This window comes from Tabrizicola sp., assembly GCF_041913445.1.
Taxonomy (GTDB): domain Bacteria; phylum Pseudomonadota; class Alphaproteobacteria; order Rhodobacterales; family Rhodobacteraceae; genus Tabrizicola.
The window spans coordinates 54,591-109,269 of sequence record NZ_JAYSFG010000008.1; the positions used below are offsets into that span (position 1 = coordinate 54,591).

A 54,679-nucleotide genomic window follows, 5' to 3' on the forward strand; every position below is an offset into this window, starting at 1 on the left:
GACGGCGGGGGGACTTGGCTACTGGCAGGTGCTGGAGCTGATCGCGGGCGTGGCGGAAAAGGCGCGGATCGTGGGCTTCGACATGGTGGAGTTCATGCCCGAGCGGGACATTGACGGGCAGGGGGCCGCCGTCGCGGCGCAGCTTCTGGCGGCCGTCATGGGCATCGTGGCGCGGCAGGGGTGATGTGACCGCTGCAACGCCGAATGAGCTTGTCGGGATTGTCCTGGCCAACCCTGCCATCCGTGCGATCTGGGACAACTGGGGCAGTCTTCATTTGCGGGACTGCTGGCTTGTCGCGGGCTGCCTTGCCCAGACCGTCTGGAATCATCGATTTGGATTGCCAGCGCAGAATGGAATTTCGGACATAGACCTGGTCTACTTCGATCCGGACGATCTTTCGGCGGCATCCGAGCAAGACCATGCCAGCCGCCTGCACCGCCAGTTTCCAGGTCTTGGAGCGTGGCTGGACGTCAAGAACGAGGCGCGGGTGCATCTGTGGTACGAGGCGAAGTTCGGCTTCGCGATCCCGCCGTACCGGTCGGTTGCGGATGCGATTGACACCTTTCCCACGACCGCCACGACAATCGGTCTGCGCCCCGGATCCGGCCGGGGTCTGGAGGATCTGCTTGCGGGGGTGGTGCGACCCAACAAGCGGCTGATCACCCGCGACATCTATGAGGCCAAGGTTGCCCGGTGGGTGGGTCTGTGGCCCCGGCTGAAGGTGGTCGCCTGGGACGCGGCATTAGACCCGGCGGCTGCGGGAGGGCAGGCGGTGCGGCTGCTGCCGTGGAGACAGGGTTAAGACCGCATGAATCCTGCCCTTTAAGTGCCTGATTTTCCTGACGGCCGGCTGCTTGTCCTGCGTGGACATGCCTTGCCCCCGCCGATCCCCGTGCCCCAAGGTTGCGCGCCCTTGGGGGGCCGTGTATCACCCTGAAAAGCCTGGGTCCTGGAGGAAGAGCATGCGTCGCGTCGTCGTCACCGGTCTTGGAATGGTCACCCCCCTGGCCTCTGGGGTGGAAGAGACCTGGAGCCGCCTGATCGCCGGTCAATCGGGCGCGGGGACGATCACCAAGTTCGACACCTCGAACGTCGTGACCCAGTACGCCTGCGAGATCCCGATGGGCGACGGCTCGGATGGGACCTTCAACCCAGACGACTGGATGGAGCCGAAAGAGCAGCGGAAGGTCGACGACTTCATCATCTACGGGATGGCTGCCGCCGTGCAGGCCGTGAAGGACGCCGGGTGGGAGAACCCCTCGGAAGAAGAGAAGCTGCGGACCGGGGTGATGATCGGCTCGGGCATCGGCGGGCTGAACTCCATCGCCGAGACGGCGGTGCTGATCAAGGAGAAGGGGCCGAAGCGGGTCTCTCCCTTCTTCATCCCTGGCGCGCTGATCAATCTTGTCTCGGGGCAGGTTTCCATCCGGTTCGGCTTCAAGGGGCCGAACCATGCGGTGGTGACGGCCTGCTCGACCGGCGCCCATGCCATCGGGGATGCTGCGCGGCTGATCCAGTGGGGCGATGCCGACGTGATGGTCGCAGGCGGGGCGGAGAGTCCGATCAGCGAGATCGGGATCGCCGGGTTCAACGCCTGCAAGGCCCTGTCGACGAAGCGGGCGGACGAGCCGCAAAAGGCATCCCGCCCCTATGACGCCGACCGCGACGGGTTCGTGATGGGCGAGGGCGCGGGGATCGTCGTTCTGGAAGAATATGAACACGCCAAGGCCCGCGGCGCGAAGATCTATTGCGAGGTGCTGGGCTACGGGCTGTCGGGTGACGCCTACCACATCACCGCGCCGTCCGAGGACGGGGATGGCGGGTTCCGGTCGATGTCGGCGGCGCTGAAGCGGGCGGGTCTGCAGGCGTCGGACATCGATTACATCAACGCGCACGGGACCTCGACGATGGCGGACACCATCGAGCTTGGGGCGGTGGAGCGGCTGCTGGGGGATCATGCGGCGAAGGCCACCATGTCCTCGACCAAGTCGTCGATCGGCCACCTTCTGGGGGCCGCGGGCGCGGTGGAGGCGATCTTCTGCGTGCTGGCGATCCGGGATCAGGTCGCTCCGCCGACGATCAACCTGGACAACCCGGCGGTGACGCCGAAGCTCGACCTCGCGCCCAACAAGGCGGTGAAGCGCAAGATCGACGTGGCGCTGTCGAACAGCTTCGGCTTCGGGGGGACCAACGCCTCGCTGATCCTTGGCAAGGTGCGCTAGGGGATGTGGCGGTCTGTCGCCTCGAACGCTCTGACACTGTTCATCGTGATCCTGGTCGCGATGGCGGGGCTTGTGGCCTGGGGGCGGAACGCCTTCGTGCAGCCCGGGCCGCTGGCGGAAGCCATCTGCCTGGAAGTCGAGCGGGGGGCGAGCCTTTCCGCGGTGAGCCGGAACCTTGAGGAACGGGGCGCGATCACGGATGCGCGTATCTTCCGCATCGGGGCCGAGTATTCGGACCGGGCGGACGATCTGAAGTTCGGCAGTTACATGGTCCCTGCGAATGCCAGCATGGCCCAGGTGCTGGAGGCGATCACCGCCTCGGGCCGGTCGACCTGCGGGCGCGACCTGAACTTCCGTATCGGGGTGACGAAGGCCGACGTCGTGCTGAGCGAGCTCGACCTGGCCAGCAACAGCTATACCGAGGTGTCGCGGTTCGATGCGGGAGTGGACCCGCTTCCGCCGGAATATCTGGAAGTGTCGGACGACCCCTCTCTGGTACTGCGGATTACCGTGGCCGAGGGCGTCACGAGTTGGCAGGTGGTCGATGCGCTGAAGAAGGCGGACTTCCTGCAAGGCGCGCTGGAGACGGTGCCGCCCGAGGGCTCGCTGGCGCCGGGTGGCTACGAGGTCGAGCGCGGGACCGAGCGCGGGGCGATCATCGCCGAGATGACCGAGCGGCAGGCGGCGGTGCTGGCGGAGGCCTGGGCGAACCGGGCCGAGGGGCTGCCCTATGACACGCCGGAAGAGGCGCTGATCATGGCCTCGATCATCGAGAAGGAAACCGCCATCGCGGAGGAGCGCGGGCGGGTGGCGAGCGTTTTCGTGAACCGGATGAACCAGGGGATGCGACTGCAGACGGACCCGACGGTGATCTACGGCATCACCAAGGGCGAGGGCGTGCTGGGCCGTGGCCTGCGGCAGAGCGAGCTGCGCCGCGAGACGCCCTATAACACCTACGTGATCGACGGCTTGCCGCCCACCCCCATCGCGAACCCGGGGGCAGAGGCGATCCGCGCTGCGGTCAACCCGGACACGACGGACTACCTGTTCTTCGTCGCCGATGGCACCGGCGGCCATGCCTTTGCCGAGACCCTGGACGAGCACAACGAGAACGTCGCCCGCTGGCGGCAGATCGAGGCAGAGCAGGGTGCGGCGCAGGAAGGTGGCGTCCAGGGCGAGTGAAGGTTAACGGCTGGTTACCGGTGCGACCGGTCAACCCTTTGATTCGATTTTGTTTTGGCTTGACTCGCCGCGCGGTCTGATGTAGACATCGTGGCATGCTAGAAGAAGTGTCGAAGCGGCCCGGGGTGCCTCCCCGCAGGCCGCTTTTTCATTTCTCTCGTGCGGGGGCAGCATGAGGGGTGACGGGACCACATGACAGTGAGGTTCACGGGGGACGGGGCCGAACCAGAAAGCGTCCTGGGGGTCACGGAGAGGCTCTACGAGGAAGCGGTCATCGAGCTTGAGCGGACGATGAATGCGCTGAAGGCCGGGGAATTCAGCGAGGTCAAGGCCGCTCAGGCAGCGATCCGCGACCTTCGCGAGACGGCGCAGCATGTGCTGCGGGAAAGGGGAAAAGTTGACCAACTCCGCAAGCAGATCGCCGGCCACGTCGGAGCCGGCGGGGCACTCGACCTTGAAAGTGCCCGAGCTGAAATCGGGCGCCGCCTGGCTTGCCTCCGCAACGCCGGAGGAGGTGGATGAGTTTCTGGGCGGGCTGAGCCAGAATGCGTTGCTGGCGCTGCCCTGGGTGTTCGATTTCTGGGCGCTGCCGCACCAGTTGCCGCCGAGGGGGGCCTGGAAGACCTGGGTCATCATGGGCGGGCGCGGCGCGGGCAAGACTCGCGCCGGGTCGGAATGGGTGCGCGCCCAGGTCGAGGGCGCAGGGCCGGCGGATCCGGGCAAGTGCAAGCGGGTGGCGCTGGTCGGCGAGACGGTGGACCAGGTGCGCGACGTGATGGTGCTGGGGGAGAGCGGGATCATCGCCTGCTCGCCGCCGGACCGGAAGCCGGAGTGGTTTGCGTCGAAAAACCAGCTTTTGTGGCCGAACGGGGCAATGGCTCAGGTCTTCTCGGCACATGAGCCCGAGGCGATGCGGGGACCGCAGTTCGATGCGGCCTGGGCGGATGAGCTGGGCAAGTGGAAGAAGGGTGGGGAGGCCTGGGATCAGCTGCAGTTCGCGCTGCGGCTGGGGAAGAACCCGCAGGCGGTGGTGACGACAACCCCGCGCAACGTGGGGGTCTTGAAGGCGATCCTGAAGAACCCGTCCAGCGTCATTACTCATGCGCCGACCGAGGCGAACCGGGCCTATCTGGCGGAAAGCTTCCTGGCCGAGGTGCAGGCGCGCTATGGCGGGACCAAGTTCGGCCGGCAGGAGCTTGAGGGCGTGCTGATCGAGGAGGCGGATGGGGCCTTGTGGACTCACCAGATGCTGGAAGCGGCGCGGGTGGACGAGGTGCCGGTGGTCAATCGGGTGGTGGTGGCAGTGGACCCTCCGGTCACGTCGATGAAGTCGAGTGACGAGTGCGGGATCATCGTCGTGGGCGCCGATACACGCGGGGAGCCGAAGGATTGGCGCGCGGTGGTGCTGGAAGATGCCAGCGTCAAGGGGGCCACGCCCGAGGGCTGGGCGCGGGCGGCGCTGGCGGCGATGGAGCGGCACGGGGCGGACCGGCTGGTGGCCGAGGTGAACCAGGGCGGTGACTTGGTCGAGCGGCTGGTCAGGATGATCGACCCGCTGGTGCCTTATCGCGGTGTCCATGCGACCCGGTCCAAGATGCTGCGGGCCGAGCCGGTGGCGGCCTTGTACGAGCAGGGGCGGGTCAAGCATCTGCGGGGCCTGGGTGCGCTGGAAGAGCAGATGGGCAAGATGACGGCGGTGGGCTGGCAGGGGGCGGGCTCGCCCGACCGGCTGGATGCGCTGGTCTGGGCACTGACCGACCTGATGCTGGCCCCGTTGCATGGCGGCCGACCCAGCGTTCGGTCGCTTTAGGGGATCTAGGGAATTCGCGGGTCATATGGCCGGGCGCATCAGGCAGCCCGGGTCAGTCGGGCACGTCCCGGGGGCATGAAGGAGCACGAGATGTTCGATTTTCTGCGGAAGGCGCCGGTCGAGGCGGTTCCGGAACGCAAGGCAAGCGCCGTGGGTCGGGTGATCACCTGGGGCAATGCGGGCCGCGTGGCCTGGAGCCCTCGGGATACCGCAAGCCTGACCCGGACGGGGTTCCAGGGTAACCCGGTCGGCTTCCGCGTGGTGCGGCTGATCGCCGAGGCGGCGGCGGCGCTGCCGCTGGTCTGCCAGACGACGGAGCAGCGGTTCGACACGCATCCGGTGATGGACCTGATCTCGCGTCCCAACGGGGCGCAGGGGCGGGCGGAGTTCCTGGAGGCGGTCTATGGCTATCTGCTTCTGGCCGGGAACGCCTATGTCGAGGCGGTGCCCGGTATCTCGGCGATGCCGGGCGAGCTGCACGTTCTGCGGTCGGATCGGATGAACCTGGTGCCGGGCGCGGATGGCTGGCCGGTGGCTTATGACTACACGGTCAGCGGGCGGACGCATCGGTATGATGTGACGGGGGAGATGAGCCCTATCTGCCACCTGAAGACCTTCCACCCGCAGGATGATCACTATGGGTTCTCGCCGATGCAGGCAGCGGCGGTCGCGGTGGACGTGCATAACTCGGCGTCCTCTTGGTCGAAGGCCCTTCTGGACAACGCGGCGCGGCCTTCAGGGGCGATTGTCTACAAGGGCGCCGATGGGGCGGCTTCGTTGAGCTCGGACCAGTATGAGCGGCTGGTGAGCGAGATGGAGGCGCATCATCAGGGCGCGCGGAATGCCGGGCGGCCGATGCTGCTGGAGGGCGGGCTCGACTGGAAACCGATGGGGTTCTCGCCCAGCGACATGGAGTTCCAGAAGACCAAGGAAGCCGCGGCGCGGGAGATCGCGATTGCCTTCGGCGTGCCGCCGATGCTGCTGGGGATCCCGGGGGATGCGACCTATTCGAATTACCAGGAGGCGAACCGGGCCTTCTACCGGCTGACGGTGCTGCCCCTGGCGACGAAGGTCATGGCGGACCTGGCGCACTGGCTGTCGCGGTTCGCGGGCGAGGCGGTGGAGCTGAAGCCTGACCTCGACCAGGTGCCGGCGCTGGCGGCAGAGCGGGACCAGCTTTGGGCGCGGGTCGGGGCCTCGGACTTCCTGACGGTGGCGGAGAAGCGGATGCTGCTGGGTCTGCCGAAACTGTCGGAGGAAGAATGACGGCGCGGCGGGCCGAGGGCGGCTCGCGCTTCGTCTACGAGAGCTTCGATGCGGCCGCGGCGCGGATCGAGGCGAACGAACGCGTCGCCGAAGAGCGCTGGGCGGGGCTGGAATACCGGCTGGGGCTGATCGAGGCCACGCTGGAGCGGCTGGAGAAGAGGATCTGGGTCGGCGTCTACGGTGTGGCGGCGTTCCTGTTGGCGCAGATGGCCGAGACGGTCATCCAGGCAGCGATGAGGTGAGGCGATGACGGAATACGGAGCACCGGAGCGGAAGTTCCAGCAGGCCGAGGCGGGGCTGGTGGTTTCGGAGGGCCATGTGGTCGAGGGCTACGCCTCGCTGTTCGGCAAGACCGACCAGGGCGGCGACATCGTGCAGAAGGGCGCCTATGCGGCCAGCCTGAAGCGGCTTTCCGCGCGGGGCGGCCGGGTCAAGATGCTGTGGCAGCACGATCCGGGCCAGCCCATCGGCGTCTGGGACGAGGTGCGCGAGGATGCCACGGGCCTGTGGGTCAAGGGGCGCATCCTGACCGAGGTGGAGAAGGGCCGCGAGGTGGCGGCGCTGGTCCAGGCGGGGGCGATCGACGGGTTGTCCATCGGTTATCGCACGGTCAAGGCGGAACGTGACGGCAAGGGCAAGCGGCTCTTGTCGGAGCTGGAGCTTTGGGAGGTGTCGCTGGTGACCTTCCCGATGCTTCCCGAGGCGCGGGTCGCGGCCAAGGCGGATGCCCTGGACGACGACTGGCGCGACATGGCGGCGGTCTTCGAGGACGCGCGCCGCAGTCTGGCCGGGCGATAGCGCGGCGTCCCAACTGAAGAGAAGGATGACGAGATGACCGAGACGAAGGCTCGGGCCGGGGAAGGTCTGTCCCCCGCCCAGACTCCGGCTGCCGAGGCGAAGGCGGCCATGACCGGGTTCCTGACGGAGTTCAACCGCTTTCAGGACGAAGTGAAATCCACGCTGAAACATCAGGAAGAGCGACTGACCATGCTGAACGCAAAGACGATGTCCTATGGCCGCCCGGCGCTTTCGGCCCGTGCGGAGGTCGAGGCCCCGCATCAGAAGGCGTTCAACGCCTATCTGCGGACCGGCGACGATGACGGCCTGCGTGGCCTGACCCTGGAAGGCAAGGCGATGTCGACCGCCGTGGCCGCCGACGGTGGCTATCTGGTAGACCCGCAGACGGCGGAGCGCATCCAGTCGCTCCTCCTGTCGACCTCGTCGCTGCGGTCCATCGCCAACGTCGTGCAGGTCGAGGCGAGCTCGTTCGACGTGATCGTCGACCGGTCCGAGGTCGGCTCGGGCTGGGCCACCGAGACGGCAGCCACCACCGAGACCGCGACCCCGATCATCGAGCGCATCTCGATCAAGCTGCACGAGCTGGCGGCGATGCCCAAGGCCTCGCAGCGCCTGCTGGATGACAGCGCCTTCGACGTGGAAGGCTGGCTGGCCGAGAAGATCGCCACCCGCTTCATCCGCGCCGAGGCTGCCGCCTTCATCAACGGTGACGGCGTGGACAAGCCCAAGGGCATCCTTTTGCCGACCAAGGTGGCCAACGCCTCCTGGACCTGGGGCAACATCGGCTATGTGCCCACCGGCGCTGCGGCGGACTTCGCCACCACCAACCCGGCTGACTGCATCGTCAACCTGGTCTATGCGCTGGGCGCGGACTACCGGGCCAACGCGACCTTCGTGATGAACTCGAAGACCGTGGGCGCGGTGCGCAAGATGAAGGACGCGGACGGCCGCTTCCTGTGGTCGGACGGCCTGGCGGCGGGTGAGCCCTCGCGGCTGATGGGCTATCCGGTGCTGGTGTCGGAAGACATGCCCGACATCGCGGCCAACGCCTTTGCCATCGCCTTCGGTGATTTCCGCGCCGCCTACACCATCGCGGAACGCCCGGACCTGCGGATCCTGCGCGACCCGTTCTCGGCCAAGCCGAACGTCCTGTTCTACGCGAACAAGCGCGTCGGCGGCGACATCACCGACTTCGCGGCGATCAAGCTGCTTCGCGTCGCGGTGTCGTGAGCCTTTGGCCCGGTCCCCAAGGGGGGCCGGGCCGCATTTGCCCAATGCAACGACCCGGCCGCTGGCGGAGATCTGACCATGATGTTGACCGAAGAAACCCCGGTGCCGTCGGCGGCGCTTCCGGTGGAAGAGATGAAGGACCATCTGCGGATGGGCTCGGGCTTTGCCGACGACGGGCTGCAGGACGGGCTGATCGAGACCTACCTTCGCGCGGCCCTGGCGGCCATCGAGGGGCGGATCGGCAAGATGCTGTTCCAGCGCCGGTTCCTGTGGGTGCTGGAGTGCTGGCGCGAGGACGAGCAGGCCCTGCCGGTATCGCCGGTGTCCCAAGTGGTGAGCCTGACGCTGGTCGATGCGGCGGGGGGAGAAGTCGTCGTGGCTCCGGCCACCTATCGGCTGGTGAAGGACCTGCACCGGCCCCGGCTGGCAGGGAAGGGGACTGCGCTGCCGACGATCCCGAGCGAGGGACTGGCGAAGGTGGTGTTCGACGCCGGTTTCGGCCCGGCCTGGACCGATATCCCCGTGGACCTGCGGCAATCCGTGCTGCTGCTGGCGGGCGAATACTATGAGCACCGGCATGACGATGGCGCGCAGGCGGCTGGGTTACCGTTCGGGGTCGTGACCCTGATCGAGCGCTGGCGGACGGTCCGAATCCTGGGCGGGGGCAAGAAATGAACGCCCCTCACCTGAACCGGGCGCTGGTGCTGGAGGGCGTCGTGCGGACGCCGGATGGCGCGGGCGGCTTCACCTCGGCCTGGACGACGTTGGGGACGCTTTGGGCGGAGGTGCTGCCGGGGTCCGGCAGTGACACGCTGGGTGAGGAACGGATGCTGTCGGCTGTGCCCTACCGGATCACGGTGCGGGGAACGCCCGTCGGCTCTCCCTCCCGTCCGAAGGCCGGGCAGCGGTTCCGCGAGGGGACGCGACTGTTCTGGATCCAGGCGGTCACTGAGCGCGACCAGTTCGGCCGCTACCTGACCTGTTTCGCCCGCGAGGAGGTGCCGAAATGAGCTACAGTGCAGCACCCGCCCTGCAGACGGCGGTCTTTCAGCGACTGTCGACCTGGCCTGCCCTGACCGGCGTGGCGATCTATGACGCCGTTCCCCCGAACGTGACCGGCACGTTTGTCCTGATAGGTCCCGAGGAGGCGCGCGACCAGTCCGACAAGTCGGGCGCGGGGGCCGAGCATCAGATGGTGATCAGCGTCATCACCGATGCGACGGGCTTCCTGTCGATCAAGACCATCGCCGCCGACATCTCGGACGCACTGATCGGCGCGCCACTCAGCTTAAGCCGCGGAGCTCTGGTGAACCTCTTCTTTCTGCGGGCCAGCGCCCGGCGGATCGAAGAGGGCGAGACGCGGCGGATCGACCTGACCTTCCGGGCGCGGGTTCAACTCTGAGGCCCCCTGAAACCATCTAACGGAGAGCGAACATGGCTGTGCAAAGCGGCAAGGATCTGCTGATCAAGATCGACCAGACGGGGGACGGCCAGTTCGTCACCATCGCGGGGCTGCGCGCCACGCGGATCAGCTTCAACACGGAATCGGTGGACGTCACCAGCCTGGAAAGCCAGGGCGGCTGGCGCGAGCTTCTGGCGGGGGCGGGTGTGAAGTCGGCCTCGATCTCGGGCTCGGGCGTGTTTCGGGACGAGAATACCGACGAGCGCGCGCGACAGGTGTTCTTCAACGGCGAGATCCCCGATTTCCAGGTGGTGATCCCGAGCTTCGGCGTGATCGAAGGCCCGTTCCAGATCACCTCGATCGAATATTCCGGCAGCCACAACGACGAGGCGACCTACGAGATGGCCATGGCCTCGGCGGGCGCCCTGACCTTCACGGCGCTTTGACATGGCGAACCCCTGGGCAGGCGAAGTCGCGATCATCCTGGATGGCCAGCGCCACGTGGCGAAGCTGACCTTGGGAGCGTTGGCCGAGCTGGAAGAGGCGCTGGAGGCGGGTTCGCTTTTGGACCTGGTGCAACGCTTCGAGGAGCGGCGCTTTTCCACTCGCGACGTCCTCGCGCTGATCGTGGCGGGGCTGCGGGGTGGCGGATGGCAAGGCACGGCCGCGGATCTACTGCGGGTCGAGATCGGCGGCGGGCCGGTCGAGGCGGCGCGGGCGGCCGCCGAGCTTCTGGCGCGAGCCTTCGCCCTGCCGGAGGAGAAATGAGCGGGATCGACTGGCGCGGGCTGCTGCAGGCGGGCCTGCACGGGCTGGGCCTTGAACCTGCGGTCTTCTGGCGTCTGACGCCGGTGGAGTTGCGGATCATGCTGGGGCGGGAGGGATTGGTCCCGCCCCTGACACGCGCGCGGCTGGCGGAACTGGCTGCGGCATTCCCGGATGTGAGGAAGGACGAGCGCGATGGCGGATATCGGGACGATGCAGGAGCAGCTCCAGGCGCTTGAGGCGCAGCTGGGCTCTTCGGTGTCGATGGTGGCGAGCTTTGACGGCGAGCTGGCGCGGATGCGGGAGACGATGATCTTTACCGGCCGCGAGGTGAACACGCTGTCCAACGGGATCAGCGGGGGCCTGCGCAAGGCTTTCGACGGACTGATCTTCGACGGGATGAAGCTGAACGACGCGCTGAAGACGGTCGCGAATACCATCGTCGATTCCGTCTACTCGATCGCCATCAAGCCGGTGACCGGGGCGCTGGGCGGGTTGCTGGCACAGGGGGTGGCCGGCGTCATGGGGGCCGGGATGCCCTTCGCCAACGGTGGCGCCTTCAGCCAGGGCCGGGTGATGCCCTTTGCCAAGGGCGGCGTTGTGTCGTCGCCCACCGGTTTCCCGATGCGGGGCGGGATGGGCTTGATGGGCGAGGCAGGCCCGGAAGCGATCATGCCTCTGACCCGGGGTCCGGACGGCAGGCTGGGGGTTCAGGCCGCCGGGGGCAGGGCGGTGAACGTGGTGATGAATATCACCACGCCGGACGTTCAGGGCTTCCAGCGCAGCCAGAGCCAGGTTGCCGCCCAGGTGAGCCGCGCACTTTCGCGCGGGCAACGCAATCGCTGAGGACCGACAGATGGCCTTTCACGAGATACGCTTCCCGGCAAACCTGAGCTTCGGCTCGGTCGGTGGACCGGAACGCCGGACCGAGATCGTCACTCTGACGAACGGTTTTGAAGAGCGCAACACGCCCTGGATTCATTCCCGCCGCCGCTACGACGCCGGAGTGGGGCTTCGGTCGCTGAACGATGTCGAAACGCTGATCGCCTTCTTTGAAGCCCGGGCGGGGCAGTTGCACGGGTTCCGCTGGAAGGACTGGTCCGACCACAAGTCCTGCGCGCCGCTTTCCACGCCCGGTCCAGAGGACCAGCTCATCGGAACAGGCGATGGCGTGACGACGGTCTTCCAGTTGCAGAAGACCTACGTCTCCGGCCTGCAGAGCTATACGCGGCCGATCCGCAAGCCGGTCCTCGGCACCGTCCTGGTCGCCATCGCCGGTGACAAGAAGGTCGAGGGCGTGGAATTCAGCGTGAACACGGAAACCGGGGAAATCATCTTCGCCCTGCCACCGGACCTGGGGACACGCGTGACGGCGGGGTTCGAGTTCGACGTTCCGGTGCGGTTCGATACCGACAGCATCCAGACATCGGTGGCGTCGTTCCAGGCGGGTGACGTTCCGACGGTTCCGGTTGTGGAGATCCGGCTATGACGAAGGAAGCGCTGCTCGCGCATCTGGAGACCGGCGCGACCACCGTCTGCCGCGCCTGGACGGTACACCGCCGGGATGGGGTGACCCTGGGCTTCACCGATCACGACCAGGACCTTGTCGTGGCAGGCGTTGCTTGCCGGGCCGATAGCGGCATGACGGCCAGGGCGCTGCAACAGACGACAGGGCTTTCGGTCGATAACACCGAGGCCTTCGGAGCGCTGACGGCGGCCTCCATCACCGAGGCAGACCTCGCGGCAGGACGTTTCGACGGGGCCGAGGTCCGCGTCTATCTTCTCAACTGGCAATCGCCGGATGACCACATTGAGCAGTTCCGCGGAAGCCTTGGTGACATCACGCGCGTTGATGGCAGCTTTCGTGCCGAGCTGCGCGGGATTTCCGAGCTTCTGAACCGTCCGCAGGGCAGGGCCTACACATCTCGCTGCACTGCCGTGCTTGGTGATCAGCGCTGCCGGTTCAATCTTGCACAGCCCGGCTATTCCGCCATCCAGGTGACCGCCGGGGTGGAGGATGGGCGGGTCTTCAGGTTGCCCGAACTGCCTGGTTTCGCTGACCGCTGGTTCGAAGAAGGACGGCTGGAAGTGGTTTCCGGCGCCGCCGCCGGATTGGTCGGAGTGGTCAAGAGCGACCGCATCGATTCGGGCGGTCGGAATGTCGAGCTGTGGCAGTCGATCGGCGCGCCCATCGCTGCCGGGGACAGTATCCGCATCCAGGCGGGTTGCGACAAGCGACCCAGCACATGCCGCACCAAGTTTCTGAACTTCCTCAATTTCCGCGGTTTTCCCCATATCCCGGGCGAGGACTGGCTGGCGTCGTATCCGGTTCCGGATCGGCCGAACGGTGGCGCACGGCGGGTGGGCGGGAGCGACGAATGACCGTCGGAGAGCGCGTCATGGCAGAAGCGCGGTGCTGGATCGGCACGCCCTACATTCACCAGGCAAGCACCCGCGGTGCGGGGACGGACTGTCTGGGACTGCTGCGGGGTGTGTGGCGGGCGCTCTATGGGGATGAACCTGAAGCCGTGCCTGCCTACACCCCCGATTGGGCAGAGCCCGACCGCCGCGAAGTGCTTTTCGAAGCCGCCAGTCGCTGGCTTGTCCGAAAGCCGTTGGAGAAAGCCGAAACCGGCGACGTCCTGCTGTTCAGAATGCATGAGAGATCCATCGCCAAGCATCTCGGGCTGCAATCCGAGATCGGCGCGCATCCGAAGTTCATCCACGCCTATACCGGCCACGGTGTGCTGGAGAGTTCACTTTCCCAGCCCTGGCAACGCCGGATCGCGGCACGATTCGCATTTCCAGAAGGAACCAAGTGATGGCCACTCTGCTTCTGTCCGCCGCCGGCGCGGCGATTGGTGCCGGTTTTGGCGGCACAGTGCTGGGCCTGTCGGGGGCCGTAATCGGTCGGGCGATCGGCGCGACGCTTGGCAGGGCGATCGACCAGCGGGTGCTTGGAGCGGGTTCGGAGCCGGTGGATGTGGGCCGCATCGACCGGCTTCGGCTGACTGGGGCGGGTGAAGGCTCGGCCATCGGTCAGATCTGGGGCCGGATGCGCGTCGGCGGCCAGGTCATCTGGGCGACGCAATTCACCGAAACCGTTCGGCGGCGGCGGACCGGCAAAGGCGCCCCGAAGCCCACTGTCAACGAATACAGCTACTCGGTCAGCCTGGCGATAGCGCTTTGCGAAGGCGAAGTTCTGCGGATCGGACGGATCTGGGCCGATGGGAATGAGATTTCGGCGCTTGACCTCAACCTGCGGTTCTATCCCGGAAACGAAACCCAGCTTCCCGACCCCTTGATCGAAGCAGTGGAAGGCGGGGGCAGGGCGCCGGCATACCGAGGCCTGGCCTATGTCGTGATCGAGGACCTGGAGCTGACGGCCTATGGAAACCGCGTCCCGCAGTTCAGCTTCGAAGTGGTGCGGCCGGCACAGGGTCCGGCGGTTGGTCCCATGGACACGCTTGGTGGTGCAGTCCGCGGGGTCGCCCTGATTCCGGGCACGGGCGAGTATGGTCTTGCGACGACGCCTGTCCATTATGCTGAAGCCCCCGGGCGAAACCGGTCGGCGAACGTTCATTCGCCCTCGGGCAAGACAGACTTCGCGACAAGCCTGGATCAACTGACTCAGGAACTGCCGAACGCGGGGGCGGTTTCGCTTGTCGTCTCGTGGTTTGGCGATGATCTGCGCTGTTCTGACTGCACCATCCGTCCGAAGGTGGAGCAGCGGGATCTGGACGGCGTTGGAATGCCGTGGCGCGCGGGCGGGATCTCGCGGTCTGCAGCGCTTGAAGTGCCCAAGGTCGACGGGGCCTCGATCTACGGCGGCACGCCTGCCGATGCCTCGGTGGTCGAGGCCATTCGCGCCATCCGGGCGGCGGGCAAGGAGGTCATGTTCTACCCGTTCATCCTGATGGACCAGGTGGCAGGAAACACTCTGCCAGATCCGTGGAGTGATGCGGCAACGCAACCCGTACTTCCCTGGCGGGGCAGGATCACCTTGTCGGAAGCGCCAGGACGGCCGGGAACGCCGGACCGGACCGCTGCAGCGGCGGCAGAAGTTGCGGCGTTTTTCGGTACTGCCCAGCCCAGTCATTTCACGGTCAATGGAGAAACCGTCAGCTATTCCGGGCCGGATGAATGGAGCCTTCGCCGGTTCATTCTGCACTACGCGCATCTGTGCTCTGTCGCCGGCGGGGTGGATGCTTTCTGCATCAGCTCAGAGATGCGCGGCCTGACGCAGATCCGCGGGTCCGGAGACAGCTTTCCTGCCGTTGCAGCGCTGCGGCAGCTTGCGGCGGATGTCCGGTCAATTCTGGGTCCGCAGGTCAAGATCAGCTATGCCGCCGACTGGTCAGAGTATTTCGGCTATCACGCGGATGGAAACGTGTACTTCCATCTCGACCCGTTGTGGGCCGATGACGAAATCGATTTCGTCGGCATCGATAATTACATGCCGGTCTCTGATTGGCGGGATGGGGAAACCCACGCGGACGCTGCGTATGGTTCCATCTACAACACCCGCTATCTGATGGATAATCTTGCGGGCGGCGAGGGATTTGACTGGTTCTACGACAGCCCCGAGGGTGCAGAGGCGCAACGGCGTCTACCGATCACGGATGGCGCCTTCGGAGAACCTTGGGTTTTCCGGTACAAGGACTTGCGGTCGTGGTGGTCGAACCTTCACCATAATCGGATCAACGGAGTTCGCGCTGCGCTTCCCACGGCCTGGATCCCGGGATCAAAGCCCATCCGGTTCACCGAATATGGCTGTCCGGCGATAGACAAGGGTACGAACCAGCCAAACAAGTTCGTAGATGTCAAATCCTCCGAGTCCGCCATCCCGGTCTGGTCCAATGGTCGGCGAGACGATCTCATCCAGATGCAATACCTGCTGGCTACGGCGAAATTCTGGGGAGAGGGGGCAAACAACCCCGTTTCGGCATTGTACGGCGCACCGATGGTCGACCTTGACCATGCCTACGCCTGGGCCTGGGACAGCCGGCCCTTTCCCGAGTTTCCCGGGCAGTCCGATGTCTGGACCGACGGAGGAAATTATGCGCGCGGTCACTGGCTGAACGGTCGCGTGTCCAGCCAGCCTCTCTCGAGCGTCGTGGCCGAGGTTTGCCAGCGTGCAGGTGTCCAGGATGTGGAAAAGGACGCGTTGTACGGACTGGTCCGTGGATATCAGCAGGTCGAGGTCGCGACCGCTCGATCCTCGCTGCAGCCGCTCATGCTGGCCTTCGGTTTCGATGCCTTCGAAAGGGAGGGGCGACTTTCCTTCCGCAGCCGCAATGCGCGGGTCGTGGCAGAGGTGGGCACCGACGATCTTGCCGACCTGCCCGATCTTGACGGCACCTTGGAAGCAACCCGAAGCTCGGAAGCGGAAACGGCGGGCCAGGTTCGGCTGAACTATGTCGACGCCCAGTCAAGCTATGAAATTCGGTCCGTCGAAGCCCGTTTCCCGGATGAAGATACGCCGAGCGTTTCCCAGTCTGACATGCCCCTGGCCCTGATCCGGACCGAGGGTCAGACCGCCGTGAAACGCTGGCTGGCGGAAGCGCGCGTCGCACGCGACACCATCCGCTTCGGTCTTCCGAAGTCCCGGCTGTCGATCGGGGCTGGCGATGTCATTGCGTTGGGAGGTCGCCGCTACCGCGTGGATCGGGTGGAGCAGGCCGAAGGGCAGCTTCTTGAAGCGGTACGGGTAGAGCCGGGCATTTATCTTCCGTCCGGCAGGGTGGACGAGACGATCACAGTGCGGCCGTTTGTGCCTCCTCTGCCGGTGCTGCCAATCCTTCTGGACCTGCCCTTGATCACCGGATCGGAAGTGCCACATGCCCCGCATGTCGCGGTCGCTGCCGACCCATGGCCAGGGACTGTGGCAGTCTGGTCGTCGAGCGTGGACGCTGGGTACGAACTCAACCGACTGGTTCCTGCCCCAGCGGTGGTCGGCTTCACCGAGTCTGTTCTTCCAAGACACAGTCCCGGTGTCTGGGATCGCGGTGCCCCGCTGCGCGTCAAGATCGTGGGCGGGGAGCTCTCGTCGGCGAGCGAGCTGGCTGTGCTGAATGGAGCCAACGCGATGGCCATCGGTGATGGCAGCGGAGCGAACTGGGAGGTATTCCAGTTCGCCGACGCGCAGCTGGTGGCACCGGACACTTACGAGCTTTCGAACCGGCTTCGTGGACAGCTTGGCACCGACGGCATACAGCCTGCGGCCTGGCCAATCGGGAGCACTGTGGTCCTGATCGACCTGGCCCTGATTCAGCTCGACCTGCCGCTGTCATCGCGCGGCCTTGACCGCTTTTACCGGATCGGGGTTGCCGCGCGCGGTTTCAATGACCTCCAGGTTCAGAAGAAGACGGAGGCTTTCGATGGGATCGGTCTTCGGCCCTATCCAGTAGCCCACCTGCGTCAGCGAAGAGAGGGGGCTGACCTTCAGGTCGACTGGAAGCGCCGCACCCGGATCGACGGCGATTCCTGGCAGTCCGTCGAGGTGCCGCTTGCAGAAGCCAGCGAGACCTATCTGGTCCGCGTGGAGCAAGGCTCTGCAGTGGCAGCCGAGTACACGGTCAGCCAGCCGCAATTCCTGTATTCGGCTGCCATGCAGGCGGGAGATCTGGTTTCCGGTCCGTACCAGATTGCAGTCGCCCAGGTGTCGTCCGTTTTTGGACCCGGTCCGTTTCGGAGGATCGACGTCCCTGGCTAAACGCGAAGCGCGGTCCTGGTGGGACTTTGGTCTTATCTCGGGAATTGATGACAGGCCCCACAGATTTGCATGTCGCCGCGCAATCCTGTTGTGGTATCTAGGTCCACAACCGGAGGCTTCGTCATGCTCGAAACCAGATCCAAAGTCACTGCCGTCGATCCCGTCTGGCGTCGCGTCTGCGAAGAAGCAGTGGACGCCATTCGGGACGAGCCTCTGCTTGGTGGCCTGATCCATTCCGGTCTTCTGCACCATTCCTCGCTTGAGCGTGCACTGGCCTACCGGTTTTCCCTGAAGCTCGCTTCGGGCGAAATGAGCGAGCAGATCCTTCGCGAAATCGCGGACCAGGCCTACGACAGCGATCCCTCCATCGGGGCCGCGGCCCGTTCGGACCTCATGGCGGTCTACGAGCGCGACCCCGCGTGCCACCGCTTCCTTCAACCGCTTCTGTTCTTCAAGGGCTACCAGGCCGTCCAGGCCTATCGCATCGGCCATTGGCTCTGGCAGGCGGGCCGGATCGACATGGCCTATTTCGTCCAGATGCGGGTGTCCGAGGTCTTCGGTGTCGACATCCACCCCGCCGCCCGTGTGGGCAAGGGGATCATGATCGACCACGCCCATTCGATCGTCATTGGCGAAACCGCCGTGGTCGGCGACAACGTTTCGATGCTCCATTCCGTAACCCTGGGCGGTACGGGCAAGGAGGACGGCGACCGGCACCCGAAGATCGGTGACGGCGTCCTTATCGGGGCAGGCGCAAAGGTGTTGGGCAACATCCAGGTGGGCCAGTGCTCCCGCATCGCGGCCGGCTCGGTCGTGCTTGAGGATGTCCCGCGCAACACCACCGTCGCAGGTGTTCCGGCCCGTGTCGTGGGCAAGGCGGGCTGCGCGCAACCGGCCCTGACGATGGACCAGATCCTCAAGGCGGAATGACCGACCTGGCATGATCCCCTCCCTTCGTGTGTTTGCCGCCCGCGTAACCGGGCAAGTCATTTCGACCTTCGCCCGCTTCATGACGGCCCCCCGCGCGATCTGGCAGGGAATCGAGCCGGTGCCGAAGCAGCGCGTCTACTTCGCCAACCATTCCTCGAATGGCGACTTCGTGCTTCTTTGGACCGCGCTGCCAACCCCGCTCCGCCGACAGACGCGCCCTGTCGCTGCCCTGGACTATTGGCTGAAGTCGCCACTTAGGGCCTTCATCGGACGCGAGGTCTTCAACGCGGTGCTCATCGACCGGCGCCCTGAAGCGCGCACCGAGGACCCGGTGGCGCAGATGGTTGCCGCGCTCGACGAGGGTTCCTCGCTGATCATCTTCCCCGAAGGCCAGCGCAACAGTTCCGAGGCGCCCCTTCTCCCCTTCAAGTCCGGCCTTTACCACCTTGCCAAGGCCCGTCCCAGCGTCGACCTTGTCCCGGTCTGGATCGCCAACCTCAACCGCGTGATGCCAAAGGGCGAAGTCATACCCGTGCCGTTGATCTGCACCCTGACCTTTGGCGCGCCCCTTCACGTCGAGCCCGAGGAGACCAAGGACGCCTTCCTCGCCCGCGCCACGCAGGCGCTTCTCGCCTTGAAGGCGCCATCATGACCACTCCGCATCTTCTCTGGCTCCTCGCGGGCGTCGGCGCCATCCTCGTCCTTGCCTCGGTCGTGGGCGAGATCCTGCGGGCCCGCCTCTCGCCTGCGGGAGAGAACCCGGTCATCGAGAACCTGAACGCACGCATCAATGCCTGGTGGGTGATGGTGATCTGCCTGGCGCTTGCCTTCATCGCGGGCAAGCCCGGTGTCGTGCTTCTCTTTGCGCTCTGCTCTTTCGCGGGCCTGCGCGAATTCCTCACCCTCACAACCCACAACCGCGCCGACCACTGGTCGCTTGTGGCCTGCTTCTTCCTGTTCCTGCCACTCCAGTACTGGTTCCTCGCGACCGATTGGTACGGGATGTATTCGATCTTCATCCCGGTCTACGCCTTCCTCCTTCTCCCGGTCATCTCGGCGCTCCGGGGGTCCACCAAGGACTTCCTGATCCGAGTCTCGGAAACCCAATGGGCGCTGATGATCTGCGTCTATTGCGCGAGCCACGTGCCCGCTCTCCTCTACCTCCAGATCCCCGGGTTTGAGGGGCGGAACGTCATCCTGATCGCCTACCTGATCTTCGTCGTGCAGCTGTCAGATGTCCTGCAATACGTCTGGGGCAAGCTCCTCGGCCGCACCAAGGTCGCCCCGAACCTCTCGCCCTCGAAGACCTGGGAGGGTCTGGTGGGCGGCACCGTCAGTGCCACCGCCATCGGCACTGCGCTCTACTGGATGACCCCCTTCACGCCGCTTCAGGCCGCCGGCATGTGCCTCCTCATCACGCTGATGGGTTTCTTCGGAGGCCTCGTCATGTCGGCGATCAAGCGTGACCGGGGGATCAAGGACTGGGGCCACCTAATCGCAGGGCACGGCGGCTTCCTTGACCGGCTCGACAGCGTGATCTTTGCGGCCCCGATCTTCTTCCACGTCACCCGCTGGGTCTGGTCCACCACATGACCGACGAAAACCGTCGCCCCCTCACCTCGCGCAATTCCGCCTGGGCCGCACGCCTGGCCTCCTGGGCCGTCGCAAAAGGCTTCACCCCCAACCAGATCTCCCAGGCCTCGATGGGCTTTGCGGCCCTGGGCTTCCTTCTCTATTGGCTCTCCACCACCGGCGGCTTCCTGCAATTTCTCGCCCTCCTCCTCGCCGCCGCCACCCTGCAAGCCCGCCTCGTCTGCAACCTGATCGACGGCATGGTCGCCATCGAGGGCGGCAAGGGCGCCAAGGACGGCCCCTTCTGGAACGAGGCCCCCGACCGCGTCTCAGACCTCCTCTTCTTCGCTGGAGCAGGCCTCGCCGTCGGCCGCCCCGACCTTGGCCTCCTCGCCGCCGCGCTTGCCATCGCCACCGCCTATATCCGCGAGCTTGGCCGAGCCGAGGGCTTCCCGCCTGATTTCTCCGGCCCCCTCGCCAAACCGCAGCGCATGGCCGTCCTCACCGCAGGTACCGTCCTCGCCGCCCTCTACGCGACCCACTGGACCCTTACCGTGACCCTCTGGATCATTGTTGCAGGCACTGCTGCCACCGTGACCCGCCGCTCGTGGACGCTGATCCAACGTCTCAAGGCGCGATAGAAAAAAGGGGACCTTGCGGCCCCCTTTCATCTTTGCACAAACATCCTGCGGGGGTTTGGGGGTGCAAAACCCCCACTGCCACGCGTCAAGCCAGCATCACCATCGGGTTTTCCAGCGCCTCGATCACGGCCTTCAGGAACTCGGCCCCCAAGGCCCCGTCGATCACCCGGTGATCCACCGACAGCGTCATCGACATGACCGTCGCGACCCCGATGGTCCCGTCCGCCATGACCACCGGTTTCTTGATCCCCGCACCCACGGCCAGGATCGACCCATGCGGCGGGTTGATCACCGCGTCGAAGTTCTCGATCCCCATCATGCCAAGGTTCGAAATCGCGAAGGACCCGCCCTGATACTCATGCGGCGCCAGCTTCTTGGTCTTCGCCCGCGTGGCGAGGTCCTTCATCTCCGCCGACAGCGCCGACAGCGACTTCTTCTCCGCATCGCGCAGGACCGGAGTGAACAAGCCACCCTCCACCGCCACGGCCACCGCCACGTCCGACGGCTTCAGCCGCAGCATCCGGTCACCCGCCCAGACGGTGTTCGCCGCCGGCACCGCCTGCAGTGCCATCGCGCAGGCCTTGATGATGAAGTCGTTGACGCTGAGTTTCACCCCGCGCCCCTCAAGCTGCTTGTTCAGCGTCTCGCGGAAGGCCATCAGCGCGTCCAGCTTCACATCGCGCCGCAGGTAGAAGTGCGGGATGGTCTGCTTGGCCTCGGTCAGACGCGCCGCCACGGTGCGCCGCATCCCGTCCAGCGCCACTTCCTCGAAGGGCCGGTCGGCATACATCTTCAGCACCGTCTCCGCCGCCATGCCCGTGGGCATTCCGGCAGCCGGTTTCGCCGAGGCAGGGGCCGCCGCCTTCGGAGCCTCCGCCACCGGAGCTGCCGCAGGCTTCACCGCCCCCGGCTGCGCCCCTTCCACATCCGCCCGCACGATCCGCCCATGTGGGCCACTGCCCTTCACGGCCGAAAGGTCCAGCCCCTTCTCCTTGGCAATCCGCCGCGCCAGGGGCGAGGCGAACACCCGCGCGCCACCCGAGGCCGCCACCGGGGCTGCCGCCGGGGCAGGGGCCGCCGGGGCAGGGGCCGCCGACGAGCCGCTCGACGAGGCGACAGCCGAGGAGGCGGACGAGGAGGCAGCCGCTGCAGGCTTCGCAACCGCAGCCGAAGCGTCCTCGCCATCCTCCAGCAGCACCGCGATGGGCGTGTTGACCTTCACCCCCGCCGTGCCTTCCGCGATCAGCAGCTTCCCGACGATACCTTCGTCGACCGCCTCGAACTCCATCGTCGCCTTGTCGGTCTCGATCTCGGCCAGGATCTGGCCCGACTTGACCGTATCGCCTTCCTTCACCAGCCACTTGGCCAGCGTGCCCTCCTCCATCGTCGGAGACAGGGCCGGCATCAGGATTTCAGTCGCCATTTTCCCCTCCTCAACGATAGCAGACGGATTTGACAGCGGTCACGACCTCGGCGGGCGTGATCAGGGCGAACTTTTCCAGGTTCGCGGCATAGGGCATCGGCACGTCCTTGCCCGTGCAGGTCACGACCGGCGCATCCAGGTAGTCGAACGCCTTCTGCATGATCGTTGAAGCCAGATGGTCGCCGATGGACCCCACCGGGAAGCCTTCCTCGACCGTGACGCAGCGGTTGGTCTTCATCACCGAAGCCAGCACCGTGTCATAGTCGATGGGCCGCAGCGTCCGCAGGTTGATGACCTCGGCGCTGATCCCTTCCTTCGCCAGCTCCTCGGCCGCCGCGAGCGCATGCGAACAGCCGATCCCGAAGGACACCACGGTCACATCCGTCCCCGGCCGCAGGATGCTCGCCTTCCCGAACGGAATGGTGAAATCCTCCGCCGTGGGCACCTCGAACGACCGCCCATAGAGGATCTCGTTCTCCAGGAACACCACTGGGTTCGGATCGCGGATCGCCGTCTTCAGCAAGCCCTTCGCATCCGCCGCCGAGTACGGCATGCAGACCTTAAGCCCCGGGATCGCCGCATACCAGGCCGCGAAGTCCTGGCTGTGCTGCGCGCCCACCCGCGCCGCCGCCCCGTTCGGGCCGCGGAACACCATGGGCGAGCCCATCTGCCCCCCCGACATGTACAGCGTCTTCGCGGCCGAGTTGATGATGTGGTCGATGGCCTGCATCGAGAAGTTGAAGGTCATGAACTCGACGATCGGTTTGAGCCCGCCCCAGGACGCGCCCACGCCGATCCCGGCAAAGCCCATCTCGGTGATCGGCGTATCGACCACCCGCCGCGCCCCGAACTCGTCCAGCAGGCCCTGAGATATCTTGTAGGCCCCCTGGTATTCCCCAACCTCTTCCCCCATCAGGAAGACCGTCGGATCGGCGCGCATCTCCTCTGCCATCGCCTCGCGCAGCGCCTCGCGGACCGTCATCGTCTTGGTCGGGCCTTCCGGCAGGTCGGTATGCGGCCAGCCGCGCACCTCGGCAGGCTGCGGGGCAGGGGCCGCAGGCACCGGAGCCGCCGCCACCGTCGCCGGCACTTCCGCCGCCGCAGCCACCGCCGCTACCGCCGCAGGCTTCGGCGCGTCAGAGACGCTCTCGCCCTCCTCGACCAGCACCGCGATGGGCGTGTTCACCTTCACGCCGCCCGTGCCCTCGGCCACCAGGATGCGGCCCACCACACCCTCGTCGACCGCCTCGAACTCCATCGTCGCCTTGTCGGTCTCGATCTCGGCGATGATCTGGCCGGACTTGACCGTGTCGCCTTCCTTGACCAGCCACTTGGCCAGCGTCCCTTCCTCCATCGTCGGGGACAGCGCGGGCATCAGAACTTCGGTTGCCATGTCTATTCCCCCTTACGCCGTGATATCCGTCCAAAGCTCGCTCAACGGCGGCTCCGGGCTTTCCTTCGAGAACTCGGCGCTCTCGTTCACGATCGCCTTGATCTCCTTGTCGATGGCCTTCAGCTCCTCGTCCGAAGCCAGCCCCCCCTGCGTCAGCAGGTCCCGGACATGCTCGATGCAGTCCTTCTCGGTCTTGATCTTCTCGACCTCCTCCCGCGTCCGGTACTTGGCCGGGTCGGACATGGAGTGCCCGCGGTAGCGGTAGGTCATCATCTCCAGGATATACGGCCCGTTCCCCGCCCGGCAGTGGGCCACCGCCTTCTCGCCCGCGGCCTTCACCGCCAGTACGTCCATCCCGTCGACCTGCTCACCCGGAATGCCATAGGCCAGACCGCGCCCGAACAGCGTGGTGGACTTCGTGGACCGCTTGACCGAGGTCCCCATCGCATACTGGTTGTTCTCGATCACGAAGATCACCGGTAGCGACCAGAGCTCCGCCATGTTGTAGGTCTCATAGACCTGCCCCTGGTTCGCCGCGCCGTCGCCGAAATAGGTGAAGGTCACGTTGTCATTGCCCAGGTACTTGTCCGCGAAGGCCAGACCCGCCCCCAGAGGGACCTGAGCGCCAACAATCCCGTGCCCGCCGTAGAAATGTTTCTCCTTCGAGAACATGTGCATCGAGCCGCCCTTGCCCTTGGAGTAGCCCCCGATGCGGCCCGTCAGCTCGGCCATAACGCCCTTGGCGTCCATCCCGCAGGCGAGCATATGCCCGTGGTCGCGGTAGCTGGTGACGCGCTTGTCGCCTTCCTTGGCGGCCGCTTCCAGACCCACGACGACCGCTTCCTGCCCGATGTACAGGTGGCAGAAGCCCCCGATCAGACCCATCCCGTAAAGCTGCCCCGCCTTCTCCTCGAACCGCCGGATCAGAAGCATCTCGCGGTAATACTTCAGCAGGTCTTCCTTCGAGACATTCGGTCTCGCGTCGGGCTTCTTGGCCATCCGGGCTCCTCCCAGTGTGCAGCTGCAGAAAATAGTTTAGTATTAAACCATCAATACAACATCGGTGTTTATTGGGTCAAAGAGATTCTCATGCGACGCAGCCCAGGCGGCAACATGCCACCTATGCGTTCAGCGCAAGCCGGAACTCTGGGAAAAAGGGCAAGGCCCTCAGCGGATCGCGATCTCGTCCGCGCGCATGTAGCCCAGCACGTCGCGCGTTTGCTGGTCCAGAAGGTCGAGGTCCAGATATTCGTCCGACAGCCGATGCGTCAGGTTCTGCATTTCGGCCAGTTCGGCCTGCAACCTGTCACGCTCGGCGGTCAGCTGCTCGGCCTCGGCGTTGATCGCGACCCGGGCGAACATGCCGTAATCGCCCTGCACGGCGGCAAAAGTGAAGTAGACCCCAAGGCTGGCGACGAAGCCCAGGTAGACCAGGCCGCCGAAACCTCTTTGCGAATGAACTGCCGACATGTGCCTTCTCCAGCCCCTCTGCCGGGGGCCTGCATGCACCATGCCACAACCCGAATCGCTTGTGAATCCTGAAAATGCATCCTGCTCAAAGACTTGAGCGGAAACGGGGGCAGGGCGCCCCCGATACAACCTCAGGTAATCGACGCCGCGTGGATGTTGTCGATCGCGCCCTTCAGCACCGCGTCGAACTCGCCATCGGTCTGCTTGGCCGACAGCCCTTCGGAGAGCGCGCGGCTGAAGCTCGCGATGATCCCGTGGTTCTGCGCCAGGATCTTGTTCGCCTCGTCGCGGGAATGACCGCCGGACAGCGCCACGACCTTCAGCACCTTCGGGTGCTTCACCAGCGGCTGGTAGAAATCCGCGATCGTCGGCAGCGACAGCTTCAGCATCACCTGGCCCTCAAGCCCTTCCAGATGCTTCAGGATTTCCTCCTGCAGGATCGCTTCAGCCTGCACCTTGTCGGCAATGGAGATTGTCACTTCGGGCTCCAGGATCGGCATCAGCCCATGCGCCGCGACCTGGCGGCCAATCTCGAACTGCTGCGCCACGATGGCCGCGATCCCTTGCCGGTTCGCCGCGTTGATGACAGAGCGTTCCTTGGTCCCGTAGATCCCCGCCTTCGCCGCCCGCGCCAGCAGCGCATCCAGCCCCGGGATCGGCTTCATCAGCTGCACCCCGTCCGCCTCGGCCTCAAGCCCCTTGTCGATCTTCAGGAACGGCACCACGCCGCGCTTTTCCCACAGGTAGGTCGCGGTCGGGATACCGTCGATGGTCCGGTCCATCGTCTGCTCGAACAGGATCGCCCCCACCACCTTGTCGCCGGTGAAGGCGGGCGACTTGATGATCCGCGCCCGCATCGCGTGGATCAGGTCGAACATCTGCTCTTCGCCCGTATACTCGCTCTCGGAAATCCCGTAGAGTTTCAGCGCCTTGGGGGTCGATCCGCCCGACTGGTCCAGCGCGGCAATGAAGCCCCGCCCGTTCCGCACCTGTTCGGTCATCTTCGCGTTGGTCATGTCCGTCTCCCGTGTTCGCTTTCAGGCATAGCCCCGAAGGCCCGCCCTCTCAACCCATCAACGCCTTGACGCCCGGCAGTTCCTTGCCCTCCATCCATTCCAGGAAGGCCCCCCCGGCGGTCGAGATGAAGGTGAAATCCTCCGCCGCCCCGGCCGCATTCAGCGCGGCCACGGTATCGCCCCCGCCTGCCACGGAAATCAGCTTGCCCTCGCGGGTCAACCGCGCCGCACCCTGGGCCGCCGCATTGGTCGCCGCGTTGAACGGCTCGATCTCGAAGGCGCCCAGCGGCCCGTTCCAGATCAGCGTCTTGGCCTCGGCAAACACCGCCTCCAGCCGCGCCACCGTCTCCGGCCCCGCATCCAGGATCATCGCATCCGGCGGGCATTTGTGGACGCCGACGGTCTGGCTCTCCGCCCCCGCCTTGAACTCACGCGCCACGACCACATCCACCGGCAGGTGGATCTGGCAACCCGCCTTCTGCGCCCGGTGCCGGATTTCCCGTGCCGTCTCGGCCATCTCGCGCTCGGCCAAGGACTTCCCGACCTCGATCCCCTCGGCCACCAGGAACGTGTTCGCCATCCCCCCGCCGATCACCAGATGGTCGACCTTTGTGACCAGGTTCGCGAGCAATTCGATCTTTGTAGACACCTTCGCGCCCCCGACCACAGCCACCACCGGCCGCTGCGGAGACCCCAGCGCCGCCTCCAGCGCGCGCAACTCCGCCTCCATCAACCGCCCCGCCGCCGCGGGCAGCAGCCGCGCCAAACCTTCCGTCGAGGCATGCGCCCGGTGCGCCGCCGAGAAAGCGTCGTTCACATAGACATCCCCCAGCTTCGCCATCTGCGCGGCGAGCTCCGGATCGTTCTTCTCCTCCCCGGGATGGAACCGGGTGTTCTCCAGCAGCACCACGTCGCCAGCGCCCGCCTTGGCAATCGCCGCCGCCGCGACATCGCCCACGCAATCCGCGCCGAATACCACCTTCCGGCCCAAGGACCCGGCCAGCGCGTCCACGACATGGGAAAGGCTCATCTCCGGCACCACCTTGCCCTTCGGCCGGTCGAAATGCGCGAGCAGCACGACCTTCCCACCCTTGGCCGCGATGTCATCGACAGTAGGCTTGATCTTGTCGATCCGGGTCATGTCCGTCACCCGGCCCGCCTCCATCGGCACGTTGATGTCCACGCGCACCAGCACCGTCTTGCCGCCAAGCTGCATGTCGTCCAGCGTTTTCCAGGCCATCGCGCTTCTCCATCTTTTGAAACCTGCCCGCTTTTGGCGCGGGGATCACGCCCACGTCAACCGCTTCCATCGCTTTGCCCTTTCCTTGGCCGGATGCCGCCGCTACGGTCGCGCCCGACGAAAACCAAGGAGACCCCGATGCCCGACATCAAGGACCCGGAGAACACGATCATCCTCACGCTGAAGGACGGCGAAGTGGTGATCGAGCTTCTCGCCGACGTGGCGCCCAAGCATACCGAGCGCATGAAGCAGCTTGCCCGCGACAAGGCCTATGACAACGTGGCCTTCCATCGGGTGATCGAGGGCTTCATGGCCCAGACCGGCGACGTGGAAAACGCCAACATGGCCTCGCCGAACTACAACCCCCGCCGCGCGGGGACGGGTGGGTCGCAGTACCCCGACCTTCCGGCCGAGTTTTCGAAGCTCCCGCATGACCGCGGCACCCTGGGTGCGGCGCGGTCGCAGAACCCGAACTCGGCCAACAGCCAGTTCTTCATCAACTTCCGCGACAACCATTTCCTGAACGGCCAGTACACCGTTTATGGCCGCGTGATCAGCGGGATGGAGCATGTCGACAAGATCACAAGGGGCGAGCCGCCGGCGAACCCCGACCGCATGATCACCGTTCGGGTGGCTGCCGATGTCCAGGCTTGATCGCGTAATCGCAGGCGGCCTCTTCGCCGCCGGTCTCGCCGTCGTCGTGGGCTACGGCATCAGCCAGACCACGCCGGCACTGGCCCAGGCCACCGATGGCCCCGGCCCTAACCTGGTGATCGAGGTCGCAGGCCAGGCCAACGGCACCGTGGTCATCGACCTCCTCCCCGACGTCGCGCCGAAGCATGTCGCGCAGATCACCGCGCTGGCCAAGGAAGGCGCCTATGACAACGTGGTCTTCCACCGCGTGATCGAAGGCTTCATGGCCCAGACCGGCGACGTCTCGAACGGCAAGGCCGGGGGCGACCTCTCGATGGCCGGCATGGGCGGCTCCTCGCTTCCCGACATCCCGGCCGAGTTCACCAACGACCTCTCGTTCCAGCGCGGCGTCGTCGGCATGGCCCGCGCCCAGGACCCGAACAGCGCCAACAGCCAGTTCTTCATCATGTTCGCGGACGGCAGCTTCCTTGATGGCCAGTACACCATCGTCGGCAACGTCGTCTCGGGGATGGAGGTCGTGGACGCGATCAAGCGCGGCGACGGCCAGAACGGCGAGGTCTCCGGCACCCCCGACGTGATGACCAAGGTCACCGTCCAGGAATGACGAAAGGGGGCCCTTGCGGCCCCCTTTAACTTAGTCCAGCGGCACCTCGGCCACCTTGTCCTTGAAGTCCTTCTGCGGATTGATCCCCAGCATCGCCTTGATCCCCGCCATCAGGGACGAGGCATTCTCCCAGATTTCGGCACTTTCCAGGTCCAGCCGCATCAGCGCGATGTCGGGGTCGTCCTTCCCTTCCTCATACCAGGCGGCGACGAAGGGGTTCCACAGCTTCTCGATCATGTCGCGCCGGGTGTCCTCGACCAGCTTGCCCTCGATCCGCGCGAAAAGGTCATGCCCCTTCGCCACGAAGACCGCCGTCGCCGCCCCGCCACCGGCCTGCACCAGCTCGCTGTCCTGGCTGGTGAAGAACCACAAGGGTCCCCGGTCCTCATCGCTTTCGAATTGCGCGGTCATCGGGCGGGCAGGGGCGGATTCGTCCACCATCCCCAGCATGACCGTCATCTCCGAGCGCAGACCCGCCCAGAGCTTCGCTTCCAGTTCTTCCGGTGTCGGCATCGCCATTCCTCCAATCCATCGGAAAGGGGAACGGGGCGGCCGGGGATGGGTTCCCGGCCACACGCAATCGTAAGTTTACCCCAGCACCACCAGAGCATGCCGCTTCTTGCCCGCGGTCAGCTTCAAGGGCTCGACCAGGTGGCTCGCCCCATAGCGGAGGCCCGTGTCGGTGACGATCTCGTCGTTCACCTTGGCCCCGCCCTCGGCGATAAGCCGTTTCGCGTCCTTGCCCGAGGCCGCCAGACCCGCCTTGACGAACAGCTGCACGATCCCCACGCCCTCGGCCAACTCCCCGGCCTCCAGCGTCACGGTGGGCAGGTCGTCCCCGATCCCGCCCTTCTCGAACACTTCCCGCGCCGTCGCCTCCGCCGCAGCCGCCGCCTCGGCCCCGTGCAGGAGCCCTGTCGCCAGGTTGGCCAGCTGGATCTTCGCTTCGTTGATCTCCGACCCGCCCAGGGCCCCCAGCCGGTCGCACTCCTCGACCGGCAGCTCGGTGAAGATCTTCAGGAACCGCCCCACATCCGCATCCGTCGTGTTCCGCCAGAACTGCCAGAACTCGTAGGGGCTCAGCATGTCCCCGTTCAGCCAGACCGCGCCCGAGGCCGATTTCCCCATCTTCCGCCCGTCGCTCGTCGTCAGAAGCGGAGTCGTCAGGCCGAAGATCTCCTGGTCGATCACCCGGCGCGTCAGGTCGATCCCGTTGATGATGTTGCCCCACTGGTCGCTGCCGCCCATCTGCAGCAGGCAGCCATTGCGGCGATGGATCTCCAGGAAGTCATAGGCCTGCAGGATCATGTAGTTGAATTCCAGGAAGGACAGCGACTGCTCGCGGTCCAGCCGGGATTTCACCGATTCAAAAGAAAGCATCCGGTTGACGCTGAAATGCCGCCCGATGTCGCGCAGGAAGTCCAGGTAGTTCAACCCGTCCAGCCATTCCGCGTTGTTCAGCATGATCGCGTCGGTCTTGCCCTCGCCATAGGACAGGTAGCGCGCGAAGACCTGCTTCAGCCCCTCGATGTTGCGGTCGATGGCCTCGGGCGTCAGAAGCGGCCGCTCTTCGCTGCGGAAGGACGGATCGCCGACCTTGGTCGTCCCCCCGCCCATCAACGTGATCGGCTTGTGCCCGGTCTTCTGCAGCCAGCGCAGCACCATGATGTTCATCAGGTGGCCCACGTGCAGGCTTGGGGCCGTCGCGTCGTAACCGATGTAGGCGGGGACCACACCCTTCAACAATGCCTCATCAAGCGACTGATAATCCGTGCAATCGGCAACAAAGCCGCGCTCGAACATCACGCGCATGAAGTCAGATTTTGGATGGTAGTTCATGGCCGCCTCGGTCTAGGATGCGCGCGGTATATCGTCGCGAGGGTTCCAAGGGAAGATGCGGAAGGACGGGGCTTTGTGGGCGCTCGGCACCATGTCCGGCACCTCGCTGGATGGCGTTGACGCGGCGATGATCAAGACCGACGGCCAGACCGTCTTCGCCTTTGGCCCTGCCGCCTACCGCCCCTATACCCCCGAAGAGCAGGAGGTCCTCCGCGCGGCCCTTGGCCAGTGGCCGGGCGACCCGGACGTCGAGGCTGCCGCCGAAGTGGTGGAAACCGCCCATGCCGAAGTGCTGGCCCGTTTCTCTGGGGCCGAGGTCCTGGGCTTCCACGGCCAGACCCTGGCCCATGACCCGAAGGGCCGCGGCACCCATCAATGCGGCAACGGCGCGCTTCTGGCGCAGCTTCTGGGCCTGCCCACGGTCTGGGACTTCCGCTCCTCCGACGTGACGATCGGCGGGCAGGGGGCTCCGCTTGCGCCCTTCTACCACTATGCGCTTGCCCGCCACATCGGCGCGACCGAACCCTTGGCCTTCCTGAACCTCGGTGGCGTCGGCAACATCACCTGGATCGACCCCACGGCACCCGGACCGGAAAGCCCCGGAGCGCTTCTCGCCTTCGATACCGGCCCGGCCAACGCGCCGATCAACGACCTGATGCGCGACCGGCTGGGCGAAACCCATGATGCGGGCGGCGCACTTGCCGCAAGCGGCGAGGCGGACGAGGCCTTCGTGGCCGCCTTCCTCAAGCACCCCTGGTTCGACGCCCTCCCACCAAAGTCGCTCGACCGCAACGGGTTCGGCGACCTGGTCGACCGGCTGGAGATGCTGTCGGACGCAGACGCCGCCGCCACGCTCACGGCCCTTGCAGCCGCCTCCGTCGCCGCGGCGCAGATCCATTTCCCGGCGCCCGTGACCCGCATCCTCGTCACCGGCGGCGGGCGCAACAACCCCACGCTCATGGCAGAGCTTCGCCGCCGCATCCCCGTCCAGATCGACCCGGTGGAAGCCGTGGGCCTCGATGGCGACATGCTGGAAGCCCAGGCCTTCGCCTTCCTCGCCGTCCGCGTGCTGCGCAAGATGGCGACCTCCGGCCCCGACACCACCGGCGCGCCGGCCCTTGTCGGCGGTGGCCAGATCAGCCGGCCCGATTGAATCGCTGGGCCAGAAGCGGCGCCGAATAGATCACCAGCGCGGCCCAGATGAGGCTGAAGGCCAGGAGCTTCACCGCGCTGAACGGCTCGCCGAAGACGAAAACCGCCGTCAGGAAGATCAGGGTCGGCGCGATGTACTGCATGATCGCGATGGTCGACAACGTCAGCCGCTTCGCCCCGTTGGCATAGATCATCAGGGGCACCGCCGTGACGATCCCGCAGCCCAGAAGCAGCGCATTGTCCCAGGCCACACCTTCCAGGAAATGCCCGGTCCCGTTTGCCAGAAGCCAGCCGATGTAGGCCAACGCGGGCAGAAGCAGGATCACGACTTCCAGGGTGAAGCCCTGGTTCGGTCCGATGGGGAGCCGCCGCTTCAGGTAAGCATAGAACCCCCAGGTCACCGTCAGCCCCAGCGCCACCACCGGTAGCCGCCCGGCCTCCCAGGTCAGGATGCCCACCGCGACGACCGCCAGCGCGATCGCCACCATCTGCGTCCTGCCCATCCGCTCGCCCAACAGGACCGCGCCCAGGAAGATGGAAAACAGCGGGTTGATGTAATACCCGAGCGCCGCATCCAGCGCATGTCCGGACCCGATGGCCCAGACGTAGATTCCCCAGTTCACGGAAATCAGCGCCGCCGTCATCGCTCCCATTCCCAGCATCCGGAGAGACCTCAGAGCCGCCTTCAGGTCATCCGTCCGCCCCATCCAGGCGATCACCGCCACCGCGATCGGCACTGACCACAGCACCCGATGCGCGATGACCTCCACAGGCGGAATATGCGCCAGCGCCTTCATGTAAAGCGGCAGGAAGCCCCACAATAGGTAAGCCGTCAGCGCATACAGAAATCCGGACAGGCTGTCGCCGGTCGTCGCACCGGCACGAAGGGGGGCAGGGGTCTCGCTCATGCCCAACCCCTACCGAAAGCGCGGCTCCGCAACCACCCCGATCTTGTGCCCCGCACAATCCCCGCGGACCCGACCCGAGACCTCACTTTCATACTGTCTCAAATATCCCCGCCGGAGGCATCCGCCCGAGGCCCCAAGCGACCCCGCCGCCCCTCAGACCCGCGCTTTCATCTTTGCCCAAATATCCCCGCCGGAGGCTCCCGCCGCCCGTCACCCACAACCGGCATGGTTGACGCATCCTCAACGCCCGCAGCCAACCCCTTGATTTCAGGGAACTCCGGACTTTGTCCACGCAGGACGCCGCTCCAGGTAGTCCTTTGTGAAGGCCGCATAGCCCTCCGCCGTCACCCGCAGCTTGTCCTTCATCAACCCGTGCACCTCGGGCAGGCGGTGGAACGGCACCGTCGGCCAGACATGATGCTCGACATGGTAGGGCATGTTCCAGGCAAGCCACCGCACCGCCCGCGTGGTGAAGGTCGTCCGGGTGTTCTCGAACATGTTCGCGACCTCCGGGCAGTCGCCATGCTCGGCCAGAAGGTAGAGCCGCAGGAACGGCTGCCCCAGCAGCACCGGCACCACCCACACCCACAGGACCACATCCGTCCAGGCCAGCGACAGCCCCGCCGCCGCGTAGACCGCCGCCATCCCCCGCGCCTCGGCCACCACCCGCGCCTGCGCGCCCTCGGCCACGAAGCCGTCCGCCACCCGGCCCCGGACCAGCGCCGCCATCAGCCGCATCTCGGCAATCCAGTACGGCAGGCCCGACACATGCCAAAGCCACGCCCCCCGCGTCGCGGGCTTCGGCCCCGCCAGTTCCGGATCCTTCCCCGGCAGGTTCGTCCAGCGGTGATGCGCCATGTGGAAGGCGCGGAACCACTCGAAGGGCAGCACCAGAAGCACCCCGCACAGCCGCCCGACCCAATCGTTCAGCCAGACCGTCCGGAACGGCGTCCGATGCGTCGCCTCATGCTCCAGCGTGAAGAGGAAGATGACCAGCACCCCCTGCACCGGCAGAAGCAGCCACCACCCCGGAACCCCCGCCGCAATCAGCGCGCCGACCCCGAGGATCAGGCCCAGATGTTCCGCAAGATGCCACAGCCCCGGCCCATCCGTCCGCTCCACCATCCGCTCGCGCAGGTCGGCAGGGACCGAGGCAAGGAAGGCCTTCTGGTCCATCTAGAGGCTCCACCCCGGCGGCGCCAACTCGAACCCCTCGAACTGGAACCCCGGGCTGACCGTGCAACTGACCAGCGTCCATTCCCCCGTGGACCGCGCCGCCTGCCACCATCCGGCGGGGACCACCGCCTGCACCACCTCACCCCCCAGCACGTCCGGTCCCATCCGCATCTCTCGCGCGGCCTCCACCCCCATCGACAGCACCAGCGGCGCCCCCGCATGCCAAAGCCAGATCTCGTCCGCATCCACCCGGTGCCAATGGCTCCGCTCCCCCGCCTGCAAGAGGAACAGGATCGCCGTTCCGCTCGCCCGACCCTCGACCAAAGGCCCCACCCAGGTCTGCCGATACCAGCCTCCCTCCGGATGCGGCTGCAGCTCAAGCTTCCGGATGATCGCCTCCGCCATTCCGATATCGCTCACGCCTGCCTCCATTCGCCCGGAGCCAACCCCTCCAGCGTCCAGTCCCCCACCCGCCACCTTATCAGCCGCAGGCAGGGCAACCCCACCGCCGCGCACATCCGGCGCACCTGCCGGTTCCGCCCCTCGCGGATCGTCAGCTCGATCCACCCGTCCGGCACCGTCTTCCGCACCCGGATCGGCGGCACCCGGGGCCAGAGCCATTCCGGCTCCGCCACCCCGCGGGCCTTTGCCGGAAGGGTAGGGCCATCGTTCAACTCCACGCCCTTCCGCAACCGGTCCAGCGCCGCCTCGGTGACAACCCCCTCGACCTGCGCGAAATAGGTCTTCTCCAGCTTGAACTTCGGGTCCGCGATCCGCGCCTGCAGCTTCCCGTCATCGGTCAGGACCAGCAGTCCCTCCGAATCCCGGTCGAGCCGCCCTGCCGGATAGACCCCCTTCACCGGCACGAAATCCGCCAGCACCGCCCGCTCCCCCTCGCGGGAAAACTGGCAGAGCACGTCGTAAGGCTTGTTGAGGAGGATCAGCATCGCCCCGACCCTAGCGCAGCCCGCCAGAGGGCGGAAGCGGCCAAAGCCCGGACAAGCTTCGGCCCCGCCAGGAAGTCCCGGCGGGGCCGCAGTCTAGCGACAAAGGGGCCTCAGCCCCGGGTTTACTGCGCCACAAGCTGGTCCTGAACGATCTTGTTCAGCGCCTGCGAGCTGCTCGTCGCCGCGCATTCATTGGCCGAGCCACCGCCCTGAGCCAGCACATTGGCCTCGACGCCGCAGACGTTGGCGGCAATCCCGATCGGGGCCTGCACCGTCACCGGGATCTCGCTGACGTTGACGTCCAGATCGCGCGCGATGTCGACCGCGATGTCGGACAGGTTCACGTTGACCAGCCCCTCCTGCTGCTGGGCGACAGCCGCCCCAGCAAGAAGCGTCGTTGCAAAGGCCACCGGTGCCAGAATTTTGAGTTTCATGTCATGTCTCCTGATTGGACACCGCACCAAACGCCAGCCCGCCCCGATGTTTCCGCAATCTCCGACCCCGAGGCTTGGGGGGCCGACTACCGCCCGGAACGTCCCCTTCCGTCGGCCACATGCAGCCCAGTTCCATCACTTCCGACACCGTGCAAACCAACCTCACCCGATTGCCAATCCCGCCCGCCCATGCCAGCCTTCCCACATGACCCAGACCCTGATCATCGGCGCAGGCATCACTGGCGCGTCGCTGGCCTTTCAGCTTGCCCGGCGCGGAGAGACGGTGACGGTCATTGCCACCCACACGAACGGCGGTCTCGCCTCGGCCGCGAGCTTCGGCTGGCTCAACGCCTCCTACTACCTCAGCCACCCGCATTATCACCTCCGGCATGAAGGCCTCGCTGCGCACCGCCGGCTGATGGAGGCTGTGCCCGGCCTGCCGACCAGCTGGTCCGGCTGCCTTTGGTACGAGGCGACGGGCCCCGCACAGGAGGAAACCGCCAGCGACCTCGCCGCGCTTGGCTACCGGGTGGATCGCCTGTCCCGCCTCCAGATCGCCGAGCGGCTTCCTACCCTGGGTCCGATCCCGGAAACCGCGCTCTTCTTTCCCGAGGAAGGCGTCGCCGACCCGGGAGTGCTCGCCCGGGCGCTGATCGCGGCATCCGGCGCACAGGTCGTCACCGCAACCGTGCTCGACGTCACGCATGCGCAGGGCAGGGTGAGCGGGGTCCTGACCGACCTCGGTCCCATGCCCGCCGACAGGGTGATCCTCGCCACCGGCACTGGAACGCCCGCGCTCCTTGCGCCCTTCGGCTACACGCTTCCCATGCTGAAGCGCCCCGGCCTGATGGTCCGGACCAACCCGCTGCCGCCGATCTGCCCCGTCGTCCTTGCCACCCCCGACCAGGAAGTCCGCCAGGACCGCGAAGGCCGCCTCGTCGCCCCGGCCTCGGCCGGCCACCAGTCCGACCATGCCGAGACGCTTGGGGCCTTCCCGGTTGTCGTCAACGCCACCCTGCAACGCCTGCGTGCCCTGTTCCCCGGCCATGACATCCACTTCGCCCATCAGGCGATGGCTCTGCGCCCCGTTCCCGGAGACGGGCTGCCAGTCGTGGGGCAGGGGCCGGTCGAGGGACTGTGGCTCGCCGTCATGCACTCCGGTGCGACACTCGCACCCATCGTCGCGGAATGTCTGGCAGCGGAAATCAGCGGCGGCTCTGACAGCCCGCTCCTGACCGACTTCCGCCCGTCCCGGTTCAAATAGAAACGGGCGCCCGCTCAGGACACCCGCCGATTTCTTCAAAGAAATCGGACCGGAGTTTTCGAAAACTCCGGCCCCGGCCTCAGCCCTTCAGGATCGACCGGCCGGCATATTCCGCCGTCTCGCCCAGCATCTCCTCGATGCGGATCAGCTGGTTGTACTTCGCCAGCCGGTCCGACCGCGACAAGGACCCAGTCTTGATCTGCCCGCAGTTCGTCGCCACGGCGAGGTCGGCAATCGTCGAATCCTCCGTCTCGCCCGACCGGTGGCTCATCACGTTGGTGTACCGCGCGCGATGCGCCATATCGACGGCCTGCAGCGTCTCGGTCAGGGTGCCGATCTGGTTCACCTTCACCAGCATGGAGTTCGCCACCCCATCCTTGATCCCCCGCGCCAGGCGCTTGGGGTTGGTGACGAACAGGTCGTCGCCGACCAGCTGGATCTTCGACCCCAGACGCTCGGTCAGCAGCTTCCAGCCCTCCCAGTCGTCCTCGCCGCAGCCGTCCTCGATCGAGATGATCGGATAGTCGTTCGCCAGGCCCACCAGGAAATCGACGTTCCCTTCGATGGAGAGGTATTTGCCTTCGCCCTTCATCTCGTACTTGCCGCCCTTGAAGTATTCGGTCGCGGCGCAGTCGAGCGCGAGGAACATGTCCTCACCCGGCTTGAAGCCGGCCTTCTCGATGGATTTCAGAATGAAATCAAGCGCGTCGCGGGCAGAGTTCAAGTTCGGCGCGAAGCCGCCCTCGTCGCCGATCCCGGTGTTGTGGCCTGCCGCCTGCAACTCCTTCTTCAGCGTGTGGAACACCTCGGACCCCATCCGCACCGCCTCGCGGATGTTGTCGGCGCCCACCGGCATGATCATGAATTCCTGGATGTCGATCGGGTTGTCGGCATGCTCGCCGCCGTTGATGATGTTCATCATCGGCACCGGGAGCACGCGGGCCGAGGTCCCACCGACGTAACGATACAGCGGTTGCGCCGTGAACTCCGCCGCGGCCTTGGCCACTGCCAGGCTGACGCCGAGGATCGCGTTCGCGCCAAGCCGAGACTTGTTCGGCGTCCCGTCCATCTCGATCATCGTGCGGTCGATGCCCACCTGTTCGGTCGCATCAAAACCGACGATCTCCTCGGCGATCTCGCCGTTCACGGCCGCGACGGCCTCCAGAACGCCCTTGCCCTTGTAGCGCTTGGCATCGCCATCCCGGCGCTCGTTCGCCTCATGTGCGCCGGTGGAAGCGCCCGAGGGCACCGCCGCGCGGCCCATGGATCCGTCTTCCAGGGTGACGTCCACCTCGACCGTGGGGTTCCCCCGGCTGTCCAGGATTTCGCGGGCGTGAATGTCGATGATCGTGCTCATGGGCGGTTTCCTCAAGGCCGAAAAGATGCTCTCGCGGCCCGTTTACCGCGCCTCATCCCCCTTGGGAAGCAAGTTTCCGACGCCGCTCGCGAGCAAAGGCGTAAAGCCCCGATCCCACGACAAGTGCGGCGCCCGCCAGGGTGGACCCGTCCGGCCGCTCGCCCAGGAAGACCATCGCCACGATCATGGCGAAGACCAGCCGCGTATAGCGGAAGGGCGCCACGACCGAGACCTCGCCCAGCCGCATCGCCGCCACCACCGCGTAATAGCCGAAGAGGCCCGAGACCAGCGCGCCCCCTAGCCCCGCCCACTGCCCGGGCGAGGGCCACAGGAAGGTCTGCCCCATCCCCGCCATCAACAGCGCGCCGGAAGGGACCAGCCCCAGATAGGCCCAGGTCGCCACCTGGAACGTCCCGATCCGCGCCGGCATGGTCCGCGTCAGCAGGTCCCGCGCCGCCAGCGCGACGACACAGGCCACCGTCAACAGGCCCGTGGGGTCGAAGGACGCGTCCCAGGGCTCCAGGATCACCAGGACGCCAAGGAACCCCACCAGGATCGACGCCCACCGCCGCCAGCCCACCCGTTCCCCCAGAAACAGCGCAGCCCCCGCGACGACCACCAGCGGCGAGGCCTGCAGAAGCGCCGAGGTCATCGTCAAGGGCGCCAGCGCCAGCGCCACGATATAGAGCATCGCCGCCACCGCCTCGGACAGCGTCCGCCACAGGGGCACCCCCCGGACGGCGTCCAAGGACAGCACCGGCTGACGCTGCCGCGCGGCGAGCGCCCAGAAGACACAGGCCCCCGCCGCCCCGGTCAGCGCCAGCACCTGGCCAGGAGGCATCGCCTCGGCCGAGCGTTTCAGGAACAGGTCCTCGACGGCGAAGAACGCCATCGAACCGACCATCAGCAGCGCGGCGCGGGTGTTGTCGGCCGCCTGTGACGCCGTGGGCATGGGTCTCTCCGTCCGGGACCCAAGCCCTACACCGCCGCTGCCAGGAAGGAAACCTCAGCGATAAAGCCGCGGAGCCCCGGCCTTGTCGTGGATCGCGTTCACCTGGTCCGGCTCCAGGTCCAGCGCACCCGCAAGCTCGTGCAGGTAATCCGCCTCGGCCCGGCTATCCAGGTCGATGGCCATGAGCGAGGCCATGTAGACCTGCGGCTCCAGCCCCGCCGGGACCAGCCGCGCCAGGCCCTGCACGTCCACGGGCCGCGACAGCTCCTCCTGAACCCGCTGCACGTCGCGCTCATCCGCATCGCCCATCGCCTGCATCAGCCGCTCGCGTTCCGCGTCGTCCAGCTCGCCGTCGCACTTCACCGCTTGGATTACCGCCCGCAGGATCAGGGCCGCCGACAGCTCCTCCTCGGCCTCGGGCTCTGGCAGGCTGACCGGCCCCGTCCTGAGGCCCCCCTTGCCCCCAGGCTTGTCCGCCAGCACCTGGTCCAGAAGGTCTCCACCGCCCTTGCCCTCGGCCCAGCCCGCCGTCACTCCGCCCCCGCCAGACCGCCCGGTCAGCTGCCCCAGGAGGTCCTCCAGCCCGCCCTTGGGCGCGCTTGCCCGGGGCTGTGACCGCTTCTGTCCCGACATCTGCTCCAGAAGATCGCCAAGCCCCCCGCCCGACGTCCGCGACGTCGACCGTCCCGAGGACCGGCCGCTCCCCAGGACATCGCCCATGATGTCCTCAAGGCCGCCTTTCGAGGCCCGGTCGATCCGCGTGCCGCGCCCGGCCGAGCCGGTGCCCCCCGACGACCCCTTCGTCAGGCTGGACACCCCCTTCGCCACCAGCACCCCGATCGCGACCTTCAACAGCGTCTTGCCGATACCCATAGCGCACCTCCCAACACCGGTTCCCGACAGCCTTCCTTGCCGCCGCGCGTCGGTCAATGCAAAAGGGGGCTCCGGCAGGGGGGAAAGATGCGCAAGACGAAACTCGACGGGGCAGGGGTCGCCATGCTGCTTGGCGTCCAGGCCCTCCTCGCCGTCAACCAGATCATCATCAAGCTGGTGAACGAGGGCCTGCAGCCCGTCTTCTTTGCGGGCCTCCGGTCCCTTCTCGCTATCGGCTTCGTCTGGGCCTGGCTGGTCTACAAACGCCGCCCCCCCAGACTGCGGCGTGAGGCCTGGGGCACCGGCCTTCTCATCGGCAGCCTCTTTGCAGCCGAGTTCCTTTTCCTCTTCCTCGCCATCGACCTCACGACCGTCGGCCGCTCGGCCATCATCATGTATTCCATGCCCGTCTGGTTCGCGATCCTGGCCCATTTCGGCCTTGGCGAACGGATCACCGGCCCCAAGGCGCTGGGACTGGCGCTTGCCTTCGCGGGCTGCGCCGCGGCGATCCTTTCGCGCCCCGACACGGGCGAGGCAAGCCTGGCAGGAGACCTCTGCGCCCTGGGGGCCGCCTGGGGCTGGGCGCTTACCGCCTATATCGCGCGCCGCCCGGTGATGCGCGAGGAAGGCGCCGAGATGCAGCTTTTCTGGATGGTCCTGGTGTCCGCGCCGATCCTGCTGGTCGCGTCGCTTTTCTTCGGGCCGCTGATCCGGGACCTGCAGCCACTACATATAGTGGGTCTGGTCTTCCAGTCCTCCATCGTGGTGGCAGGTGGCTTCATCGCCTGGCTCTGGCTTCTCTCGGTCTACCCCTCCTCGACGGTGGCCTCGTTCTCCTTCCTGACGCCGATCCTTGCCCTCCTTCTCGGGGCACTCCTCTTCGGCGAAACCATTGGCCTGCCGATTCTCCTTGCGGCCCTTCTCGTGGCCGCCGGGATCGTGCTCATGAACCGGCCTGCGACATCGCGACCCGGCCCCCGCTAGGGTGGAATCGCCCGAGTGCGTTGACACCGCCGCCTGTGGGCATCTCAGCTCTGTCCGGCAACCAGCCCGGATTGCAGTGAAAACTGCCGCAGTTCAGAAACTGCGCGAAGTCTGTCCCCAGTTCTGTCCACACACATCGCTCGCGACCGGTCGCGGCCACGTGATGTGGCCCGCCAATCGTCAAGCGGGAAAATTCGCATCAAGGCGAAATTTTTCCGTTGATAGGGCGGGAAGATTACGACACTTTGACAAAGCGGCGGGGGACACCACTAAATCTAGTGCCGCAGCGGACAGGCGGAAGACTTCACACAAAGGGCATCCAAATCGGATGCGACCCTCTTGGCGGCGCTCAACCGTCAGGACATGAAAGTGTTGCCTGTTGCTGCGGTGCGGATCCGGAGGCGGCCCGCGATTTGAAACCAAAAGCCCGTTTGACAGGGCCAAAAACAGGAGTTCAGGGGCATGAAGATCGAGCGGAAATTCACCACCGAAGCCACCGGCGCATACGGCGCGATGGCCTTCGCCATCACCACCTCGGAAATCCGGAACCCGGACGGCAAGATCGTCTTCCGCAACGAGGCCGTCGAAGTGCCCGAGGGCTGGAGCCAGGTCGCCTCTGACGTGCTCGCCCAGAAGTACTTCCGCAAGGCGGGCGTTCCGGCCGTGTTGAAGAAGGTCAAGGAAAAGGGCGTCCCCGAATTCCTGTGGCGCTCGGTCGCCGATGAAGAGGCGCTGGCCAAGCTTCCCGAAGATCAACGTATTGTGGGTGAGACTTCGGCCAAGCAGGTCTTCGACCGCCTCGCTGGCGCCTGGGCCTATTGGGGCTGGAAGGGTGGCTACTTCACCACCGAAGCCGACGCGAAAGCCTACTACGACGAGATGCGCTTCATGCTCGCGCGCCAGATGGCCGCGCCGAACAGCCCGCAGTGGTTCAACACCGGCCTGCACTGGGCCTATGGCATCGACGGCCCCTCGCAGGGTCACTTCTACGTCGACCACAAGACCGGCGTCCTGACCAAGTCCTCCAGCGCCTACGAACACCCGCAGCCCCACGCCTGCTTCATCCAGTCGGTCAAGGATGACCTCGTCGGCGACGGCGGCATCATGGACCTCTGGGTCCGCGAAGCGCGGCTCTTCAAGTACGGCTCGGGCACCGGCACCAACTTCTCCTCGCTGCGTGGGGAAGGGGAGAAGCTTTCGGGCGGCGGCAAGTCCTCGGGCCTGATGGGCTTCCTCAAGATCGGCGACCGTGCCGCGGGCGCGATCAAGTCCGGCGGCACCACCCGCCGTGCGGCCAAGATGGTGATCTGCGACATGGATCACCCCGACATTGAGCAGTTCATCAACTGGAAAGTCATCGAAGAGCAGAAAGTCGCCTCGCTGGTGGCCGGCTCCAAGATGCATGAGGCCCGCCTCAACGACATCTTCGCCGCGATCCGCCAGTGGGATGGGGCTGAGGCCGACGCCACCGACCCGGCCAAGAACCCCGCGCTGAAAGCCGCGATCAAGGCCGCCAAGAAGGCGATGATCCCCGACACCTACACCAACCGCGTGCTGCAATACGCGCGTCAGGGTTTCGACAGCATCGAATTCCCGACCTACGACACCGACTGGGATTCCGAGGCCTACATCTCCGTCTCCGGCCAGAACTCGAACAACTCGGTCCGCGTCACCGACGCCTTCCTCAAGGCCGTCAAGAACGACGAACCCTGGGAGCTGATCCGCCGCACCGACGGCAAGGTCGCCAAGACCGTCTCCGCGCGTGAGCTCTGGGACCAGATCGGCCACGCCGCCTGGGCCTGCGCCGACCCGGGCATCCAGTTCCACGACACCGTCAACGCCTGGCACACCTGCCCCGAGGACGGCCCGATCCGCGGCTCGAACCCGTGCTCGGAGTACATGTTCCTCGACGACACCGCCTGCAACCTGGCGTCGATGAACCTCCTCACCTTCTACAAGAACGGCAAATTCGACGCCGAGGCCTACATCCACGCGACCCGTCTCTGGACCGTGACGCTGGAAATCTCGGTGATGATGGCGCAGTTCCCGTCCAAGGAAATCGCCCAGCTCTCCTACGACTTCCGCACCCTCGGCCTCGGCTACGCCAACATCGGCGGCCTCCTGATGAACATGGGCCTCGGCTACGACTCCGACGAGGGCCGCGCCCTCTGCGGCGCCCTGACCGCGATCATGACCGGCGTGACCTATGCGACCTCGGCCGAGATGGCCAAGGAACTCGGCCCCTTCTCCGGCTACGAGCGCAACAAGCACCACATGCTCCGCGTCATCCGCAACCACCGCGCTGCGGCCCACGGCACGGCCTATGAGGGCCTCAACGTCCCCGCCGTCGCCCTTGACCAGGTGAACTGCCCCGACCAAACCCTTGTCGCGCTTGCCAAATCCGCCTGGGACGAGGCGCTCCGCCTTGGCGAAGCCCACGGCTACCGCAACGCCCAGACGACCGTGATCGCCCCCACCGGCACCATCGGCCTCGTCATGGACTGCGACACGACGGGCATCGAGCCCGACTTCGCCCTCGTCAAGTTCAAGAAACTCGCCGGCGGCGGCTACTTCAAGATCATCAACCAGTCGGTCCCGGCTGCCCTCGAAACCCTCGGCTACTCCACGAGCCAGGCCGCCGAGATCGTCGCCTACGCCGTCGGCCACGGCTCCCTCGGCCAGGCCCCGGCGATCAACCACACCGCGCTGATCGGCCACGGCTTCGGGCCCCGCGAGATCGAGAAGATCGAAGCGGCCCTCCCGTCGGCTTTCGACATCCGCTTCGTCTTCAACCAGTGGACGCTCGGCGAGGACTTCTGCAAAGGCACCCTCGGCATCCCGGCCGAGAAACTGGCCGACCCGACCTTCGACCTCCTCCGTCACCTCGGCTTCACCAAGGCCCAGATCGACGCCGCCAACGACCATGTCTGCGGCACCATGACCCTCGAGGGCGCGCCGTTCCTCAAGCCCGAGCACTACAAGGTCTTCGACTGCGCCAACCCCTGCGGCAAGACCGGCAAGCGGTTCCTCTCGGTGGAATCCCACATCACCATGATGGCCGCCGCCCAGTCCTTCATCTCGGGCGCGATCTCCAAGACCATCAACATGCCGAACAACGCCACCATCGCCGAAACGCTGGCGGCCTACGAGCTTTCCCACTCCCTCGGCATCAAGGCCAACGCGCTCTACCGCGACGGCTCCAAGCTCTCCCAGCCCCTCGCCGCTGCGCTCATCGAGGACGACGAAGAGGCCGAAGAGGCGCTCACCAACGGCTCGATCATGGAGAAGGCCCAGGTCGTCGCCGAGAAGATCGTCGAGAAGGTCATCGTCAAGGAAATCGTCCGCAGCCACCGCGAGAAACTGCCGGAGCGTCGCAAGGGCTATACCCAGAAGGCCATCGTCGGCGGCCACAAGGTCTATCTCCGCACCGGCGAATACCAGGACGGTAGCTTGGGCGAGATCTTCATCGACATGCACAAGGAAGGCGCGGGCTTCCGTGCGATGATGAACAACTTCGCCATCGCGGTCTCGGTCGGCCTGCAATACGGCGTGCCGCTGGAGGAATTCGTCGAGGCCTTCACCTTCACCCGGTTCGAGCCTGCCGGCATGGTCCAGGGCAACGACAGCGTGAAGAACGCGACCTCGATCCTTGACTACATCTTCCGCGAACTCGCGATCTCCTACCTCGACCGCACCGACCTCGCCCACGTCGCCCCCAAGGGCGCGAGCTTCGACGACCTCGGCCGGGGCGATGAGGAAGGCAAACGCAACATCGCCGAGCCCTCGGACGTGGCCGCCTCGAAGTCGCTGGAGGTCCTGAAACAGGTCGCCTCGACCGGCTACATGAGGAAACGCCTGCCGCAGGAATTCACCGTCCTGCAAGGCGGGCAGGGGGTCACCGCGTTTGGAGGCGGCCTCGCCACCGGCACCGACATGGCCGCGCCGATGACGGCGGTCCTGTCGGAAACCCGGGTCTCCGGCTTCTCGGAGTCGACCAGCACCTTCGCCCTCGGCGCCAACGACGCCCGGACCAAGGCCAAGCTGCAAGGCTACACCGGGGACTCATGTGGCGAGTGCGGCAACTACACGCTGGTCCGCAACGGCACCTGCCTGAAGTGCAACTCCTGCGGCGCGACGACGGGGTGCAGCTGAGTCATCCCGCCGTGTGTCGCTCCGGCGAAAGTTCCTCCCAGATCGGGCAAGTTTGTCCCGAATCGAGTGAAAGTCTGTCCCAAAGGCTCCCATCGGGAGCCTTTGGTTCATTTGGTGCGCCCAAGGGCCTCGGCGCCGAAGGCATACTTGTTGCCCGCCGCGAATGCCCGTGAAGCTATTGCCAGGGCGGACCCGCGGGCATCCAACTCGGATCCCGGCATTAGGGACGGGAATGCATGCATCAGCTGGAAACCGCCGCAAGCCGCAACGCGCGAAGCAAAAGGATATCGCCGGGCGGCAAAACGTTAGCTCTTGCCGGTCGCGAGCGAACGACATGGACTGGCAATCCAGGAAATGCCCGCGACCGAAAAATCTAGGCGAACGTTCGGGAACTGCCTGGATAAGCGTCGCCAAAGCCGACAGCAAATCCCGCTCTGCATGCAAAGGCGCTGGCCGAGGCCATTTGGTTGCGTTTCCAACCGGAGGACGGGCTCATTCCGGACGGCCTTTCCAGTCGTGCCGCTGAGGGTCGACTATGCGCTGACGCAGAAAGGCCGATCGCTCTTGCCGGTCGTGGTCGCTATGCGAAATTGGGGCACGGCAGATCTGCGGTCGCCGTCGATGGACGTCGGCGATTAGGCCAGGGTCCGCTTCCGGCCCATAGCCGACACTCGCAGCAGTGAAGCAGGGCGCTGGACGCACTTATGAACGCATTGCTGAAACCCGCCTGGTTGTGAACATTTGCCAAACGCGGCAGGCGCATTTCCAACCTTTTGGCTGAATTGCCTGACCTTCGCATCGGTGCGACCCTGAGCAGATAATTCGCTCAACGGAGGTCGGCTAATGGAGACGGTCAAGATCCACCCGGCGGTGGACAACGGGGTCAGGCTGGGCACACCGGGGTTTGCCGGTGGCACTCTGAAATGCAAATGCACGAGCGACCCGGTCGAGGTCGTGATCGCCTCGGATTGCCTGCACAACCACGTCTGTGGCTGCACCAAGTGCTGGAAGCCCAGCGGCGCGATCTTCTCGATGGTCTCGGTGGTCCCGTCCGACAAGGTGACCGTCACCCGGAATGGCGACAAGCTGAAGGTGGTCGATGCCGGAGCGCTGATCCAGCGCCATGCCTGCACAAGCTGCGGCACCCACATGCACGGGCCGGTCACGCGCGAGAACCACCCCTTCACCGGGCTGAGCTTCATCCATACCGAGCTTTCGGAAGACCAGGGTTGGGCCGCCCCAACCTTCGCGGCCTTCGTCTCGTCGGTCATCGAAAGCGGCACGCGGCCCGAAGCGATGGACGGCATCCGGGCGCGGCTAAACGAGTTGGGGCTGCCGCCCTATGACGCGCTGTCCCCGGGGCTGATGGACTACATCGCCACCTTTACCGCGAGGGCCAGCGGCGTGCTCAAAGACTAGCCCGCTTCGGCGATCGGGCGGTGACGCCCCTTCGAACCCCGCGTCCGCGTGGGTGGGATCGAAAGACGAAAGGAACCCTTATGCGCACCCGTGCCGCCGTCGCCGTCGCTGCCGGCCAACCGCTGCAGGTCATGGAGGTCAATCTTGAGGACCCCAAGGAAGGCGAGGTCCTGATCGAGATCAAGGCCACCGGCATCTGCCACACCGACGAGTTCACCCTTTCGGGCGCGGACCCTGAAGGCATCTTCCCCTCGATCCTGGGGCATGAAGGGGCGGGCGTCGTGGTGAAATGCGGCCAAGGCGTCAAGTCGCTGAAACCGGGCGACCATGTCATCCCGCTTTACACGCCCGAATGCCGCGAGTGCCCGTCCTGCCTGTCGCGCAAGACCAACCTCTGCACGGCCATTCGCGCGACACAGGGGCAGGGCCTGATGCCCGACGGCACCACCCGCTTCAGCATGCTGGATGGCACGCCGATCTATCACTACATGGGCTGCTCGACCTTCGCGAACCACACGGTCATGCCGGAAATCGCGCTGGCCAGGGTGCGGGAAGACGCCCCGTTCGACAAGATCTGCTACATCGGCTGCGGTGTCACCACCGGCATCGGTGCGGTCCTGAACACCGCCCAGGTCGAGATCGGGGCGAAGGCCGTGGTCTTCGGGCTGGGCGGCATCGGGCTGAACGTGATTCAGGGTCTGAAGATGGCCGGGGCCGACATGATCATCGGGGTCGACCTGAACAACGACAAGAAGGACTGGGGTGAGAAGTTCGGGATGACCCACTTCGTCAACCCGAGGGACATCGAAGGGTCGGTGGTCCAGCACATCGTCGATCTGACGAAAACGCCTTTCGACCGGATCGGTGGAGCGGACTACTCGTTCGATTGCACCGGCAACGTCAAGGTGATGCGCGACGCGCTGGAATGCACCCACCGCGGCTGGGGCCAGTCGATCATCATCGGCGTCGCCCCCGCGGGCGCTACCATCGAGACGCGGCCTTTCCAGCTGGTCACGGGCCGTGTCTGGAAGGGCACCGCCTTTGGCGGAGCCAGGGGCCGGACCGACGTGCCGAAGATCGTCGACTGGTACATGGACGGCAAGATCGAGATTGACAGCATGATCACCCACATCCTGCCGCTCGACGACATCAACAAGGGCTTCGACCTGATGCACGAAGGCAAGTCGATCCGCGCCGTGGTGGTTTACTGAAACCGGCCCGCGCCGCAAAATCCGTTGGCGTGGCCATACTTTAGGTTGAAAACCCGGGGGCGAAGGTTGACCCAAAACTGAACCGGCAACCTAATAAAGGAAAGCTGACAGAAACGGCAACCCAATGCCGTCCGTCTTCAAGACACCGGGCCAGCACCCTCTGGCCCGACCGTTCCCGGTTTCCCGTTTTTCAGTCAATCGGCCGACCAAACTGGCCATCGGAGGAGGCAACATGAAGACCATCGGTTCACTGTCTCTCGCACTTCTGTTGGGGATGTCCGCTTCGGCATCCGCCAACGAGAGTGTCACGGAGGCGATCTCGAACACCAAGCAATGGGCGATACAGACCGGCAACTATGCCAACACCCGGTATTCTGAACTGGCCCAGATCACCAAGGACAACGTGAAGGATCTGAAGGTCGCCTGGACCTTCTCGACTGGAGTTCTTCGCGGGCACGAAGGGTCACCCCTTGTAGTCGGCGACATCATGTATGTGCATACGCCCTTCCCGAACGTGGTCTACGCGCTGGACCTGGCCAACGAGGGCAAGATCCTGTGGCGCTATGAGCCGAAGCAGAATCCCGACGTGATCGCAGTGATGTGCTGCGACACGGTCTACCGGGGCCTCGCCTATGCGGACGGCAAAGTGTTCCTCCATCAGGCGGACACGACCCTTGTCGCACTGGACGCCAAGAGTGGCGAGGTGAAGTGGTCCGTCGTCAATGGCGACCCGACCAAGGGTGAGACGAACACCGCCACTGTGCTTCCGGTCAAGGACAAGCTGATTGTCGGCATCTCGGGCGGAGAGTTCGGGGTCCAGGGCCACGTTACCGCCTACAGCATCGAGACGGGCGAGCAACTGTGGCGGGCCTATTCGGTCGGACCGGACGACCAGTTGCTCGTCGATCCGGAGAAGACGACGCATCTCGGCAAGCCGATCGGCAAGGACAGCTCGATCAGCACCTGGGAAGGCGACCAGTGGAAGATCGGTGGCGGGACGACCTGGGGCTGGTATGCCTATGACCCCGACCTGAACCTGATCTACTACGGCACCGGCAACCCCTCGACCTGGAACCCGAAGCAGCGTCCGGGCGACAACAAGTGGTCGATGACCATCTTCGCGCGCGACGCCGACACCGGCATGGCAAGGTGGGTCTACCAGATGACCCCGCATGATGAATGGGACTACGACGGGGTCAACGAGATGATCCTGACCGACCAGGACTTCAACGGCACGCCGCGGAAGCTTCTGACCCACTTCGACCGCAACGGCCTTGCCTACACCATGGATCGCGAGACGGGCGAGCTTCTGGTGGCCGAGAAGTACGATCCCGCGGTGAACTGGACGACCGGTGTCGACATGGACCCAGCCTCGCCCACCTACGGTCGCCCCGCGGTGGTCGCCCAGTATTCGACCGAGCAGAACGGCGAAGACACCAACACCACCGGCGTCTGCCCGGCGGCGCTTGGCACCAAGGACCAGCAGCCTGCGGCCTACAGCCCGAAGACGAACCTGTTCTACGTGCCGACCAACCACGTCTGCATGGACTATGAACCGTTCAGGGTCAGCTATGCCGCCGGTCAGCCTTATGTCGGTGCGACCCTGTCGATGTACCCTGCTCCGGACAGCCACGGGGGGATGGGCAACTTCATCGCCTGGGACAACGTCAAGGGCGAGATCAAGTGGTCGCTGCCCGAGCAGTTCTCGGTCTGGTCCGGTGCGCTGGCAACCGCCGGGGACGTCGTGTTCTACGGAACGCTCGAAGGCTACCTGAAGGCTGTCGACGCGACGACGGGTGAGGAGCTTTTTAAGTTCAAGACCCCGTCCGGCATCATCGGCAACGTGATGACCTACGAACAGGGTGGGAAGCAGTACATCGGCGTCCTGTCCGGTGTCGGCGGTTGGGCCGGGATCGGCCTGGCGGCGGGGCTGACCAACCCGACCGAGGGTCTGGGCGCGGTCGGCGGCTATGCGGCGCTGTCGGAGTACACCGCGCTGGGTGGCCAGCTTACCGTGTTCGAGCTTCCGGACTGACACACACGGCACTGATCGGGCCGCCAAGCTTCACCAGAAGCCTGGCGGCCCTGGTTTCGCGACAACAGGAAGCGATGAGGGAATACCGCAGAATGCCCAAGACCGATCTTATCAGAGCTGTGGGGATGATCGCGCTGGTTGCGACGCCACTGCAAGCACAGGAAACCGACCCGAACCTGGTGGCCGACCGCGAGGAAAACGGGCGCTGGGTGACGGCCGAGGGCATTCCGACCTTCAAGGTCGAGGAGGACGGAACGGTGGACTGGGCCACGTTCTCGGGTTTCCGCCGATACCATGCGGAATGTCACGTCTGCCACGGACCGGATGGCGAAGGATCGACCTACGCGCCCGCCCTGAAGAATTCGGCCGTGACGATGGATTACTACGATTTCATCGGCGTCGTGGCCGAGGGCCGGCAGAAGGTGGGCGGGGGGCAGAACTCGGTGATGCCGTCCTTTGGCACCAATCCCAACGTGATGTGCTACCTCGACGATATCTACACCTACCTGAAGGCCCGCGGCGTCGATGCGGTGCCTCGGGGGCGACCGGCCAAGCGGGCTGACAAGAGCGAGGAGGCCGCAGCCAATGAAGCGTCCTGCATGGACAACTGAGATGCGAACAGCTGCCGGCATCTTCCTGGCATCGTTATTGGCAGGGGGCGGAGTTTCGGCACAGACGGCTGACTTGGTATCCTCCACCACCTTCCGGGTCTGCGCCGATCCGGCGAACCTGCCCCTCTCGGGTCAAAAAACCAAAGGCTTCGAGAACGAAATCGCGGAGCTTTTGGCCGAGCGCCTGGACCGCCCGCTTGAGACAACATGGTTCCCGATGGGGCCGGGCTTCATCCGTAAGACGCTGCGCGCCGGGCTGTGCGACGTGGTGATCGGCTATGCCCAAGGCGATGAACTGGTGCAGAACACCAACCATTACTACACTTCGGTTTACGTGCTGGTGACGCGCAGCGACGATCCCCTGGCGAAGGTCCAGACGCTGTCGGACCCCGCGCTTCAGGGTAAGCATATCGGCATCGTCGCCGGAACGCCTCCGGCCACGCATGTGGCCGTGAACGGCTTGATGGCGCTGGCCAAGCCCTATCCCTTGATCGTCGACCGCCGGGTGCAGGACCCCGCCAGAGACATGCTGGCCGACCTGAAATCGGGTGCGATCGACGCGGCGATCCTGTGGGGTCCGATCGGCGGACCGCTGACCAAGGGAGACGCTGCGCTGACCGTGATACCGCTCCTGAAGGAAACCGCCAGTCCGAAGCTTTTCTACCGGATCACCATGGGCGTCCGGCCGAGTGACCAGGACTGGAAGCGCGAGCTGAACTCGTTGATCCGGCGCAATCAGGACGAACTCGACGCCATCCTGCGCGAGGCGGGGGTGCCACTGGTCGACGATCAGGGGAGCGCGTTGAAGGAAACAGCGCCATGAGACTGGTGCTGGTCCTCGCGCTCTTGGCGGGACCGGCCCTGGCCGAGGTGCCTGAACCCGACGGCTATCGCGGCCCGCCCTACTCTGCGCCGGTGCCAGCCACGCTGGCGGGTGCGGTGGTCATCGACAACGACGCGGCTGCGCGGCTTCACCGCGAGGGGACAGCGGTCTTCATCGACGTGATGCCCCGCGACGTGAAACCCGCCGACCTGCCCAAGGACACGATCTGGCGCGACAAGCCACGAGACAGCATTCCGGGCGCGATCTGGTTGCCGAACACCGGGTTCGAGGCGCTGTCGCCCGAGGAGGAGGCCTATCTCCGCACCGGGCTGGAGAAGGCGACGAATGGCAACAAGGACCAACCCATCGTCATCTTCTGCCGGGCAGAGTGCTGGATGTCCTGGAATGTCGCCAAACGGGCGCTGGAGATGGGGTATACCCAGGTCAACTGGTATCCTGACGGGCCCGAGGGCTGGGTGACGCTGCCCGACAACCCGCCGCTCACGCGGGTCCAGCCGTTCGAATAAGGTCACTTCCGGAAGATCAGGTTACGCAGAAGATACCTGAACCCGCGTTGCCAGCTTTCGTCGGTGTTGCCACGGATGTCGACGGTTCCCGCCCTCAGCATCTTCCCGCTCTCTACATCGCGCAGGTTCAGTTTAAGGCTGAGGATCAGGTTCGAGATCTTCCGCACCTCGCCCGTCAGCGCATAGTCCGCGCCAAGCTCTTGCGCGAGGGCCGTGTCGCAGCCATTGCAGTCGGCGGGGTTGGCGATCGCCTTCAGCCGATCGGCGACAGGGTAAATCGGCACCAGAGTGAACCCGCGCGCCGTCATGTCCTCGGCCACATAGGCGTTGGCCATTTCGGTCCGCGCCGTCTCGTCCGTCCGGATGCCGTTCATCGCACCTTCCGTGGACATGTCAACGAACTGCACCCCGAAGAAGGCCACCCGACCTGGTGCGGGCACGTCCTGCGCAAGGGCGGGAACTGCGAAGAAGAGCAGGGCAAGGGCGGCTTTCATCTCCACAGAATGAGCCGGCACCAAGAGTGCCACAATCGGACGGAAGGATGAAATCCGCGTCTCCGTCCTCAGCCTTTTGGTTGAGTTGACCCTTTGCGCACCCCTGTGGCCCAATCAACCGGGAGGTGACCAATGCGGATCTTCGTGGCGCTTGGCCTGTTGGGGCTTCTGGCACCGGCCCCGGGGCTGGCCGAGACGCTGATCCGTATTGCAGTGCTGCGGGTAGACGTGGCGGGCCTGCCACCGATCTCGCGCCTGGATCTGCCGCCTGCCGACCTTGGCCTTGCCGGGGCACGGCTCGGGACGGAGGACAACGCCACCACCGGAAGCTTCCTGGGTCAGACCTTCGAGACGGCCGAATTCACCGCCACGCCCGACACCGCCGCCGCCACGCTGGAGACGGCACTGGCGGGGGGCGCGGGCTTCGTGGTGCTTCTGGCCGACGATGCCACCACGCTGGCGCTGGCCGATGCGGTGGGCGACCGGGCTCTGGTCCTGAACGCACAGGCGCGGGGCGATGGGCTGCGGGGCAGGGAGTGCCGATCCAACGTGGTTCACGTGGCCCCCAGTCACGCCATGCTCGCCGATGCGCTGGCGCAGTTCTTGGCGTGGAAGAAGTGGGACGAGTGGTTTTTGGTGCATGGCAGCCATCCCGCCGATGCTGATTTCGCGTCTGCCTTTCGCACATCGGCCACCAAGTTCGGTGCTGAAATCGTCGAGGAGCGGCTTTACGAGGACACGGGCGGCGCGCGGCGCACCGACACGGGCCATGTCCAGGTGCAGAAGCAGATGCCGGTCTTTACGCAGGGGGCAGGGGAGCACGATATCCTGGTTGTCGCCGACGAAACCGGGATCTTCGCCGAATACCTGCCCTACCAGACCTGGGACGCGCGACCGGTGGCGGGCTCGGCAGGGCTGGTTCCCCGCACATGGCATCCGGCACTGGAGGCCTGGGGCGCAACCCAGTTCCAGAACCGCTTTGAAGCGATGACAGGGCGTCCGATGCGGGAAGAGGATTACCAGGCATGGCTTGCCGTTCGGATCATCGGCGAGGCGGCGACGCGGACCGGCTCGGCCGATCCGGCGACCTTGCGCGACCATATCCTGTCGCCGGATTTCGAAGTTGCGGGCTTCAAGGGACAGAAGCTGACCCTGCGCGACTGGGACCACCAGCTGCGCCAGCCGATCCTCCTGACGACCGGGGCGCTGGCCGTCTCGGTCTCGCCGCAGGAGGCGTTCCTGCATCAGGTCTCGCAGTTGGACACGCTGGGCAGGGATCGTCCCGAAACCGAATGCTCTTTCCCATGAGGTCTGTAATGCGTCTTGCCGCCATTTCGCTTGTCCTGCTCGCCCAGCCCGCGCTTGCCAACAAGGTCTACGTCAGCAACGAGAAGGGCAACGACATCACGGTTCTGGACAGCGAGACGCTGGAGGTGATCGCCACCTTCCCCGCCGGGAACCGGCCGCGCGGCATCACCATCTCGCCCGACGGGAAAGAGCTTTACGTCTGCGCCTCGGACGATGACACGGTGCGGGTGTTCGAGACGGAGACCTACACCGAGACGCACACTCTTCCCTCCGGGCCGGACCCGGAACTGTTCGTGCTGCACCCTTCGGGCAATCCGCTTTACATCGCGAACGAGGACGACAATCTGGTCACCATCGTCGACGTGAAGTCGCACAGGATGCTCGCCGAGGTGCCGGTGGGTGTGGAGCCGGAGGGGATGGCGATCTCGCCCGACGGGGCCTATGTGGTGAACACCTCCGAGACCACGAACATGGCGCATTTCATCGACACGGCGACGTCGCAGATCGTGGCGAACGTGCTGGTGGACCAGCGCCCGCGCTATGCGCAATTCACCTCGGACGGGAAGCTACTGTACGTGACGGCGGAGATCGGCGGCACGGTCGCGGTGATCGACGTTGCGACCAAGGATGTCATCCACAAGATCGGTTTCGCGATCCCCGGCGTCCTGCCCGAGGCCATCCAGCCGGTGGGGCTGAAGATCACGCAGGACGGGTCCCGGGTCTTTGTGGCGCTGGGACCGGCAAACCGGGTGGCGGTGATCGACGGGGCGACCTTCGAGGTCACGGATTACCTGCTGGTCGGCCAGCGCGTGTGGCAACTGGCCTTCACGCCCGATGAGAGCCTTCTGTTCACGACGAACGGCAATTCCAACGATATTTCGGTGATCGACGTGGAAGCGCTGGAGGTCGTGCGATCGGTCCCCGTGGGGCAGCAGCCCTGGGGCATCGTGGTGGCGCCGGACTAGGGGGACGCCATGGACACCCCGGCGCTGGAGGTTCTTGGGGTCAGCCATGCCTTCGGCCGGGCCGTGGCGCTGTGGGATGTCAGCCTGGTGGTGCCACGCGGGCGGTTCGTGGCGCTGCTCGGGGTGAACGGGGCAGGGAAGACCACGCTCTTTTCGCTGGTCACCCGGCTTTATGACAACACCAGCGGCGTGATCCGCGTGGCAGGGCACGATATGCGTCGCGCACCCGGTGCGGCGCTGGCCCGGCTGGGGGTGGTATTCCAGACCCGCGCCCTGGACAGCGATCTGACGGTGGCACAAAACCTGGCCTACCACGCGGCGCTGCACGGGACGGACCGGGCCACCGCCCGCGCTCGGATGGCCGAGGTGCTGGCCGAGGTGGGTCTTTCGGACAAGGCGAAGATGAAGGTCGCGGCCCTTTCGGGCGGCCAGCAACGCCGGGCCGAGATTGCGCGCGCCCTGATGAACCGGCCGGATCTTCTGCTTCTGGACGAAGCGACGACCGGCCTTGATGTCCGCTCGCGTCGCGAGGTGCTGGCGCTGGTCCGGGGGCTGACGGCAGGTGGCGTCTCGGTCCTTTGGGCCACGCATATCCTGGACGAGATCGCGCCCGAGGATCTGGTCTACATCCTCCACCAGGGCGCGGTCCTGGCGCATGGACCAGCGAGCGACCTGGCGGGCAAGGAGGGACTGACGCGCGCCTTCCTAGCGCTGACGGGGGCCGAGGCATGACCGGGCGCGGCTGGACCATCGTCTTCCGCGGCATCGTCTGGCGCGAGGCACTGCGCTTCGTCAACCAGCGCGGCCGCTTCGTCTCGGCCCTGGTTCGGCCGCTGGTGTGGCTCTTCATCTTCGCCGCCGGCTTTCGCGCGGTGCTGGGCCTTTCCATCACGCCGCCCTACCAGACCTATGTC

At 65.7% G+C, this 54,679-nt stretch carries 59 protein-coding genes (2 of these 59 only partly in view); 42 read left to right on the top strand and 17 right to left on the bottom strand.

The window, feature by feature from the left end; genetic code table 11:
- The 25 genes from ACE3Q6_RS11125 to ACE3Q6_RS11245 all read left to right on the top strand — a co-directional run.
- Window positions 1-184: the end of an arginase family protein gene (locus ACE3Q6_RS11125; RefSeq protein ID WP_374432306.1), read on the top strand. 764 nt of this gene lie to the left of the window's left edge; the window shows 184 of its 948 coding nt (coding positions 765-948); its start codon lies beyond the left edge, outside the window; its stop codon occupies window positions 182-184.
- 1 nt (window position 185) lies between these two features.
- Window positions 186-803, top strand: a complete 618-nt coding sequence (locus ACE3Q6_RS11130) for a nucleotidyltransferase family protein (RefSeq protein WP_374432307.1) — start codon at window positions 186-188, stop codon at window positions 801-803.
- Window positions 804-963: 160 nt separating this feature from the next.
- Window positions 964-2,223: a beta-ketoacyl-ACP synthase II gene (fabF, locus tag ACE3Q6_RS11135; RefSeq protein WP_374432308.1), complete on the top strand. Its 1,260-nt coding sequence runs from the start codon at window positions 964-966 to the stop codon at window positions 2,221-2,223.
- Between the two features lie 3 nt (window positions 2,224-2,226).
- Window positions 2,227-3,405: an endolytic transglycosylase MltG gene (mltG, locus tag ACE3Q6_RS11140; RefSeq protein ID WP_374432309.1), complete on the top strand. Its 1,179-nt coding sequence runs from the start codon at window positions 2,227-2,229 to the stop codon at window positions 3,403-3,405.
- Between the two features lie 192 nt (window positions 3,406-3,597).
- A complete protein-coding gene (locus ACE3Q6_RS11145; protein ID WP_374432310.1) occupies window positions 3,598-3,927 on the top strand; it encodes a hypothetical protein in 330 nt (109 codons plus the stop codon).
- Window positions 3,875-5,215 (top strand): DNA-packaging protein, encoded by a 1,341-nt coding sequence (locus ACE3Q6_RS11150; RefSeq protein WP_374432427.1) that lies wholly within the window; start codon window positions 3,875-3,877, stop codon window positions 5,213-5,215. The genes ACE3Q6_RS11145 and ACE3Q6_RS11150 overlap by 53 nt, the downstream gene beginning before the upstream one ends.
- 90 nt (window positions 5,216-5,305) lie before the next feature.
- Complete coding sequence (locus ACE3Q6_RS11155) at window positions 5,306-6,481, top strand: phage portal protein (RefSeq protein WP_374432311.1); 1,176 nt, start codon at window positions 5,306-5,308, stop codon at window positions 6,479-6,481.
- A complete protein-coding gene (locus ACE3Q6_RS11160; RefSeq protein ID WP_374432312.1) occupies window positions 6,478-6,723 on the top strand; it encodes a hypothetical protein in 246 nt (81 codons plus the stop codon). The genes ACE3Q6_RS11155 and ACE3Q6_RS11160 overlap by 4 nt, the downstream gene beginning before the upstream one ends.
- Window positions 6,724-6,727: 4 nt before the next feature.
- Window positions 6,728-7,279 (top strand): HK97 family phage prohead protease, encoded by a 552-nt coding sequence (locus ACE3Q6_RS11165; RefSeq protein WP_374432313.1) that lies wholly within the window; start codon window positions 6,728-6,730, stop codon window positions 7,277-7,279.
- Window positions 7,280-7,312: 33 nt separating this feature from the next.
- On the top strand, window positions 7,313-8,509 hold the full coding sequence (locus ACE3Q6_RS11170; RefSeq protein WP_374432314.1) for a phage major capsid protein: 1,197 nt from the start codon (window positions 7,313-7,315) through the stop codon (window positions 8,507-8,509).
- A 78-nt stretch (window positions 8,510-8,587) separates the two neighbouring features.
- Window positions 8,588-9,184 carry a hypothetical protein gene (locus ACE3Q6_RS11175; protein ID WP_374432315.1) on the top strand — a complete coding sequence of 199 codons (597 nt, stop codon included), beginning with the start codon at window positions 8,588-8,590 and terminating at the stop codon, window positions 9,182-9,184.
- The gene (locus ACE3Q6_RS11180; protein ID WP_374432316.1) at window positions 9,181-9,519 is read left to right on the top strand and encodes a head-tail adaptor protein; all 339 of its coding nucleotides are present in this window, start codon (window positions 9,181-9,183) and stop codon (window positions 9,517-9,519) included. The genes ACE3Q6_RS11175 and ACE3Q6_RS11180 overlap by 4 nt, the downstream gene beginning before the upstream one ends.
- Window positions 9,516-9,911, top strand: coding sequence for a DUF3168 domain-containing protein (locus tag ACE3Q6_RS11185; RefSeq protein WP_374432317.1), 396 nt, complete (start codon window positions 9,516-9,518; stop codon window positions 9,909-9,911). The genes ACE3Q6_RS11180 and ACE3Q6_RS11185 overlap by 4 nt, the downstream gene beginning before the upstream one ends.
- A 32-nt stretch (window positions 9,912-9,943) precedes the next feature.
- Window positions 9,944-10,357, top strand: a complete 414-nt coding sequence (locus ACE3Q6_RS11190) for a phage major tail protein, TP901-1 family (RefSeq protein ID WP_374432318.1) — start codon at window positions 9,944-9,946, stop codon at window positions 10,355-10,357.
- A 1-nt stretch (window position 10,358) separates the two neighbouring features.
- The gene (locus ACE3Q6_RS11195) at window positions 10,359-10,679 is read left to right on the top strand and encodes a gene transfer agent family protein (protein ID WP_374432319.1); all 321 of its coding nucleotides are present in this window, start codon (window positions 10,359-10,361) and stop codon (window positions 10,677-10,679) included.
- Entirely contained in the window at window positions 10,676-10,915 is a 240-nt protein-coding gene (locus ACE3Q6_RS11200; protein ID WP_374432320.1) for a rcc01693 family protein, read from the top strand. The genes ACE3Q6_RS11195 and ACE3Q6_RS11200 overlap by 4 nt, the downstream gene beginning before the upstream one ends.
- Window positions 10,872-11,522, top strand: coding sequence for a phage tail tape measure protein (locus ACE3Q6_RS11205; protein WP_374432321.1), 651 nt, complete (start codon window positions 10,872-10,874; stop codon window positions 11,520-11,522). The genes ACE3Q6_RS11200 and ACE3Q6_RS11205 overlap by 44 nt, the downstream gene beginning before the upstream one ends.
- A gap of 10 nt (window positions 11,523-11,532) precedes the next feature.
- On the top strand, window positions 11,533-12,165 hold the full coding sequence (locus tag ACE3Q6_RS11210; RefSeq protein WP_374432322.1) for a TIGR02217 family protein: 633 nt from the start codon (window positions 11,533-11,535) through the stop codon (window positions 12,163-12,165).
- A complete protein-coding gene (locus ACE3Q6_RS11215; RefSeq protein ID WP_374432323.1) occupies window positions 12,162-13,058 on the top strand; it encodes a DUF2163 domain-containing protein in 897 nt (298 codons plus the stop codon). The genes ACE3Q6_RS11210 and ACE3Q6_RS11215 overlap by 4 nt, the downstream gene beginning before the upstream one ends.
- Window positions 13,055-13,498, top strand: coding sequence for an NlpC/P60 family protein (locus tag ACE3Q6_RS11220; protein ID WP_374432324.1), 444 nt, complete (start codon window positions 13,055-13,057; stop codon window positions 13,496-13,498). Before ACE3Q6_RS11215 ends, ACE3Q6_RS11220 begins: the two co-directional genes overlap by 4 nt.
- Window positions 13,498-17,391 (top strand): glycoside hydrolase TIM-barrel-like domain-containing protein, encoded by a 3,894-nt coding sequence (locus tag ACE3Q6_RS11225; RefSeq protein ID WP_374432325.1) that lies wholly within the window; start codon window positions 13,498-13,500, stop codon window positions 17,389-17,391. The genes ACE3Q6_RS11220 and ACE3Q6_RS11225 overlap by 1 nt, the downstream gene beginning before the upstream one ends.
- A 123-nt stretch (window positions 17,392-17,514) precedes the next feature.
- Window positions 17,515-18,321, top strand: coding sequence for a serine O-acetyltransferase (gene cysE, locus ACE3Q6_RS11230; RefSeq protein ID WP_374432326.1), 807 nt, complete (start codon window positions 17,515-17,517; stop codon window positions 18,319-18,321).
- Window positions 18,322-18,331: 10 nt separating this feature from the next.
- Window positions 18,332-18,973 (top strand): lysophospholipid acyltransferase family protein, encoded by a 642-nt coding sequence (locus ACE3Q6_RS11235; protein ID WP_374432327.1) that lies wholly within the window; start codon window positions 18,332-18,334, stop codon window positions 18,971-18,973.
- Window positions 18,970-19,914, top strand: coding sequence for a phosphatidate cytidylyltransferase (locus tag ACE3Q6_RS11240; protein WP_374432328.1), 945 nt, complete (start codon window positions 18,970-18,972; stop codon window positions 19,912-19,914). Before ACE3Q6_RS11235 ends, ACE3Q6_RS11240 begins: the two co-directional genes overlap by 4 nt.
- The gene (locus ACE3Q6_RS11245) at window positions 19,911-20,534 is read left to right on the top strand and encodes a CDP-alcohol phosphatidyltransferase family protein (protein ID WP_374432329.1); all 624 of its coding nucleotides are present in this window, start codon (window positions 19,911-19,913) and stop codon (window positions 20,532-20,534) included. The genes ACE3Q6_RS11240 and ACE3Q6_RS11245 overlap by 4 nt, the downstream gene beginning before the upstream one ends.
- An 85-nt stretch (window positions 20,535-20,619) precedes the next feature.
- On the opposite strand, the gene ACE3Q6_RS11250 is transcribed toward ACE3Q6_RS11245, so the two are convergent.
- The 6 genes from ACE3Q6_RS11250 to pgk form a co-directional block, all read right to left on the bottom strand.
- Window positions 20,620-21,957, bottom strand: a complete 1,338-nt coding sequence (locus ACE3Q6_RS11250) for a pyruvate dehydrogenase complex dihydrolipoamide acetyltransferase (protein WP_374432330.1) — start codon at window positions 21,955-21,957, stop codon at window positions 20,620-20,622.
- A gap of 10 nt (window positions 21,958-21,967) precedes the next feature.
- On the bottom strand, window positions 21,968-23,350 hold the full coding sequence (locus ACE3Q6_RS11255) for a pyruvate dehydrogenase complex E1 component subunit beta (protein ID WP_374432331.1): 1,383 nt from the start codon (window positions 23,348-23,350) through the stop codon (window positions 21,968-21,970).
- 12 nt (window positions 23,351-23,362) lie between these two features.
- The gene (gene pdhA, locus ACE3Q6_RS11260; RefSeq protein WP_374432332.1) at window positions 23,363-24,349 is read right to left on the bottom strand and encodes a pyruvate dehydrogenase (acetyl-transferring) E1 component subunit alpha; all 987 of its coding nucleotides are present in this window, start codon (window positions 24,347-24,349) and stop codon (window positions 23,363-23,365) included.
- A gap of 168 nt (window positions 24,350-24,517) precedes the next feature.
- Window positions 24,518-24,820, bottom strand: coding sequence for a septum formation initiator family protein (locus ACE3Q6_RS11265; RefSeq protein ID WP_374432333.1), 303 nt, complete (start codon window positions 24,818-24,820; stop codon window positions 24,518-24,520).
- 131 nt (window positions 24,821-24,951) lie between these two features.
- Entirely contained in the window at window positions 24,952-25,836 is an 885-nt protein-coding gene (locus ACE3Q6_RS11270) for a fructose bisphosphate aldolase (protein ID WP_374432334.1), read from the bottom strand.
- Window positions 25,837-25,885: 49 nt separating this feature from the next.
- The gene (pgk, locus tag ACE3Q6_RS11275) at window positions 25,886-27,076 is read right to left on the bottom strand and encodes a phosphoglycerate kinase (RefSeq protein WP_374432335.1); all 1,191 of its coding nucleotides are present in this window, start codon (window positions 27,074-27,076) and stop codon (window positions 25,886-25,888) included.
- Between the two features lie 138 nt (window positions 27,077-27,214).
- Between pgk and ACE3Q6_RS11280 the strand changes: the two genes are divergently transcribed.
- Together ACE3Q6_RS11280 and ACE3Q6_RS11285 are read left to right on the top strand one after the other, a co-directional pair.
- Window positions 27,215-27,730 (top strand): peptidylprolyl isomerase, encoded by a 516-nt coding sequence (locus ACE3Q6_RS11280; protein ID WP_374432336.1) that lies wholly within the window; start codon window positions 27,215-27,217, stop codon window positions 27,728-27,730.
- Window positions 27,717-28,334 (top strand): peptidylprolyl isomerase, encoded by a 618-nt coding sequence (locus tag ACE3Q6_RS11285; RefSeq protein ID WP_374432337.1) that lies wholly within the window; start codon window positions 27,717-27,719, stop codon window positions 28,332-28,334. The genes ACE3Q6_RS11280 and ACE3Q6_RS11285 overlap by 14 nt, the downstream gene beginning before the upstream one ends.
- Window positions 28,335-28,364: 30 nt before the next feature.
- On the opposite strand, the gene ACE3Q6_RS11290 is transcribed toward ACE3Q6_RS11285, so the two are convergent.
- Together ACE3Q6_RS11290 and tyrS are read right to left on the bottom strand one after the other, a co-directional pair.
- Window positions 28,365-28,847 carry a pyridoxamine 5'-phosphate oxidase family protein gene (locus tag ACE3Q6_RS11290; protein ID WP_374432338.1) on the bottom strand — a complete coding sequence of 161 codons (483 nt, stop codon included), beginning with the start codon at window positions 28,845-28,847 and terminating at the stop codon, window positions 28,365-28,367.
- Between the two features lie 75 nt (window positions 28,848-28,922).
- Window positions 28,923-30,173, bottom strand: a complete 1,251-nt coding sequence (tyrS, locus tag ACE3Q6_RS11295; protein ID WP_374432339.1) for a tyrosine--tRNA ligase — start codon at window positions 30,171-30,173, stop codon at window positions 28,923-28,925.
- Window positions 30,174-30,228: 55 nt separating this feature from the next.
- Here tyrS and ACE3Q6_RS11300 point away from each other — a divergent pair, with 55 nt between their 5' ends.
- Entirely contained in the window at window positions 30,229-31,326 is a 1,098-nt protein-coding gene (locus ACE3Q6_RS11300) for an anhydro-N-acetylmuramic acid kinase (RefSeq protein ID WP_374432340.1), read from the top strand.
- Here ACE3Q6_RS11300 and rarD read toward each other — a convergent pair.
- From rarD to ACE3Q6_RS11325, 5 genes are all read right to left on the bottom strand, one after another.
- The gene (gene rarD, locus ACE3Q6_RS11305) at window positions 31,310-32,233 is read right to left on the bottom strand and encodes an EamA family transporter RarD (RefSeq protein WP_374432341.1); all 924 of its coding nucleotides are present in this window, start codon (window positions 32,231-32,233) and stop codon (window positions 31,310-31,312) included. The genes ACE3Q6_RS11300 and rarD overlap by 17 nt on opposite strands.
- 267 nt (window positions 32,234-32,500) lie before the next feature.
- Window positions 32,501-33,409 (bottom strand): fatty acid desaturase, encoded by a 909-nt coding sequence (locus ACE3Q6_RS11310; RefSeq protein ID WP_374432342.1) that lies wholly within the window; start codon window positions 33,407-33,409, stop codon window positions 32,501-32,503.
- Window positions 33,410-33,814, bottom strand: a complete 405-nt coding sequence (locus ACE3Q6_RS11315; RefSeq protein ID WP_374432428.1) for a cupin domain-containing protein — start codon at window positions 33,812-33,814, stop codon at window positions 33,410-33,412.
- An 11-nt stretch (window positions 33,815-33,825) separates the two neighbouring features.
- Window positions 33,826-34,356 (bottom strand): pseudouridine synthase, encoded by a 531-nt coding sequence (locus ACE3Q6_RS11320; protein WP_374432343.1) that lies wholly within the window; start codon window positions 34,354-34,356, stop codon window positions 33,826-33,828.
- A 122-nt stretch (window positions 34,357-34,478) separates the two neighbouring features.
- Window positions 34,479-34,790, bottom strand: coding sequence for a hypothetical protein (locus ACE3Q6_RS11325; RefSeq protein WP_374432344.1), 312 nt, complete (start codon window positions 34,788-34,790; stop codon window positions 34,479-34,481).
- A gap of 205 nt (window positions 34,791-34,995) precedes the next feature.
- Between ACE3Q6_RS11325 and ACE3Q6_RS11330 the strand changes: the two genes are divergently transcribed.
- Complete coding sequence (locus tag ACE3Q6_RS11330) at window positions 34,996-36,054, top strand: NAD(P)/FAD-dependent oxidoreductase (RefSeq protein WP_374432345.1); 1,059 nt, start codon at window positions 34,996-34,998, stop codon at window positions 36,052-36,054.
- A gap of 79 nt (window positions 36,055-36,133) precedes the next feature.
- Here the strand turns inward: ACE3Q6_RS11330 and eno are convergent, their stop codons facing one another.
- From eno to ACE3Q6_RS11345, 3 genes are read right to left on the bottom strand one after another with little or no spacing between them, the layout of a single operon-like run.
- Window positions 36,134-37,411, bottom strand: coding sequence for a phosphopyruvate hydratase (gene eno / locus ACE3Q6_RS11335; RefSeq protein WP_374432346.1), 1,278 nt, complete (start codon window positions 37,409-37,411; stop codon window positions 36,134-36,136).
- 52 nt (window positions 37,412-37,463) lie between these two features.
- Window positions 37,464-38,363, bottom strand: a complete 900-nt coding sequence (locus ACE3Q6_RS11340; RefSeq protein ID WP_374432347.1) for a DMT family transporter — start codon at window positions 38,361-38,363, stop codon at window positions 37,464-37,466.
- Window positions 38,364-38,417: 54 nt separating this feature from the next.
- Complete coding sequence (locus tag ACE3Q6_RS11345; protein ID WP_374432348.1) at window positions 38,418-39,236, bottom strand: DUF533 domain-containing protein; 819 nt, start codon at window positions 39,234-39,236, stop codon at window positions 38,418-38,420.
- A gap of 87 nt (window positions 39,237-39,323) precedes the next feature.
- On the opposite strand from ACE3Q6_RS11345, the gene ACE3Q6_RS11350 reads away from it, so the two are divergent.
- The 9 genes from ACE3Q6_RS11350 to ACE3Q6_RS11390 all read left to right on the top strand — a co-directional run bounded on the left by ACE3Q6_RS11350 (window position 39,324) and on the right by ACE3Q6_RS11390 (window position 50,998).
- On the top strand, window positions 39,324-40,220 hold the full coding sequence (locus tag ACE3Q6_RS11350; protein WP_374432349.1) for a DMT family transporter: 897 nt from the start codon (window positions 39,324-39,326) through the stop codon (window positions 40,218-40,220).
- Between the two features lie 462 nt (window positions 40,221-40,682).
- On the top strand, window positions 40,683-44,372 hold the full coding sequence (locus tag ACE3Q6_RS11355; RefSeq protein ID WP_374432350.1) for a vitamin B12-dependent ribonucleotide reductase: 3,690 nt from the start codon (window positions 40,683-40,685) through the stop codon (window positions 44,370-44,372).
- Between the two features lie 438 nt (window positions 44,373-44,810).
- Window positions 44,811-45,011 (top strand): winged helix-turn-helix transcriptional regulator, encoded by a 201-nt coding sequence (locus tag ACE3Q6_RS11360; protein WP_374432429.1) that lies wholly within the window; start codon window positions 44,811-44,813, stop codon window positions 45,009-45,011.
- Window positions 45,012-45,215: 204 nt separating this feature from the next.
- A complete protein-coding gene (gfa, locus tag ACE3Q6_RS11365; RefSeq protein ID WP_374432351.1) occupies window positions 45,216-45,791 on the top strand; it encodes an S-(hydroxymethyl)glutathione synthase in 576 nt (191 codons plus the stop codon).
- 80 nt (window positions 45,792-45,871) lie between these two features.
- A complete protein-coding gene (locus tag ACE3Q6_RS11370) occupies window positions 45,872-47,002 on the top strand; it encodes an S-(hydroxymethyl)glutathione dehydrogenase/class III alcohol dehydrogenase (RefSeq protein ID WP_374432352.1) in 1,131 nt (376 codons plus the stop codon).
- A 232-nt stretch (window positions 47,003-47,234) separates the two neighbouring features.
- A complete protein-coding gene (gene xoxF5 / locus ACE3Q6_RS11375) occupies window positions 47,235-49,037 on the top strand; it encodes a lanthanide-dependent methanol dehydrogenase XoxF5 (protein WP_374432353.1) in 1,803 nt (600 codons plus the stop codon).
- Between the two features lie 92 nt (window positions 49,038-49,129).
- Window positions 49,130-49,648 carry a c-type cytochrome, methanol metabolism-related gene (locus tag ACE3Q6_RS11380; protein ID WP_374432354.1) on the top strand — a complete coding sequence of 173 codons (519 nt, stop codon included), beginning with the start codon at window positions 49,130-49,132 and terminating at the stop codon, window positions 49,646-49,648.
- Window positions 49,623-50,471, top strand: coding sequence for a substrate-binding domain-containing protein (locus ACE3Q6_RS11385; protein ID WP_374432355.1), 849 nt, complete (start codon window positions 49,623-49,625; stop codon window positions 50,469-50,471). Before ACE3Q6_RS11380 ends, ACE3Q6_RS11385 begins: the two co-directional genes overlap by 26 nt.
- Entirely contained in the window at window positions 50,468-50,998 is a 531-nt protein-coding gene (locus ACE3Q6_RS11390) for a PQQ-dependent catabolism-associated CXXCW motif protein (protein ID WP_374432356.1), read from the top strand. Before ACE3Q6_RS11385 ends, ACE3Q6_RS11390 begins: the two co-directional genes overlap by 4 nt.
- Before the next feature lie 2 nt (window positions 50,999-51,000).
- On the opposite strand, the gene ACE3Q6_RS11395 is transcribed toward ACE3Q6_RS11390, so the two are convergent.
- Window positions 51,001-51,492, bottom strand: coding sequence for a DUF3280 domain-containing protein (locus ACE3Q6_RS11395; protein ID WP_374432357.1), 492 nt, complete (start codon window positions 51,490-51,492; stop codon window positions 51,001-51,003).
- Between the two features lie 132 nt (window positions 51,493-51,624).
- Between ACE3Q6_RS11395 and ACE3Q6_RS11400 the strand changes: the two genes are divergently transcribed.
- The 4 genes in view from ACE3Q6_RS11400 to ACE3Q6_RS11415 are tightly spaced (at most 9 nt apart) and all read left to right on the top strand, a layout consistent with a single transcriptional unit that may run on beyond the window.
- On the top strand, window positions 51,625-52,800 hold the full coding sequence (locus ACE3Q6_RS11400; protein ID WP_374432358.1) for an ABC transporter substrate-binding protein: 1,176 nt from the start codon (window positions 51,625-51,627) through the stop codon (window positions 52,798-52,800).
- Window positions 52,801-52,808: 8 nt separating this feature from the next.
- Window positions 52,809-53,765, top strand: coding sequence for a YVTN family beta-propeller repeat protein (locus ACE3Q6_RS11405; protein ID WP_374432359.1), 957 nt, complete (start codon window positions 52,809-52,811; stop codon window positions 53,763-53,765).
- Window positions 53,766-53,774: 9 nt separating this feature from the next.
- Window positions 53,775-54,497, top strand: a complete 723-nt coding sequence (locus ACE3Q6_RS11410) for an ATP-binding cassette domain-containing protein (RefSeq protein ID WP_374432360.1) — start codon at window positions 53,775-53,777, stop codon at window positions 54,495-54,497.
- A protein-coding gene (locus ACE3Q6_RS11415) for an ABC transporter permease (protein WP_374432361.1) crosses the window boundary here: on the top strand, window positions 54,494-54,679 show its start. It continues 624 nt past the right edge of the window; the window shows 186 of its 810 coding nt (coding positions 1-186); the start codon lies at window positions 54,494-54,496; the stop codon falls past the right edge of the window. The genes ACE3Q6_RS11410 and ACE3Q6_RS11415 overlap by 4 nt, the downstream gene beginning before the upstream one ends.

Coding starts and splice junctions, on each gene's coding strand:
- ACE3Q6_RS11265 (WP_374432333.1), bottom strand. CDS start 24,820: ATGTCGGCAGTTCATTCGCAAAGAGGTTTCGGCGGCCTGGTCTACCTG.
- ACE3Q6_RS11210 (WP_374432322.1), top strand. CDS start 11,533: ATGGCCTTTCACGAGATACGCTTCCCGGCAAACCTGAGCTTCGGCTCG.
- mltG (WP_374432309.1), top strand. CDS start 2,227: ATGTGGCGGTCTGTCGCCTCGAACGCTCTGACACTGTTCATCGTGATC.
- ACE3Q6_RS11340 (WP_374432347.1), bottom strand. CDS start 38,363: ATGCCCACGGCGTCACAGGCGGCCGACAACACCCGCGCCGCGCTGCTG.
- tyrS (WP_374432339.1), bottom strand. CDS start 30,173: ATGAACTACCATCCAAAATCTGACTTCATGCGCGTGATGTTCGAGCGC.
- ACE3Q6_RS11380 (WP_374432354.1), top strand. CDS start 49,130: ATGCCCAAGACCGATCTTATCAGAGCTGTGGGGATGATCGCGCTGGTT.
- ACE3Q6_RS11255 (WP_374432331.1), bottom strand. CDS start 23,350: ATGGCAACCGAAGTTCTGATGCCCGCGCTGTCCCCGACGATGGAGGAA.
- ACE3Q6_RS11370 (WP_374432352.1), top strand. CDS start 45,872: ATGCGCACCCGTGCCGCCGTCGCCGTCGCTGCCGGCCAACCGCTGCAG.
- ACE3Q6_RS11205 (WP_374432321.1), top strand. CDS start 10,872: ATGGCGGATATCGGGACGATGCAGGAGCAGCTCCAGGCGCTTGAGGCG.
- ACE3Q6_RS11385 (WP_374432355.1), top strand. CDS start 49,623: ATGAAGCGTCCTGCATGGACAACTGAGATGCGAACAGCTGCCGGCATC.
- xoxF5 (WP_374432353.1), top strand. CDS start 47,235: ATGAAGACCATCGGTTCACTGTCTCTCGCACTTCTGTTGGGGATGTCC.
- ACE3Q6_RS11320 (WP_374432343.1), bottom strand. CDS start 34,356: ATGCTGATCCTCCTCAACAAGCCTTACGACGTGCTCTGCCAGTTTTCC.
- ACE3Q6_RS11390 (WP_374432356.1), top strand. CDS start 50,468: ATGAGACTGGTGCTGGTCCTCGCGCTCTTGGCGGGACCGGCCCTGGCC.
- ACE3Q6_RS11360 (WP_374432429.1), top strand. CDS start 44,811: ATGCAAAGGCGCTGGCCGAGGCCATTTGGTTGCGTTTCCAACCGGAGG.
- rarD (WP_374432341.1), bottom strand. CDS start 32,233: ATGAGCGAGACCCCTGCCCCCCTTCGTGCCGGTGCGACGACCGGCGAC.
- ACE3Q6_RS11410 (WP_374432360.1), top strand. CDS start 53,775: ATGGACACCCCGGCGCTGGAGGTTCTTGGGGTCAGCCATGCCTTCGGC.
- ACE3Q6_RS11185 (WP_374432317.1), top strand. CDS start 9,516: ATGAGCTACAGTGCAGCACCCGCCCTGCAGACGGCGGTCTTTCAGCGA.
- ACE3Q6_RS11270 (WP_374432334.1), bottom strand. CDS start 25,836: ATGACCAACGCGAAGATGACCGAACAGGTGCGGAACGGGCGGGGCTTC.
- ACE3Q6_RS11355 (WP_374432350.1), top strand. CDS start 40,683: ATGAAGATCGAGCGGAAATTCACCACCGAAGCCACCGGCGCATACGGC.
- ACE3Q6_RS11165 (WP_374432313.1), top strand. CDS start 6,728: ATGACGGAATACGGAGCACCGGAGCGGAAGTTCCAGCAGGCCGAGGCG.
- ACE3Q6_RS11300 (WP_374432340.1), top strand. CDS start 30,229: ATGCGGAAGGACGGGGCTTTGTGGGCGCTCGGCACCATGTCCGGCACC.
- ACE3Q6_RS11395 (WP_374432357.1), bottom strand. CDS start 51,492: ATGAAAGCCGCCCTTGCCCTGCTCTTCTTCGCAGTTCCCGCCCTTGCG.
- ACE3Q6_RS11290 (WP_374432338.1), bottom strand. CDS start 28,847: ATGCCGACACCGGAAGAACTGGAAGCGAAGCTCTGGGCGGGTCTGCGC.
- ACE3Q6_RS11400 (WP_374432358.1), top strand. CDS start 51,625: ATGCGGATCTTCGTGGCGCTTGGCCTGTTGGGGCTTCTGGCACCGGCC.
- fabF (WP_374432308.1), top strand. CDS start 964: ATGCGTCGCGTCGTCGTCACCGGTCTTGGAATGGTCACCCCCCTGGCC.
- ACE3Q6_RS11145 (WP_374432310.1), top strand. CDS start 3,598: ATGACAGTGAGGTTCACGGGGGACGGGGCCGAACCAGAAAGCGTCCTG.
- ACE3Q6_RS11155 (WP_374432311.1), top strand. CDS start 5,306: ATGTTCGATTTTCTGCGGAAGGCGCCGGTCGAGGCGGTTCCGGAACGC.
- ACE3Q6_RS11200 (WP_374432320.1), top strand. CDS start 10,676: ATGAGCGGGATCGACTGGCGCGGGCTGCTGCAGGCGGGCCTGCACGGG.
- ACE3Q6_RS11285 (WP_374432337.1), top strand. CDS start 27,717: ATGTCCAGGCTTGATCGCGTAATCGCAGGCGGCCTCTTCGCCGCCGGT.
- ACE3Q6_RS11160 (WP_374432312.1), top strand. CDS start 6,478: ATGACGGCGCGGCGGGCCGAGGGCGGCTCGCGCTTCGTCTACGAGAGC.
- ACE3Q6_RS11175 (WP_374432315.1), top strand. CDS start 8,588: ATGATGTTGACCGAAGAAACCCCGGTGCCGTCGGCGGCGCTTCCGGTG.
- ACE3Q6_RS11215 (WP_374432323.1), top strand. CDS start 12,162: ATGACGAAGGAAGCGCTGCTCGCGCATCTGGAGACCGGCGCGACCACC.
- ACE3Q6_RS11225 (WP_374432325.1), top strand. CDS start 13,498: ATGGCCACTCTGCTTCTGTCCGCCGCCGGCGCGGCGATTGGTGCCGGT.
- ACE3Q6_RS11235 (WP_374432327.1), top strand. CDS start 18,332: ATGATCCCCTCCCTTCGTGTGTTTGCCGCCCGCGTAACCGGGCAAGTC.
- ACE3Q6_RS11250 (WP_374432330.1), bottom strand. CDS start 21,957: ATGGCGACTGAAATCCTGATGCCGGCCCTGTCTCCGACGATGGAGGAG.
- ACE3Q6_RS11245 (WP_374432329.1), top strand. CDS start 19,911: ATGACCGACGAAAACCGTCGCCCCCTCACCTCGCGCAATTCCGCCTGG.
- ACE3Q6_RS11280 (WP_374432336.1), top strand. CDS start 27,215: ATGCCCGACATCAAGGACCCGGAGAACACGATCATCCTCACGCTGAAG.
- ACE3Q6_RS11325 (WP_374432344.1), bottom strand. CDS start 34,790: ATGAAACTCAAAATTCTGGCACCGGTGGCCTTTGCAACGACGCTTCTT.
- cysE (WP_374432326.1), top strand. CDS start 17,515: ATGCTCGAAACCAGATCCAAAGTCACTGCCGTCGATCCCGTCTGGCGT.
- ACE3Q6_RS11190 (WP_374432318.1), top strand. CDS start 9,944: ATGGCTGTGCAAAGCGGCAAGGATCTGCTGATCAAGATCGACCAGACG.
- gfa (WP_374432351.1), top strand. CDS start 45,216: ATGGAGACGGTCAAGATCCACCCGGCGGTGGACAACGGGGTCAGGCTG.
- ACE3Q6_RS11330 (WP_374432345.1), top strand. CDS start 34,996: ATGACCCAGACCCTGATCATCGGCGCAGGCATCACTGGCGCGTCGCTG.
- ACE3Q6_RS11310 (WP_374432342.1), bottom strand. CDS start 33,409: ATGGACCAGAAGGCCTTCCTTGCCTCGGTCCCTGCCGACCTGCGCGAG.
- ACE3Q6_RS11180 (WP_374432316.1), top strand. CDS start 9,181: ATGAACGCCCCTCACCTGAACCGGGCGCTGGTGCTGGAGGGCGTCGTG.
- ACE3Q6_RS11345 (WP_374432348.1), bottom strand. CDS start 39,236: ATGGGTATCGGCAAGACGCTGTTGAAGGTCGCGATCGGGGTGCTGGTG.
- ACE3Q6_RS11405 (WP_374432359.1), top strand. CDS start 52,809: ATGCGTCTTGCCGCCATTTCGCTTGTCCTGCTCGCCCAGCCCGCGCTT.
- ACE3Q6_RS11170 (WP_374432314.1), top strand. CDS start 7,313: ATGACCGAGACGAAGGCTCGGGCCGGGGAAGGTCTGTCCCCCGCCCAG.
- pdhA (WP_374432332.1), bottom strand. CDS start 24,349: ATGGCCAAGAAGCCCGACGCGAGACCGAATGTCTCGAAGGAAGACCTG.
- ACE3Q6_RS11195 (WP_374432319.1), top strand. CDS start 10,359: ATGGCGAACCCCTGGGCAGGCGAAGTCGCGATCATCCTGGATGGCCAG.
- ACE3Q6_RS11315 (WP_374432428.1), bottom strand. CDS start 33,814: ATGGCGGAGGCGATCATCCGGAAGCTTGAGCTGCAGCCGCATCCGGAG.
- ACE3Q6_RS11240 (WP_374432328.1), top strand. CDS start 18,970: ATGACCACTCCGCATCTTCTCTGGCTCCTCGCGGGCGTCGGCGCCATC.
- ACE3Q6_RS11220 (WP_374432324.1), top strand. CDS start 13,055: ATGACCGTCGGAGAGCGCGTCATGGCAGAAGCGCGGTGCTGGATCGGC.
- eno (WP_374432346.1), bottom strand. CDS start 37,411: ATGAGCACGATCATCGACATTCACGCCCGCGAAATCCTGGACAGCCGG.
- pgk (WP_374432335.1), bottom strand. CDS start 27,076: ATGGCCTGGAAAACGCTGGACGACATGCAGCTTGGCGGCAAGACGGTG.
- ACE3Q6_RS11350 (WP_374432349.1), top strand. CDS start 39,324: ATGCGCAAGACGAAACTCGACGGGGCAGGGGTCGCCATGCTGCTTGGC.